Annotated in this window: 53 protein-coding genes and 1 pseudogene (1 of these 54 running past the window's edge); 25 read left to right on the top strand and 29 right to left on the bottom strand. The window is 37.9% G+C overall.

Annotation, left to right across the window (positions count from 1 at the left end; all coding sequences use genetic code 11):
* Together mrdA and rsmD are read left to right on the top strand one after the other, a co-directional pair.
* Nucleotides 1-76, top strand: the final stretch of a protein-coding gene (gene mrdA / locus MKL62_RS10875; RefSeq protein WP_000809155.1) for a penicillin-binding protein 2. The gene continues 1943 nt to the left of window position 1, outside the view; the window shows 76 of its 2019 coding nt (coding positions 1944-2019); its start codon lies beyond the left edge, outside the window; the stop codon is at nucleotides 74-76.
* Nucleotides 76-627 (top strand): 16S rRNA (guanine(966)-N(2))-methyltransferase RsmD, encoded by a 552-nt coding sequence (gene rsmD / locus MKL62_RS10870; RefSeq protein ID WP_004842015.1) that lies wholly within the window; start codon nucleotides 76-78, stop codon nucleotides 625-627. Before mrdA ends, rsmD begins: the two co-directional genes overlap by 1 nt.
* 41 nt (nucleotides 628-668) lie before the next feature.
* Here the strand turns inward: rsmD and MKL62_RS10865 are convergent, their stop codons facing one another.
* The 8 genes from MKL62_RS10865 to MKL62_RS10830 all read right to left on the bottom strand — a co-directional run bounded on the left by MKL62_RS10865 (nucleotide 669) and on the right by MKL62_RS10830 (nucleotide 6427).
* Nucleotides 669-1238, bottom strand: coding sequence for a HupE/UreJ family protein (locus tag MKL62_RS10865; protein ID WP_005129318.1), 570 nt, complete (start codon nucleotides 1236-1238; stop codon nucleotides 669-671).
* A 9-nt stretch (nucleotides 1239-1247) separates the two neighbouring features.
* The gene (gene ureG, locus MKL62_RS10860; protein WP_000140200.1) at nucleotides 1248-1862 is read right to left on the bottom strand and encodes an urease accessory protein UreG; all 615 of its coding nucleotides are present in this window, start codon (nucleotides 1860-1862) and stop codon (nucleotides 1248-1250) included.
* A gap of 24 nt (nucleotides 1863-1886) precedes the next feature.
* Entirely contained in the window at nucleotides 1887-2552 is a 666-nt protein-coding gene (locus tag MKL62_RS10855; protein ID WP_000103642.1) for an urease accessory protein UreF, read from the bottom strand.
* Nucleotides 2539-3021, bottom strand: coding sequence for an urease accessory protein UreE (ureE, locus tag MKL62_RS10850; RefSeq protein ID WP_000708730.1), 483 nt, complete (start codon nucleotides 3019-3021; stop codon nucleotides 2539-2541). Before ureE ends, MKL62_RS10855 begins: the two co-directional genes overlap by 14 nt.
* A 69-nt stretch (nucleotides 3022-3090) precedes the next feature.
* The gene (ureC, locus tag MKL62_RS10845; RefSeq protein ID WP_000784160.1) at nucleotides 3091-4791 is read right to left on the bottom strand and encodes an urease subunit alpha; all 1701 of its coding nucleotides are present in this window, start codon (nucleotides 4789-4791) and stop codon (nucleotides 3091-3093) included.
* Between the two features lie 36 nt (nucleotides 4792-4827).
* Nucleotides 4828-5136 (bottom strand): urease subunit beta, encoded by a 309-nt coding sequence (locus MKL62_RS10840; protein WP_005129321.1) that lies wholly within the window; start codon nucleotides 5134-5136, stop codon nucleotides 4828-4830.
* Between the two features lie 11 nt (nucleotides 5137-5147).
* The gene (ureA, locus tag MKL62_RS10835; RefSeq protein WP_000422460.1) at nucleotides 5148-5450 is read right to left on the bottom strand and encodes an urease subunit gamma; all 303 of its coding nucleotides are present in this window, start codon (nucleotides 5448-5450) and stop codon (nucleotides 5148-5150) included.
* A gap of 101 nt (nucleotides 5451-5551) precedes the next feature.
* Entirely contained in the window at nucleotides 5552-6427 is an 876-nt protein-coding gene (locus MKL62_RS10830; protein WP_001079965.1) for an urease accessory protein UreD, read from the bottom strand.
* 193 nt (nucleotides 6428-6620) lie between these two features.
* Between MKL62_RS10830 and MKL62_RS10825 the strand changes: the two genes are divergently transcribed.
* On the top strand, nucleotides 6621-6944 hold the full coding sequence (locus MKL62_RS10825; RefSeq protein WP_000688341.1) for a hypothetical protein: 324 nt from the start codon (nucleotides 6621-6623) through the stop codon (nucleotides 6942-6944).
* A 202-nt stretch (nucleotides 6945-7146) separates the two neighbouring features.
* Entirely contained in the window at nucleotides 7147-7626 is a 480-nt protein-coding gene (locus MKL62_RS10820) for a copper resistance protein NlpE (protein WP_005129324.1), read from the top strand.
* 62 nt (nucleotides 7627-7688) lie between these two features.
* Here MKL62_RS10820 and MKL62_RS10815 read toward each other — a convergent pair whose 3' ends face one another.
* A complete protein-coding gene (locus MKL62_RS10815) occupies nucleotides 7689-9293 on the bottom strand; it encodes an isocitrate lyase (protein WP_000214787.1) in 1605 nt (534 codons plus the stop codon).
* Between the two features lie 588 nt (nucleotides 9294-9881).
* Between MKL62_RS10815 and MKL62_RS10810 the strand changes: the two genes are divergently transcribed.
* The 3 genes from MKL62_RS10810 to MKL62_RS10800 all read left to right on the top strand — a co-directional run bounded on the left by MKL62_RS10810 (nucleotide 9882) and on the right by MKL62_RS10800 (nucleotide 14211).
* Nucleotides 9882-10871 (top strand): LysR family transcriptional regulator, encoded by a 990-nt coding sequence (locus MKL62_RS10810; RefSeq protein ID WP_001047619.1) that lies wholly within the window; start codon nucleotides 9882-9884, stop codon nucleotides 10869-10871.
* A gap of 123 nt (nucleotides 10872-10994) precedes the next feature.
* A complete protein-coding gene (locus tag MKL62_RS10805) occupies nucleotides 10995-12320 on the top strand; it encodes a polyamine export protein PaeA (RefSeq protein ID WP_000051871.1) in 1326 nt (441 codons plus the stop codon).
* A gap of 553 nt (nucleotides 12321-12873) precedes the next feature.
* Nucleotides 12874-14211, top strand: a complete 1338-nt coding sequence (locus tag MKL62_RS10800; RefSeq protein ID WP_005129325.1) for a CitMHS family transporter — start codon at nucleotides 12874-12876, stop codon at nucleotides 14209-14211.
* A 45-nt stretch (nucleotides 14212-14256) separates the two neighbouring features.
* Here the strand turns inward: MKL62_RS10800 and MKL62_RS10795 are convergent, their stop codons facing one another.
* Entirely contained in the window at nucleotides 14257-14769 is a 513-nt protein-coding gene (locus tag MKL62_RS10795) for a hypothetical protein (RefSeq protein ID WP_002054476.1), read from the bottom strand.
* 222 nt (nucleotides 14770-14991) lie between these two features.
* Between MKL62_RS10795 and MKL62_RS10790 the strand changes: the two genes are divergently transcribed.
* Complete coding sequence (locus MKL62_RS10790; RefSeq protein ID WP_005129326.1) at nucleotides 14992-15540, top strand: DUF2239 family protein; 549 nt, start codon at nucleotides 14992-14994, stop codon at nucleotides 15538-15540.
* Nucleotides 15541-15593: 53 nt separating this feature from the next.
* On the opposite strand, the gene cysN is transcribed toward MKL62_RS10790, so the two are convergent.
* The 5 genes from cysN to lysS form a co-directional block, all read right to left on the bottom strand.
* Nucleotides 15594-17207, bottom strand: a complete 1614-nt coding sequence (gene cysN, locus MKL62_RS10785; protein ID WP_005129327.1) for a sulfate adenylyltransferase subunit CysN — start codon at nucleotides 17205-17207, stop codon at nucleotides 15594-15596.
* Between the two features lie 30 nt (nucleotides 17208-17237).
* Nucleotides 17238-18146: a sulfate adenylyltransferase subunit CysD gene (gene cysD, locus MKL62_RS10780; RefSeq protein WP_000140408.1), complete on the bottom strand. Its 909-nt coding sequence runs from the start codon at nucleotides 18144-18146 to the stop codon at nucleotides 17238-17240.
* Entirely contained in the window at nucleotides 18139-18270 is a 132-nt protein-coding gene (locus MKL62_RS10775; protein ID WP_002011285.1) for a hypothetical protein, read from the bottom strand. The genes cysD and MKL62_RS10775 overlap by 8 nt, the downstream gene beginning before the upstream one ends.
* A 256-nt stretch (nucleotides 18271-18526) precedes the next feature.
* Nucleotides 18527-19984, bottom strand: a complete 1458-nt coding sequence (locus tag MKL62_RS10770; RefSeq protein ID WP_270899762.1) for a capsule assembly Wzi family protein — start codon at nucleotides 19982-19984, stop codon at nucleotides 18527-18529.
* A 189-nt stretch (nucleotides 19985-20173) separates the two neighbouring features.
* A complete protein-coding gene (lysS, locus tag MKL62_RS10765; RefSeq protein ID WP_000193744.1) occupies nucleotides 20174-21703 on the bottom strand; it encodes a lysine--tRNA ligase in 1530 nt (509 codons plus the stop codon).
* Between the two features lie 256 nt (nucleotides 21704-21959).
* Between lysS and MKL62_RS10760 the strand changes: the two genes are divergently transcribed.
* Nucleotides 21960-22448 carry a YqiA/YcfP family alpha/beta fold hydrolase gene (locus MKL62_RS10760; protein WP_000697203.1) on the top strand — a complete coding sequence of 163 codons (489 nt, stop codon included), beginning with the start codon at nucleotides 21960-21962 and terminating at the stop codon, nucleotides 22446-22448.
* A 69-nt stretch (nucleotides 22449-22517) separates the two neighbouring features.
* Here the strand turns inward: MKL62_RS10760 and MKL62_RS10755 are convergent, their stop codons facing one another.
* Entirely contained in the window at nucleotides 22518-22955 is a 438-nt protein-coding gene (locus MKL62_RS10755) for an SRPBCC family protein (RefSeq protein WP_005129331.1), read from the bottom strand.
* 443 nt (nucleotides 22956-23398) lie between these two features.
* Between MKL62_RS10755 and rubA the strand changes: the two genes are divergently transcribed.
* From rubA to oxyR, 4 genes are all read left to right on the top strand, one after another.
* Nucleotides 23399-23563, top strand: a complete 165-nt coding sequence (gene rubA / locus MKL62_RS10750; RefSeq protein ID WP_000760495.1) for a rubredoxin RubA — start codon at nucleotides 23399-23401, stop codon at nucleotides 23561-23563.
* Between the two features lie 92 nt (nucleotides 23564-23655).
* Complete coding sequence (rubB, locus tag MKL62_RS10745) at nucleotides 23656-24837, top strand: rubredoxin reductase RubB (protein ID WP_000553407.1); 1182 nt, start codon at nucleotides 23656-23658, stop codon at nucleotides 24835-24837.
* Nucleotides 24838-24891: 54 nt separating this feature from the next.
* Complete coding sequence (gene estB, locus MKL62_RS10740; protein ID WP_001083350.1) at nucleotides 24892-25836, top strand: esterase EstB; 945 nt, start codon at nucleotides 24892-24894, stop codon at nucleotides 25834-25836.
* A gap of 6 nt (nucleotides 25837-25842) precedes the next feature.
* Nucleotides 25843-26751, top strand: coding sequence for a LysR family transcriptional regulator OxyR (gene oxyR / locus MKL62_RS10735; protein ID WP_000729507.1), 909 nt, complete (start codon nucleotides 25843-25845; stop codon nucleotides 26749-26751).
* 29 nt (nucleotides 26752-26780) lie between these two features.
* On the opposite strand, the gene MKL62_RS10730 is transcribed toward oxyR, so the two are convergent.
* Nucleotides 26781-27371, bottom strand: a complete 591-nt coding sequence (locus MKL62_RS10730) for an SPOR domain-containing protein (protein ID WP_005129338.1) — start codon at nucleotides 27369-27371, stop codon at nucleotides 26781-26783.
* A 57-nt stretch (nucleotides 27372-27428) separates the two neighbouring features.
* Between MKL62_RS10730 and MKL62_RS10725 the strand changes: the two genes are divergently transcribed.
* Entirely contained in the window at nucleotides 27429-27557 is a 129-nt protein-coding gene (locus MKL62_RS10725; protein ID WP_085940550.1) for a hypothetical protein, read from the top strand.
* Between the two features lie 53 nt (nucleotides 27558-27610).
* Here the strand turns inward: MKL62_RS10725 and ppk1 are convergent, their stop codons facing one another.
* Nucleotides 27611-29689, bottom strand: coding sequence for a polyphosphate kinase 1 (ppk1, locus tag MKL62_RS10720; RefSeq protein ID WP_001090300.1), 2079 nt, complete (start codon nucleotides 29687-29689; stop codon nucleotides 27611-27613).
* Nucleotides 29690-29793: 104 nt separating this feature from the next.
* A complete protein-coding gene (mtgA, locus tag MKL62_RS10715) occupies nucleotides 29794-30471 on the bottom strand; it encodes a monofunctional biosynthetic peptidoglycan transglycosylase (protein ID WP_000642933.1) in 678 nt (225 codons plus the stop codon).
* Between the two features lie 76 nt (nucleotides 30472-30547).
* On the opposite strand from mtgA, the gene MKL62_RS10710 reads away from it, so the two are divergent.
* Nucleotides 30548-31357 (top strand): rhomboid family intramembrane serine protease, encoded by an 810-nt coding sequence (locus MKL62_RS10710; RefSeq protein ID WP_000195948.1) that lies wholly within the window; start codon nucleotides 30548-30550, stop codon nucleotides 31355-31357.
* A gap of 1 nt (nucleotide 31358) precedes the next feature.
* On the opposite strand, the gene MKL62_RS10705 is transcribed toward MKL62_RS10710, so the two are convergent.
* Both MKL62_RS10705 and MKL62_RS10700 read right to left on the bottom strand, forming a co-directional pair.
* Nucleotides 31359-33818 carry an ABC transporter permease gene (locus tag MKL62_RS10705; protein WP_005129341.1) on the bottom strand — a complete coding sequence of 820 codons (2460 nt, stop codon included), beginning with the start codon at nucleotides 33816-33818 and terminating at the stop codon, nucleotides 31359-31361.
* A gap of 3 nt (nucleotides 33819-33821) precedes the next feature.
* The gene (locus MKL62_RS10700; protein WP_005129343.1) at nucleotides 33822-34514 is read right to left on the bottom strand and encodes an ABC transporter ATP-binding protein; all 693 of its coding nucleotides are present in this window, start codon (nucleotides 34512-34514) and stop codon (nucleotides 33822-33824) included.
* Nucleotides 34515-34558: 44 nt separating this feature from the next.
* Here MKL62_RS10700 and MKL62_RS10695 point away from each other — a divergent pair, with 44 nt between their 5' ends.
* Nucleotides 34559-35182, top strand: a complete 624-nt coding sequence (locus tag MKL62_RS10695; RefSeq protein ID WP_005129345.1) for an arylesterase — start codon at nucleotides 34559-34561, stop codon at nucleotides 35180-35182.
* A 35-nt stretch (nucleotides 35183-35217) separates the two neighbouring features.
* Here the strand turns inward: MKL62_RS10695 and MKL62_RS10690 are convergent, their stop codons facing one another.
* Complete coding sequence (locus MKL62_RS10690) at nucleotides 35218-35832, bottom strand: carbonic anhydrase (RefSeq protein WP_002117769.1); 615 nt, start codon at nucleotides 35830-35832, stop codon at nucleotides 35218-35220.
* 284 nt (nucleotides 35833-36116) lie between these two features.
* Here MKL62_RS10690 and MKL62_RS10685 point away from each other — a divergent pair, with 284 nt between their 5' ends.
* Both MKL62_RS10685 and MKL62_RS10680 read left to right on the top strand, forming a co-directional pair.
* Nucleotides 36117-37142, top strand: coding sequence for an alpha/beta fold hydrolase (locus MKL62_RS10685; RefSeq protein WP_005129348.1), 1026 nt, complete (start codon nucleotides 36117-36119; stop codon nucleotides 37140-37142).
* 26 nt (nucleotides 37143-37168) lie between these two features.
* Nucleotides 37169-38176, top strand: a complete 1008-nt coding sequence (locus MKL62_RS10680; protein ID WP_005129350.1) for a hypothetical protein — start codon at nucleotides 37169-37171, stop codon at nucleotides 38174-38176.
* A gap of 22 nt (nucleotides 38177-38198) precedes the next feature.
* Here MKL62_RS10680 and MKL62_RS10675 read toward each other — a convergent pair whose 3' ends face one another.
* Both MKL62_RS10675 and nfuA read right to left on the bottom strand, forming a co-directional pair.
* On the bottom strand, nucleotides 38199-40238 hold the full coding sequence (locus MKL62_RS10675; protein ID WP_005129352.1) for a ligand-gated channel protein: 2040 nt from the start codon (nucleotides 40236-40238) through the stop codon (nucleotides 38199-38201).
* 164 nt (nucleotides 40239-40402) lie between these two features.
* Nucleotides 40403-41041, bottom strand: a complete 639-nt coding sequence (gene nfuA, locus MKL62_RS10670) for a Fe-S biogenesis protein NfuA (RefSeq protein ID WP_188200011.1) — start codon at nucleotides 41039-41041, stop codon at nucleotides 40403-40405.
* Nucleotides 41042-41198: 157 nt separating this feature from the next.
* On the opposite strand from nfuA, the gene MKL62_RS10665 reads away from it, so the two are divergent.
* The 5 genes from MKL62_RS10665 to MKL62_RS10645 all read left to right on the top strand — a co-directional run bounded on the left by MKL62_RS10665 (nucleotide 41199) and on the right by MKL62_RS10645 (nucleotide 47027).
* Entirely contained in the window at nucleotides 41199-41816 is a 618-nt protein-coding gene (locus tag MKL62_RS10665; RefSeq protein ID WP_000902937.1) for a rhomboid family intramembrane serine protease, read from the top strand.
* 170 nt (nucleotides 41817-41986) lie between these two features.
* Nucleotides 41987-43663 carry an arylsulfatase gene (locus tag MKL62_RS10660; protein WP_000875360.1) on the top strand — a complete coding sequence of 559 codons (1677 nt, stop codon included), beginning with the start codon at nucleotides 41987-41989 and terminating at the stop codon, nucleotides 43661-43663.
* Complete coding sequence (locus MKL62_RS10655) at nucleotides 43660-44667, top strand: formylglycine-generating enzyme family protein (protein WP_005129353.1); 1008 nt, start codon at nucleotides 43660-43662, stop codon at nucleotides 44665-44667. The genes MKL62_RS10660 and MKL62_RS10655 overlap by 4 nt, the downstream gene beginning before the upstream one ends.
* 109 nt (nucleotides 44668-44776) lie before the next feature.
* Nucleotides 44777-44941 carry a hypothetical protein gene (locus tag MKL62_RS10650; protein ID WP_000854552.1) on the top strand — a complete coding sequence of 55 codons (165 nt, stop codon included), beginning with the start codon at nucleotides 44777-44779 and terminating at the stop codon, nucleotides 44939-44941.
* 538 nt (nucleotides 44942-45479) lie between these two features.
* Nucleotides 45480-47027: a hypothetical protein gene (locus MKL62_RS10645; RefSeq protein ID WP_005129354.1), complete on the top strand. Its 1548-nt coding sequence runs from the start codon at nucleotides 45480-45482 to the stop codon at nucleotides 47025-47027.
* A 43-nt stretch (nucleotides 47028-47070) separates the two neighbouring features.
* On the opposite strand, the gene MKL62_RS10640 is transcribed toward MKL62_RS10645, so the two are convergent.
* On the bottom strand, nucleotides 47071-48405 hold the full coding sequence (locus MKL62_RS10640; RefSeq protein WP_005129355.1) for a D-serine ammonia-lyase: 1335 nt from the start codon (nucleotides 48403-48405) through the stop codon (nucleotides 47071-47073).
* Nucleotides 48406-48568: 163 nt separating this feature from the next.
* The gene (locus MKL62_RS10635) at nucleotides 48569-50200 is read right to left on the bottom strand and encodes an inorganic phosphate transporter (protein ID WP_001087641.1); all 1632 of its coding nucleotides are present in this window, start codon (nucleotides 50198-50200) and stop codon (nucleotides 48569-48571) included.
* Nucleotides 50201-50662: 462 nt separating this feature from the next.
* Here MKL62_RS10635 and metH point away from each other — a divergent pair, with 462 nt between their 5' ends.
* Nucleotides 50663-54349 (top strand): methionine synthase, encoded by a 3687-nt coding sequence (gene metH, locus MKL62_RS10630; RefSeq protein ID WP_005129356.1) that lies wholly within the window; start codon nucleotides 50663-50665, stop codon nucleotides 54347-54349.
* Nucleotides 54350-54387: 38 nt separating this feature from the next.
* On the opposite strand, the gene MKL62_RS10625 is transcribed toward metH, so the two are convergent.
* The 3 genes and pseudogenes from MKL62_RS10625 to MKL62_RS10615 form a co-directional block, all read right to left on the bottom strand.
* Nucleotides 54388-55020 (bottom strand): HNH endonuclease, encoded by a 633-nt coding sequence (locus MKL62_RS10625; protein ID WP_005129357.1) that lies wholly within the window; start codon nucleotides 55018-55020, stop codon nucleotides 54388-54390.
* Entirely contained in the window at nucleotides 55010-56176 is a 1167-nt protein-coding gene (locus MKL62_RS10620) for an AAA family ATPase (protein WP_005129358.1), read from the bottom strand. Before MKL62_RS10620 ends, MKL62_RS10625 begins: the two co-directional genes overlap by 11 nt.
* Nucleotides 56177-56397: 221 nt before the next feature.
* A pseudogene (locus MKL62_RS10615) lies at nucleotides 56398-56545 on the bottom strand (transketolase family protein); the annotation flags it as partial.
* A 212-nt stretch (nucleotides 56546-56757) separates the two neighbouring features.
* On the opposite strand from MKL62_RS10615, the gene MKL62_RS10610 reads away from it, so the two are divergent.
* Complete coding sequence (locus MKL62_RS10610) at nucleotides 56758-57606, top strand: TIGR02391 family protein (RefSeq protein WP_033523765.1); 849 nt, start codon at nucleotides 56758-56760, stop codon at nucleotides 57604-57606.
* The last annotated feature ends 65 nt before the right edge of the window (nucleotides 57607-57671 follow it).

The raw sequence follows: 57671 nt of genomic DNA, 5'->3' as shown, positions 1-57671 counted from the left end.
TGCTCCGACTTCCGCAGCAGCCTCTACTCCACAGGCAACACCAACTCGTCCTGCTACAAACGAGGTCGATGAATAATGAAAAATCAATTACGCATTATTGGGGGCGAATGGAAAAGACGAGTTTTACCATTCGCCAGTATTGAAGGATTAAGACCAACTCCCGATCGTGTCCGCGAAACTTTATTTAACTGGCTCATGTGGGACATTCAAAACGCTCATGTTCTCGATATCTGTACAGGTTCTGGGGCATTAGGCTTTGAAGCATTATCGCGCGGTGCTGCATCTGTTTATATGATTGAGCCAGATAAGACTCAGGCACGATTTTTAAAAGATAATATTCAATTGCTCAAAGCGCAGAATTGCCATTTAATTAATGCAACTGCTCAACAAGCCTTACCACGCCTAAAAGAACAGTTTGATGTCGTTTTTTTAGACCCTCCTTATAGTCTTAATTTATGGCAAGAGCTTGCTCACTTGGCAGACTCACATATTAAAAATAATGGGTACATTTACGTTGAAGCTGACCGAGATTTATCTCAGCTTCACCTTCCTGCAACATGGCAGCAAGTTAAAACAACCAAAGCTGGTACAGTCCATGCAGGGCTTTACCAAAAAATAAGCGAATAAAAAGATAGCCTTAAGCTACCTTTTTCGCTACAAAGTTTTAATTAACTCAAACCAATCACTGCAACAAGTGCTGCACAGGCACCTACAATTTTTTTGCCATATGGCACATAACGTGTAAATACTGCACCGAGTGCAAGCCCACCACAATAGATAAGTGCCATACCAGTAACCATACCGGTTACTAACGCCACGATATGCCCTGCATGTGCTAACTCAACACCATGAGCTATCCCATGAAAGCTTGCGAGTAAAGCGGCAGCGATAGGTAAAATACGATTTGATTTTGTCCATAGCGCAATCGCTGTAATAATTAAAGAAGCAACAATACCGTATTCAGCAACATTGGCGGGTACCAAACCTTGAGCACCTACCAAAAAGCCAATCACTAAGGTGATACTTAAAGTGATGACGCCAGCAATTTTCCACTGTTTGGCTGCCGACCAAAGCAAGACACCAAAGCCTAAAGCCATTATTAAATGATCCAACCCCGTAAACGGATGAATAAAGCCTGCTATAAAACCTGAATGTACATGGTCATGCCCCGGATGAGCCATAGCTAACGCAGGTAACATGTTAAGGAGCCCAACGCTCCATTTTTTAATGAAGTTCATAGTTACTCCTTAAGCCTTAAACAGCCCTTGCTTCTCAATAAATTGAATAATTTCTTCAAGCCCATCTTGTGTTTTCATGTTTGAAAATAAAAATGGCTTTTCACCACGCATGCGTTTTGCATCTTGGTCCATGACATCAAGGTTTGCTCCCACCATAGGTGCGAGGTCAGTTTTATTAATAATCAGTAAATCTGACTTGGTAATACCCGGTCCTCCTTTACGAGGGATCTTTTCGCCACCTGCTACATCAATGACATATAAAGTTAAATCAGAAAGCTCTGGGCTAAATGTTGCCGCTAAATTATCACCACCGCTTTCAATAATAATGAGTTCTAAGCCATCAAATTTTTCACACAGATCATCAATCGCAGCTAAATTAATTGAAGCATCTTCACGAATTGCTGTATGCGGGCAACCACCTGTCTCGACACCTACAATACGATCTGGTGACATCGCTTCATTACGGGTTAAAAAGTTTGAGTCTTCTTTGGTATAAATATCATTTGTCACTACTGCCATATTATATTTATCACGCAAGGCACGGCATAAGTTAAGCGTAAGTGCTGTTTTACCTGAACCGACTGGTCCGCCAATTCCGACTCGTAATGGACTACGTTCTGTCATGATTTTTTATCCTTTTTCCTAAACTTAAGATCTGAATAACCGTGAATATTGAGTTTCGTGTTTCATGCTCAGCATGGCATAGCGCGGCAAAGCACTACTCAATTGCTCATCTTTAAGTTTTAAAGCCTTCTCTACAGCTTGTGGTACTCGCCCATGCAAATGCCATAAAATTCTTTGTCCTGCCATTTGGCCCAATGGGACAGTTTTTACTGCGGCTAAAACCTGATTTTCTAAAACGGTAAAGGTATACGCCGTAAGTACATCCACCTCTTTAAGTTCTAAACGACCGCAAAGCTGCGCATAGACAGGCACAAATCCAAACTGCTTTTTAACCTCAACTGTTTTCTTTAAAACATCTTTAATCCATGCATTTAAAGAAAATGCGAGTTGCTGAGATTCGGCCAAAAGCTCTTTACTTTCTCGGCTTGCCTTATACAAATGTGCCCAAATTAGAAACTGATCTGGGTCATCATAATGTTGCATAAGGCGTTTAAGTACAGGCAACTCAAAGCGTACTAGCAGCATTTCAAGCACTTCTTCAAAGTAAGCAATTGCCGAGGATTCATCGTTTATTAAGCCAATATCAATGGCGGTTTCCACACCTTGCGAATAGCAATATGCTCCAACTGGCAATGCCGTAGAAGACAATGTCAGCAGTTGCAGTAATTGCGCAGCATTATGAGTGGACATGGTGTAAGGCTTTGATTGGACTTAAACGATGGTCATGGCTATGCTGTGCATAGGCACCGCTTTCAGGTTCAAACGGATGATCGGTTTCTGTCACAGCAAGCCCCAAACCTTCCACCATTTCTGCAAGCACATGATCAGGCTCAAAATATAAAGCTGTTGGTGTCAGCATTAATGGCACATGTCGGTTACCTAAATGATAAGCCGCTTTAAGCAAATCAAATTCAGTCTGAGCAGTGACTTGCATTAACCGTTCAGGTTTGGCATCGACACGTAATACATCCCCTTCTTGCGTTGCAATATATGAACCACTACGCAAAATGCCGGTACGTGGCAAATCCGCACCAATATCTACGCCACTCGCCAAAGCCGCTCGAAAACGTGATTTTTGGCGGGTATCAAACGTTAGCTCAACCGTTTCAAATGCCTGATCAGGAGAAATATCTTCAAGACGTTGGGTGTAAATTTTCATTTAGCTTTTCTCTCCTTACTTATTTCTTTCATATATAAGGTAATGAGGCAAATCACCTCTATAAATTCATTAAAACAAGAAATAACGTTGTGCCATCGGTAATACGTCAGCAGGTTCACACGTTAGTAATTCACCATCGGCCCGCACCTCGTAAGTCTCAGGATGAACCTGCATAACAGGACAATATGTATTGTGTTTCATATCGGCTTTGGTAATTGAACGCGTGTTTTTACAGGGACTGATTAACTTTTTAAGGTTTAGCTTCTCAGCAACTTTTTCATCAATTGCGACTTGAGATAAAAAGGTAATACAGGTGTTATGTACACCACGTGGATAAGCACCAAACATTGGGCGATAATGCACTGGTTGAGGTGTAGGAATTGAAGCATTAATGTCACCCATTGGCGCTGCTGCAATCATGCCACCTTTAATGATCATGGAAGGTTTCACGCCAAAAAACGCAGGCTTCCATAACACTAAATCAGCAAGTTTTCCGACTTCAACCGAACCAATTTCATGGCTTAAACCATGGGTAATTGCCGGGTTAATTGTATATTTGGCAATGTAGCGTTTAACGCGATTGTTATCATGAAACTCATTATCACCCTCTAATGGGCCACGTTGTACTTTCATTTTGTGGGCAGTTTGCCAAGTTCGTAAAATCACTTCACCCACACGTCCCATTGCCTGAGAGTCAGATGACATCATGGCAATTGCGCCTAAGTCTTGTAAAATATCTTCAGCAGCAATGGTTTCACGACGAATACGACTTTCTGCAAAAGCAATATCTTCAGCAATTGCTGGGTCTAAATGGTGGCATACCATGAGCATATCTAAATGCTCATCAATGGTATTGATCGTATAAGGTCGTGTTGGGTTGGTCGAAGATGGCAACACATTACTTTGCCCAATTGCTTTTAAAATGTCGGGAGCATGCCCACCACCCGCTCCTTCGGTATGGTACGTATGAATCGTACGGTCTTTAAATGCCGCTAGCGTTTCTTCTAAAAAGCCACCTTCATTTAAAGTATCCGTATGAATTGCGACCTGTACATCATACTCATCTGCAACGCTCAAACAGTTATCAATAGCCGCAGGTGTTGAACCCCAATCTTCGTGTAGTTTTAACCCAATTACTCCTGCTTTAATTTGCTCGCGAATGGGGTCAGGTAAACTTAAATTCCCTTTACCTAACAAGCCAATATTCATAGGCAAATCATCAATCGCCTGCAACATGGTCGCTATATGCCAAGGCCCTGGAGTCACTGTCGTTGCCGAAGTACCTGCCGCAGGTCCTGTCCCACCACCCACCATTGTTGTTGTACCCGACATTAGTGCAGTTTCAACTTGTTGAGGACAGATCCAATGAATATGAGTATCAATACCACCAGCTGTTAAAATTTGTCCTTCACCTGCAATTACTTCTGTCGCAGCACCTAAAGGAATGGTAATGTCGGGTTGAATATCAGGGTTTCCAGCTTTCCCAATTTTCCAGATTCGTCCATTCTTTAAGCCCACATCGGCTTTAACAATTCCCCACCAATCCACAATTAAAGCATTGGTTATGACTGTATCGGCAACTTCATCAGCTAGAAGCTGAGATTGTCCCATCCCGTCACGAATAACTTTTCCGCCACCAAATTTAACTTCTTCACCATATGTCGTTAAGTCTTGCTCAACTTCAATAAAAAGCGCTGTATCAGCCAAACGAATACGATCACCAACCGTTGGACCAAACATTTCTGCGTATGCACGACGTGACATTTTCATAACTTATTACTCATCTTTTCATTATTGTTGTTATCTTTAATCCAGCTTGCCCATTACCCGACCAGCAAAACCATATACTTCTCGCTTACCAGCTAAAGCAACAAGCTCTACTTCTCGACTTTGTCCCGGTTCAAAACGTATTGCTGTGCCTGCTGCAATATTTAACCGAAAACCTTTGACTACCTCGCGATCAAACTGTAAGGCATCGTTTGCTTCATAGAAATGAAAATGCGAACCGACTTGAATAGGCCTGTCGCCAAGATTAGCCACCACAACCTTTAAAGTTTCTCGTCCAATATTTAGTTCAATATCAGTTTCTGGAGTAATAACTTCACCGGGAATCATAAGTATTCCTTTTATACAATGGGCTGATGAACAGTGACTAATTTCGAACCATCAGGAAAAGTTGCTTCAACCTGCACCTCAGCAATCATTTCCGGTACGCCATCCATGACATCTTCACGCTTTAATAAAGTCGTTCCAAAGTGCATAAGTTCACTCACCGTCATACCATCTCGTGCACCTTCAAGTAAGGCTGCAGAAATAAATGCAACAGCTTCCGGATAGTTCAACTTTAAGCCGCGTGCTTTACGACGCTCAGCCACTAAGCCTGCAGTAAAAATGAGTAACTTATCTTTTTCTGTTGGATTGAGTTCCATATCTCTTTCCTAAATAGCATCTAATTTTCTTTAAGCAAAATGCGTGCTCAAAAGCAGCATACCGGTTTTAATCGTTTTTAAAATACGCAATTTAACGTAACTTAAGTTTTCCAAATTCTTGGAAATTCTTCATCTAAATCAAACCAATAACGTCTTAATTTAGCCCGTATAGCTGCGAAAGCGTCATGACATCGTCGTACATCATTTCCTAAAAAACGCGCACATAGTACATCTTCTAATAAGGTCAACGTCACGGGAACATCCATACGCATAATGAGTTCACGGATGAGTTCAATATGTTGCTCTAAATAAAATGAAGAACGGAATTTTTCAGGGGGCACAGCCCAAAAACTGGCCATCACCGCCTGATTATTCATTCCTAAACACGAGCTTAACCAGCGATCTCCCCCTTCAAAATATAAAGTATCAGCAACTAATAACTTGTTTTTACGCCATAATTTAAACTGGTTGTGATAGCTTCCCTGAACAAAATTCTCAGCCCGAGCCTGCCGCCCCAAGACCAACATATCCCATCCAATAAAACTTGCAGTTTGTTCAAGGTGGATATCTGTTTCAGAGTGGGCTAAAGCACCGTCAAAAAGCATTGTTTCTTGCGGCATCCACTCTAAAATAGAATCATCTTTTACATTCAAATAAATATGCTGGAAAGCCTGTTTTCCATTTGTTCTATACCACTTACCCGCTCCCGGTGTGGTAATTACAGCATGCGCCTGCCCTTCTGTTTCAATTTGAAAAGTAAGATGATCACCGCCTGCAATTCCAGCCGGTGGATGAACAATAATGGCATGACAAACCCCAGTTTTTTCGGGCCAGAGCATTTTTTGCACCCGAACGGGGCCATAATGCTTTCTGTGACTCATTATGGTGCGCGAGTTTTCATAACAAAACCCCAGTTCTAACTGGGCATACCAAAATGGTGCTGAAGAAGTCTGAAAAGTTTGTTGAATTCGATTCATTTTGGCTCATTTTTGATAATGGCTTTTTTAATAAGCAAAATATGCACCAAAAGCAAAAGTGGCTATTACAAACTTAGAAACAATTTTTTTATTTTAATGAGTCAAAAAATCATCAATGTCTAACATAAAACCACAGTAAAGCATGGAATTATTTATACAATAGCGCCCATCCTCGCTCTTATAAATTTTTCCCATGAAAATCTTTTTCGTGTTAGTACCGTTTGTATTTTTAACTGGGTGTATTTTTGGCCAATCAAGTGAGGTCAAACGTGCAGAAAAACTTTTAAATAACTTTCAATGTAAAAATATTGAAACAAGTGAAATTTCTACAAGTTCAATCAACTCTTATTACCAGCAATCTTTAGCGGTGAGTAAGGAAAAAGCGACCTCTTATGTAGAAAGCTATAAAAATGGTGAAGAATTATTTGCAATGCCCTTAGATGAAGTCGTAGAACAGCAATATCAACTTTATAAAGCAGCGTGCGATTCTTTAGGTGGGGTTTCTGCCCAACCATAAATTTTTAAAAGTATCCATTAAATCACTTTAGTGGATACTTTTAATTCTCAACTAAAATATAAAAAAATATAGCCCCAATCTGTGCAATTTTTACTCACTTTACCTTTTGTTAAAATTAAGCTACATACTAGAGCTTTTATTTTCGATTCTTTTTTCCTAGCCTATCAGTACTTTATATTTATTTTTTGAGGTTTTATTCATTATGAAAAAATCATTATTAGCAATTGCACTTATGAGTACTCTTCTTGTCGCATGTAATAAACATGAAAATAAAACAGAAACAACCTCTGATGCATCTACTCCTGTACAAACTGCTCAAACAAATAATAATGAAGCGGTAGATACAGCACATACAGCCGAGAATTCTTTAGACTGGGATGGTAAATATAAAGGTACGCTTCCTTGTGCAGACTGTGAAGGCATCAAAACTGAATTAGAGTTAAAAGATGATAAAACTTATGAGCTAACAGAAACCTATCTTGGTAAAGGTGATGCAAACCCATTTGAAACCCATGGTAAGTTTACTTTCGATAAAGACAATACTTCTGTTATTACCTTAGATGATAAAGCTCAAAACCGTAAATTCTTTATTGGTGAAAATACCGCGACCGCTCTAGATATGGAAGGTAAAAAAGTTGAAGGTTCTTTAGCTGAACATTATGTTTTGAAAAAAGAAAATTAATCTATTTTTCAATTTAAATAAAAAACCCGCTCAAATGAGCGGGTTTTTTATGAAGTCAATTCTTAGTGAGCTGAGAATTGGTTCATTGTGTTTTTAGCATCGTCACCAGCTTTAAGTGCATTTTCACCAGCGAAGATTTCTTTGTGGTCATCACCGATGTCAGAACCAGCCATTGCTTGGTGTTTCACACATGCGATACCGCCACGGATTTCTTTACGTTGTACGCCAGCAACATAAGCTAACATACCTTGGTCACCGAAGTAACCTTGTGCTAATTCATGAGTAGAAAGAGCAGCAGTGTGGTATGTAGGAAGTGTGATCAAGTGATGGAACACACCAGCTTCACGCGCAGCATCAGCTTGGAAAGTACGGATTTTTTCATCAGCTTCAGCAGCTAATTCAGTATTGTCGTACTCAGCGCTCATTAATTTAGCACGGTCGTAAGCAGATACATCTTTACCTTCTGCAACCCAACGATCGTACGCTTGTTGACGGAAGTTTAAAGTCCAGTTGAATGAAGGGCTGTTGTTATAAACAAGCTTCGCATTCGGAACTACTTCTTTTACACGGTTAACCATGTGTGCAATTTCTTGTACGTTTGGAGTCGGAGTTTCGATCCAAAGTAAGTCAGCACCGTTTTGAAGGCTAGTGATACAGTCAAGTACAACACGGTCAATCTGAGTGCCTTCACGGAATTGGTATAGACCAGAAGCTAAACGAGTTGGACGATGTAATTTACCATCACGTTTAATTAAGATCTCATCTTCTTGAGCTTCTGAGATATCAATTTCTTGAGTATCTAAGTAGCTAATATATTTAGATGCGATATCACCTGGCTCTTTAACTACAGGGATCTTCTGAGTTAAGTCAGCGCCTTCAGAGTCAGTACGAGCAACGATAACACCGTCTTCAACACCCATTTCTAAGAATGCATAACGAAGTGCATGGATCTTAGCGATGAAGTCTTCGTGTGGAACAGTTACTTTACCAGCTTGGTGACCACATTGTTTTGCATCAGATACTTGGTTTTCAATTTGAAGCGCACAAGCACCAGCTTCGATCATTTTCTTAGCAAGTAAGTAAGTTGCTTCTTCGTTACCGAAACCAGCATCGATGTCTGCAATAATTGGCACAACATGAGTTTCGAAGTTGTCGATTTGAGCTGTGATTTCAGCTACTTTCGCAGAGTCACCAGCTTCTTTTGCTTTATTTAAAGCACGGAACAAGTCATTTAATTCTTTTGCATCAGCTTGACGTAAGAAAGTGTAGATTTCTTCGATCAAAGCAGGCACTGAAGTTTTCTCGTGCATAGATTGGTCAGGAAGCGGACCAAATTCTGAACGAAGAGCAGCAACCATCCAACCAGAAAGGTAGATATAACGTTTGCTTGTCGTACCGAAATACTTTTTGTTAGCAATCATTTTTTGTTGAGCGATGAAACCATGCCAGCAACCTAATGATTGAGTATATTTGCTTGAATCAGCATCGTATTCAGCCATATCACGACGCATAATCGCAGCTGTATACTTAGCAATATCTAAACCTGTTTTGAAACGGTTTTGAAGTTGCATACGAGCAGCATCTTCTGGGCTAATGTCTGCCCAAGTGTTGCCGAATTTTGCTTTTAATTCACGTACTGCATCAATCGCTGTTTGATATGTAGTCATGATATTGTCCTGTATTCATTTTAGGATTTCATCGATCGAAGCCTAGAGTCATGTTATGAAAATTCCCTATGACACCAGCTGCTTCTTCATGTACACAGCTTAGACTTAGCCAATCAATTAATCCAATATCCTTCGTTAATCTTCAGTATTTATTTAAAAAATATACCAATAAATCGATATTATAAGTAAAACTAAAAAACATAACACTTTGTTTATAAAAACAAAATAATCCTAAAGGAGTATAGAATTTTGATTAAAAAACACTCCAAGCTTTATTTTTATACAGTTTTTGAAAATTTTCCATTCATTTTTAATATAAAAAGTCAATTGTAAATTAGGCGAATTTTGCCAATGCAAAATGTCAATCAATATGCTAGAACAGTACTAAATATTAAGAAAATATTTTTGTTCAATAATTATAAAAATAAAAATAGATCAACGATAATAGAATCCAGCATTTGAGATACTTTTTGCCCATACTTAATTTCAACAAAAAATGTCGTTTTTCTCATCATTTTTTCACACAATGTTCTTTAAATATGGCATAATTTGAAACAATTTTAGGGTTTTATTTTCGGTATTTTTTTTATGAATCTGGAGCGGGTAGATCTTAATCTATTAATATATCTTGATGTTCTTCTTCGTGAAAAAAACGTTACTCGCGCAGCCGAACAGCTTGGTGTTACTCAGCCTGCCATGAGTAATATTTTACGCCGCTTGCGTAATTTATTTAATGACCCTCTCCTGATCCGCTCATCTGAAGGGATGACACCGACAGAACGTGCACTTGAATTACAACCGCGTATTCGTGATGCTCTTTCTGACCTTTCAATGATTTTGGAACCGCGTACCGAATTCCGCCCTTATACCAGTAATCGCGTTTTCCGTATTATGACTTCTGACTATGCAGAAGCCACCCTAGTCCCTCGTCTTGTTAAAGCCCTCCGCTCAGAAGCACCAAACGTTGTACTCGATTTTCTTACTCCAAGTGATGTGTCATATAGAGACATGGAACAGGGTAAAGTTGATCTAGCCATTAACCGCTTCAATGAAATCCCGCAAAGCTTCCACCAAGTTTTGGTTTGGCGTGATAGCTTTAGCTGTATTTTAAATGACAAACACCCTGCTGTGACTCATTTAAATCTAAAAAGCTATTTAGATGCTCAACATATTTGGGTATCTAAAACGGGTATGGGTGTTGGCTTTGGGGTAAACCCAGATAAACAAGGTGGCTTGGGCTGGATTGATCAAGCATTAGAACGTATTGGTCAACGCCGCAAAATTTCTGTATTTACGCGTCACTATCAGATGCCGGCATTACTTGCTCAAAATGTTGACTTGATCGCTACTCTTCCAACTCGAATGGCGCGTTTACAAGCACAAAATCCAAAATTAGTTATTAAAGATCCACCGTTTTACATTCCTGAGTTTGAACTTAAAATGGCTTGGTGTCCATTATTGCACCATCACCCAGCTCATCGCTGGTTACGCCAACTCATTCTATTTGTTGCTCGCCAAATGATCGAAGAGGAAAATCGTGAATTCCTAACCAATAATTCACAATTTTCCCACTATTAAATAAGTTTTAATTTAATTGTCTCTTTCAAACATTATCTTTAAGCGCTGAGCAATCAATCTGATTACCTCAGCGCTTTTTTGTGTTAAAACATAGTCATAATAATGATGATCCTCGGGTGATTTGTGAGTCTCTTTCAAAATATCATTATCATCGTACTGCTCATCATCGCAGCAGGCTTTTTATCTTTAACTGAAATTGCTCTAGCTGGTGCCAGAAAAGTAAAGTTAAAGATTTTAGCCGAAGCTGGCGAAGAACGTGCTCAAAAAGTACTTGATTTACAAGAACAATCTGCAGACTTTTTTGCAGCGTCCCAAATCGGCTTAAATGCTGTTGCAATCTTAGGCGGTATATTGGGTGAAGCTGCGTTTCGTCCTTTTTTTGTGAACTTAGTTGACCGTTTCTATGAAGGACCGTGGACGCAAACCATTGGATTTGCCCTATCTTTCACATTGGTAACTTCTTTGTTTATTTTATTTGCCGATTTAATGCCAAAACGCTTGGCAATGATCGCACCTGAAAAAATTGCAATTAGTGTAATTAACCCTATTCAGATTTTTATCAAAATCTGTAAACCTCTAGCATGGGGAATTAATGCAATTGCCAATTTGCTATTCCGCTTGTTTAAAGTAAATACCACACGCGAAGACAATATTACTTTTGATGATATTTCAGCAGTGATGGATGCAGGTGCTCAAGCAGGTGTACTACAAAAACAAGAACATCATTTTATTGAAAACGTATTTGAGCTTGAAGAGCGTACCGTTCCATCAAGTATGACAACGCGTGAAAATGTTGTTTATTTTACGCTTAACGAACATGAAGATAGCATTCGCCAAAAACTGGCAGAATATCCTTATTCCAAATTTCTGGTTTGTAACGAAAATATTGATCAAGTGATTGGCTATGTAGATGCTAAGGATATTCTTGTACGTATTTTAAATAACCAATCTTTAACCCAGCTCAATGAATCGACTATTCGTACGGTTCTAATGATACCTGATACTTTAACACTATCAGAATTACTCGATCGTTTCCGCTCAACAAAAGAAAAGTTTGCTGTTGTAATTAATGAGTATGCGCTTGTCGTTGGGGTAATTACGCTAAGTGATATCATGATTACTGTTATGGGGGATTGGGTTACCCCTATGGAAGAAGAACAGCAAATTATTAAACGTGATAATAATTCTTGGCTGATTGATGGTAGTACACCTATTGAAGATCTTAAGCACGCGCTTGAAATGGATGAACTACCTGATGAAGAGAATTATGAAACATTAGCTGGTTTCATGATGTACCGTTTACGCAAAATCCCACGTCCAGCCGACTTTGTTGAATTTGGTGGCTATAAATTTGAAGTTGTTGATGTAGACCATTTTAAAATTGATCAGCTATTAGTAACACGTGTATTAGAAAAAAATGATTTACCTTCTCCGCCTGATGAAAATTGATTTATTTTGGTGCAAAATATCCTGCAAATGCAGGATATTTTTTTGATAAATAATTTATTCCTTTTAAGATAATTATTATTTTTAAATAATTTTATATTAAAAGTTAAATTAATTATCCTAATCAAAATTTCAAATATATAAATTAACTCATTCATTAAAATAAAAAAATTAAATTGAATTAAAATAAAATTTTGCACATAAAAGATTTACAGATTCACTTTCGTTATGTAACGTAGGGAGTAGAAGCATTGTAAATGGGTATACTTCTCATTTCAGCATTCAAACAGAATATAATTTTTAAAAATACATGATAATTTCAAACATGATAAAGGTTTTATAAGTATATATAATAAGCACTATACATTATAAATAGACTATACCATTATTATATATGTTCAGTATTTCTTCAAAATATACCTTTCCAAGTGAATATATATTAACCAAATAAACTAAATATATTATTTGTCTTTTTAATAAAAATTCATAAGAATAATCGAGGTCAGAGTTTTTGAATAAACTTGTTCAGTAAAACTAAAGGCAAAGGATTGATTGTATGCTGACATTACTTGGTGTTGGTATGATTTTATGCTTCATGTATTTAATCATGTCCAAACGTTTAAGCCCTATTATTGCTTTAATTCTCATCCCATTTATTTTTTCTCTTATTGCCTGGGGCCTTGGTCACTACTTTGAAAGCTTGAGCCATATCGAGCTTAAAGGTCTCAGTGAAATGATGCTAGATGGCATCAAAAAACTTGCGCCTACTGGCGTAATGCTATTATTTGCAATTTTATATTTTGCCTTAATGATCGATGCAGGTCTTTTCGATCCTCCGGTTAAATGGATTTTGAAAAAAGTTAAAGGTGATCCCCTAAAAATTACATTAGGGACTGTTTTTTTAACTACATTAGTCTCTCTTGATGGCGATGGCTCAACCACTTACATGATTTGCGTGGCAGCCATGCTCCCTCTTTATCAACGCCTCGGTATGAATACACTGATCATGACAGCACTTATGTTGTTATGTAGTGGTGTAATGAACCTGACCCCATGGGGTGGCCCTACTGCCCGTGCAGCAAGTGCACTCCAAGTTGACCCAAGCCATATCTTTGTACCAATGATTCTTCCAATGGTGATTAGTATTGGCTGGTTATTCTTCTTGGCATATTTATATGGTCGCTATGAGCAAAAACGTTTAGGCGTGATTGAGCTTGAAAGTCACCATGGTGATAACATTACAGTTTCAAAAGACCCAGAAGCAACTCGTCCACATTTACGTAAAGTAAATATGGTACTCACCATTCTTCTTATGATTGCATTGATCAAAGGTATTTTACCGATGTCAGTGTTATTCATGCTGGCGTTCTGTATTGCAATGCTCATCAACTACCCTGATGTTGATATGCAGAAGAAACGTATCGCTATGCATGCAGATAGTATCTTGGCTGTTGTCGGTTTAATTTTTGCGGCAGGTATTTTTACAGGTATTTTATCTGGCACAGGCATGGTTGAAGCGATGTCTAAAGAATTTGTCGCAATGATTCCTGCAAGCATGGGACCATATCTTGCACCAATTACAGCGTTGGTAAGCATGCCTTTAACGTTCTTTATGTCAAACGATGCATTCTTCTATGGTGTATTGCCTATTCTTGCCGAAGCTGCTTCACATTATGGTATTAGCCCAGAAGCGATTGCTCGTGCTTCAATTGTAGGTCAACCTGTACACTTATTATCACCTCTTGTTCCATCAACTTACTTGTTATGTGGTCTTGCTAAAGTCGATTTTGCAGATCATCAAAAATTTACTTTTAAATGGGCATTTATTACTTGTATGGTGTTAATGGGTACAGCTTTAGTGATTGGTGTTTTCCCACTTTTTAGTGCAATCTAAGCATATTCTGCTATAAAAAAATAAAAGCCCCAATTGGGGCTTTTTTTATTTATTCACATACTCAATCATGGCATCTAAGAACGCATGAAAGTGCAAGGTAATATCTTCTTCTAAAATTTTATAGGCATTATCAAATTGCACCATTGGCCAACCTTCTTTCCAAAATGGAAAGATATCATGTAAGTCATGGGTAACTATCCCATCTTCACGAACAATTGCTTGTGAAATTTGTGCCAAAACTTGCGCTGTTTCTGCCCCATCAATAGCTAAATAATCAATACCACGCGCTTTTAAAATACGAATTCGATCTTTTTTATAGCGAATTTTTTTAGCTTGAGCTGCATTTAAACCTAGTGCAAGAGTAACTGCCTCTACAAATTTCTCTTCAAAATTTGTATTTAGTGCTACCAAAGCCTGTTTATGCGCTTCCTGACGTCCTGCTTTCCCCCCGCTACGGATGATCTCATGTGCTTCCGTATCTAGCTTATCTTTTTTCATCGACTGTAAAATGTCTAAAATTTCGATATCGCTTAAAGATTCAGGAGATTGCTCAAACATAGGAGTCCTTATACATACAACTAAAGACACATTCTCTCATAAAAGCAATATTAAAGCAGAACAAAATTTTAAATGGTCGATTATCTTGATTATTTTTATAGTCCTAATCTCAGAGACTACATTCACAAAACCTGATAATTCTTTGGTTATGAATTTTACTATTTGCCAAATTAGTTTTACCCTGATAATATTATTTTACCCTGATAAAAATATGCAGCTAAAATGAATATTAAAATCACCTATACTGCTTTCATTGGAAGCACGTTTATTGCAAGTGACTCCCTTGTTGAACTTGCAAAAAAACTCAAAGAACTTCCGAAAACAACGGAAAATATTCTGATTTTTAATGATCAAACAGGTCAACAAATTGATCTTGACCTTTCTGGTTCGGAACAAGAATTTCAACAACGTTATGCTGAGCCGGAAGAAATTAAAAAAGTTGGACGACCTAAACTTGGCGTAATTTCGCGTGAAATCACTTTACAGAAAAAACATTGGGATTGGTTAGACCAACAAAGTGCGAGTGCATCAGCAGTGATTCGCAAGTTAATTGATAAAGAGTTAAATAACCCAAATTCTGAAGGCAATATTATGCTCGCCAAACAAGCCATCGATCGTTTTATGTCTGCCATGTTAGGTAATATGCCAAATTATGAAGAAGCAACACGTGCCTTATATCAAGGTGATCGAGATACATTTTTAAAGATGATTCAGAACTATCCTAAAGATTTAAGAGAATATTTAACTTTAAAAGCTCAAAATATTTTCTAAACTCAATAAAAAAACCCGCTTACGCGGGTTTTTTAGAACTCATTTTCAATCTATTAAAGACGAACCAATCCCACGATTTTTTCTACTGCTTCTTCCACAGTTTCAGCAGTTATCTCTGTATCTGTACCTTCCACAGAAGTTGTGATAATTACTACGCCCGTCTCACGTAATAGAACCAATTGCTCAGCTGTTAAGCTTGCTTTTGCAATTGCAACTACACCTTGCTGAATCAGCAAACTTTCTAAAGCTTGAGCTTTTTCAATTAATTGTGCAGAAACACCAATAGCGGCAGGTTTTTGACCTAAACGAGCAGCACGGTCTTCGGCAGTAACAGCATTGCTATGAGCAGTCCATTCTACAGCCGCCTCTACCATGCCCGCACCAACAGTCACGTTACTTAAACGGTCAATAAATATAAATGAACCTGTGTAACGCGAATCTTGATAACGGTCAAACACGACTGGAGCATCGAACTCAACCACAACATCCGCAATTGCATTTAACTCAAGCTCTTCGACCTGAGTATGCTCAAGTGTATTCACATTTACACGGTAGTGTATGTTCGTCACTTTTGCTGGAACGGTTTGTGTACCAATCTTAATATTGTACAACTTACCTTTTACAAGTGGATGCTCATTCATCCATACCACAGAAGCACGAACGCTACGTGAAATTAATGGTTGCTCACCTACACGTACCAACACGTTTCCGCGGCTAATATCAATTTCATCGTTCAACGTTAATGTAACTGCTTGGCCTGCAACTGCTTGCTCAAGGTTACCATCAAAAGTAACAATTTCTTTAACTGTAGAACGCTTACCAGAAGGTAACGCTACAATTTCATCACCAACTTTAATTTCACCTAAAGCAACAGTACCAGCAAAACCACGGAAGTCGAGGTTAGGACGGTTCACATATTGAACAGGGAAACGGAATTCATGTTTATTTGACTCACGGCTAATTTCCACAGACTCAAGAATACTCATCAAAGTCTGGCCCTTATACCAAGGAGTATGAGCCGATGGATTTACAACGTTATCACCATTTAAAGCAGAAATTGGAACAAATAAGATATTGGCTGGGCGACGGTCACCTAACTGGCTCACGAATGCATCATATTCAATCTGAATTTCAGTAAAGCGCTCAGGTGAATATTCAACCAAGTCCATTTTATTAATGGCAACAACAATATTCTTAATACCAAGCAAACTTGCAATAAACGTATGACGACGAGTTTGTGTTTGTACACCATAACGTGCATCAATCAAAATGATTGCAAGATCAGCAGTCGATGCACCAGTTGCCATGTTACGGGTATATTGTTCATGTCCCGGTGTATCAGCAATAATAAATTTACGCTTTTCAGTCGAGAAATAGCGATAAGCTACATCAATGGTAATACCCTGCTCACGCTCGGCCTGCAAACCATCTACAAGTAATGCCAAGTCCGGTGCATCACCTGTTGTACCCACTTTCTTACTGTCACGTGTTACAGCTTGCAATTGATCTTCATAAATCAATTTTGAATCGTAAAGTAAACGGCCAATTAAAGTACTTTTACCATCATCTACGTTACCGCAAGTCAAAAAGCGTAACAGGTCTTTTTGTTCATGCTGTTTTAAATAAGCCAGAATGTCTTGGCTGATTAAGTCTGATTGATGAGACATTGCTCAAACTCCACAAATTTAGAAACTGTCTTAGAAATAGCCTTCTTGCTTTTTCTTTTCCATTGAGCCTGCTTCATCATGGTCAATCATACGACCTTGACGCTCAGAACTTGTTGCCAATAACATTTCCTGAATAATTTCTGGCAATGTATCAGCTTCAGACTCAACTGCACCTGTTAATGGATAACAGCCAAGCGTACGGAAACGTACAGACTTCATTTGCGGAACTTCCCCCTCTTTTAAACGCATGCGTTCATCATCCACCATAATAAGCGTACCACTACGCTCAACAACAGGACGAACAGCAGAGAAATAAAGAGGAACAATTTGAATATTTTCTAAATAGATATATTGCCAAATATCTAACTCTGTCCAGTTTGATAATGGGAATACACGAATACTTTCGCCTTTGTTTACTTTACCATTGTAAAGATTCCAAAGTTCAGGGCGTTGGTTTTTAGGATCCCAACGATGCTTACTATCACGGAATGAATACACACGCTCTTTCGCACGTGATTTTTCTTCGTCACGGCGTGCACCACCAAAAGCAGCATCAAATTGATATTTATCCAAAGCCTGTTTTAAAGCTTGGGTTTTCATAATATCTGTATATTTTGAGCTACCATGATCAAATGGGTTGATTCCTGCTTCACGGCCTTCTTTATTCTGATGAACAATTAAATCAAAACCATGTGTTTTTGCCATGTTATCGCGAAACGCGATCATGTCTTTAAACTTCCAGCCCGTATCTACATGTAATAAAGGGAAAGGAAGTTTTGCAGGATAAAATGCCTTCAATGCAAGATGAAGCATCACAGCCGAGTCTTTACCAATTGAGTAAAGCATGACTGGATTTTCAAATTCTGCGGCTACTTCACGGATAATATGAATACTCTCAGCTTCAAGTTGCTTGAGATGTGTAAGTCTTGATTCAGTCATGAACACGCCCTTCTCTATCCATTTTGCCCATAAAATCTAGAAGCGGTATTACACCACCACTTAGAAGACCATGTGGAGGAACGAGTGCCATAACAACTCCAATTTTTCGTGATAAATAGTCCAACCACAAGCCCTTTATGAGGCTTATAGCATTAGTTATGCATTATAGTGATTTAAAACTGTTTTCTTTTGCTTGTTTTTTCATATTGATATTCAAATTCATCATATACATGTAATATGCTGATTCACTTATAACTTTAAAATCGTAACTGGTGTAGTCAACTTAAGCAAATCATGATCTGTGCTTTGGATTTCTCTAAAAACAATAAAAAAGAGAAGCCTTTGTAGCCTCTCTTTCTTATTATAAGGTTAACTAAAAATTAGAAATCAAACATTTTACGCTCTAGAGGAATTTCCACTCCAATTGATGCACCCGCATCATTACCTTCTAAGTCAGAATCACTTACCCAACCATTAATTTTTAATGGAAGATCAGGTTTGATGTAATGTGCCCAAGTTAAATCAAGCGCTTTAATTTCATCATCTTTAGGGAATGCTTTATTAATTGCCAAGTTAGATTGATTAACTTTAACTACCATAGCACGACCACTTAAACGGTTCATGACATCAAAGCGGATATCACCACCCACTGAATACATTTGTCCATCGCCACCCATCGCATGTCCTAATGGGAAGCCATGTTGGTAATAACCATCTGTATATTGATGATGGTTATATGAAATACCTCTTACATCGCCATTAGTACGCGTATCGGCCCATTCCGCATAAATTTGGTAAGGCATGTTATTAATCATAGAAGAGTAATCGGCACCCGCTAAATACATCTTCTTCGATGGCAAACCACCTGCTTCATCTTCACCTATATATTGCCCATAAACACTAACTGGAATATTAAACAAAGGTTGCAATTGTAATCGAGCATCAAAACCTGCTAACTGATTAGATGCGTTGTCTTCACCTACACAACTATTTTCAGTACAACCATTGTCTTTACCAATAACCGCATTCCAGTACGCTTTAAAACTATCTGGTTGCCCATCACCACCAATCTGAATTGCTCTTGAGGCGCCAATTTCTAAAGCAGGAACTGGGCGCGCAGTTACACGCATACCTAATAATTTAGCATGAGGAACAGCTTTATAATCATCTAACTGGCCAGCAAATAATTGGTATTGCCACGGCCCAATCCAAGACAACCATTTATTTTCAAAAGCGTCTTGTACAGCACGCTGCATAGTTACCCCATACACAGGACGACTCGCATCGCCTCGGATTAAGCTACCATCATGTCCAGGGCCCCACCATGTTGGAATTTGACCTGCAACAAGCCACTGGTTCCAGAGTTTACCAGCGACATATGAACCTTCGACATTAACGTCATGTCCACTATCAATTTGAGGGTCTTTTTCTGCGTTTACACGGATTTTTGCATCCCAATTTTCACCACCAGCATTAAACTCTAATGAACCTTGGTACTGCGATTTTTGGTTATCACCAAATGCTTGAGGAATATTTTTGATATCAGTTTCAGCAAAAGCACCCACTTTAACTGTATCATTATCTGCCTTTAATGCATTGAGAACTGAATTAATAACTTTTTGCTGTGCTGGATGAGTCACTTTAGCTTGAGAGAGAGCTCTTTGAATTTCATCACCACTTAATGGCCAAGTAGAAGTGCTGATGTTAATAACACCTTGTTGATTCAACCAGTTTAAGTCGGTACGTAAATCATCATTATTAAGCACTAAACCTTGTGCAAAAACAGCCGATGAAGCAGTTGCTAATAATGCAATCGAAAGTGTTTTTCTTAAAAACATGTCAGCACAATTCTCAAAGTTATTTATGAGCAACACATTAATTTTTTTATCGCAAATTTGCAATTGTTAAACTGTGCAATTACATTTTTTAACGGTGTTTTAAGTTTTCTATAACTTAAGTATTTTTTATATATAAATAGTTAATAAAAAAGGCAGTATAAACTGCCTTTTTCTGCATTGAAGATTAAATTAACCTTCTTTACGACGCATATGCGGGAACAAAATCACATCACGAATACTTGGTGCATCTGCAAAAAGCATAACCAAACGGTCAATACCAATACCTTCACCCGCTGTTGGAGGTAAACCATATTCAAGTGCTTCAACAAACTCTGCATCGTAATGCATTGCTTCATCATCACCAGCATCTTTTTCAGCAACTTGCGCTTGGAAACGTTCAGCCTGATCAATCGGGTCATTTAACTCGCTAAAGCCGTTTGCCAATTCACGGCCACCAATAAAGAACTCAAAACGATCAGTAATGTGCGGATTATCATCATTACGGCGAGCAAGTGGAGAAGTCTCTGCTGGGTACTCAGTAATAAAAGTAGGCTGACGAAGTTTAGTCTCAACCGTTTCTTCAAATACGATTGTTTGAAGCTTACCTAAACCAAAACCAGGTTTAACTTCTTCTTTTAATTCCTCACGAACAAATTTTGCAAGGAATTCACGATCGCCTACATTTTCAGGCGTGAACTGCGGATTATTCTCCAAGATCGCATCAAACATAGAGATTTTCTTGAATGGCCCTTTAAAGCTAAACACTTCGCCTTGGTAAGGCACATCAGTCGTACCTAAAATATCAAGTGCTAGCTTTTCAAGCATGTTTTCAGTCAAAGCCATCAAGTCTTTATAATCAGCATATGCCTGATAAAACTCGATCATGGTAAATTCAGGGTTATGACGTGTTGATACCCCTTCATTACGGAAGTTACGGTTAATTTCAAACACACGCTCAAAGCCACCCACTACTAAACGCTTTAAATAAAGCTCAGGTGCGATACGCAAGAATAATGGCATATCTAAAGCATTATGATGCGTTTCAAACGGACGTGCAGACGCGCCACCCGGAATCACATGCATCATTGGCGTTTCAACTTCCATGAAACGTTCATTAGTTAAAAATGCGCGAATACCAGCAACGACTTTGGCACGAATTTCAAAAGTCTTTCGCGTTTCTTCATTCACAATTAAGTCAAGATAACGCTTACGATATTTAACTTCTGTGTCGTTCAAACCATGAAATTTATCCGGCAATGGACGAAGCGATTTTGTAAGAAGTTCAAAACCTTCAAGGTGTACATATAAGTCACCTTTGCCCGAACGGCCGATATAACCTTCAGCAGCAATAATATCGCCAAGGTCTAAACCTTTAATAGTTTCGAGCGTATCTTTTGGTAAACCCTTACGGTCAACATATAATTGGATACGACCAGTCATGTCTTGAATCACCATGAAAGAACCACGGTTTAACATGACACGGCCAGCAACTTTTACATAAACATGTTCAGCGCTTTCGATTTGTTCTTTAGACTGATCTTTAAATTGTTCTTGTAAATCAGCAGCGTAATGTTCACGTTTGAATGTATTTGGCCAAGGACTCTTTCCAGTTTCCTTTGCAACATCTTGGATTTGCTTTAATTTGGCATGACGCTGTGCAATTAAATCGTTTTCGGAAATAGTTGGTTCAGAAGTCGATTGAGCGTTTTGTTGCGTCATCTCTGCCTCGGTTAAGTAAAAATGAAGTGGCATAGCTTAACAGATTGCTGAGGTTTTTCGAATGATTTCAATCAAACAAAAACGAAAAAAGTCCAAGCCGTCAATCTGAGTGGACATTGAATGATAAAAATTACTTAGACCAATCGCTAAGTTCATTTTTTTTAGGTTTCAGTAAAATATAAAAAAATCCAAATAACCTCGATTTGAAAAGGCCTATTTTGCCTTTTACTTTATCTATGAGATTGTGTAGTAAATAATGAAAATTCTATTTTTACATGGCTTGGATTCTTCTCGTGAATCAACAAAATTTCATGCCATTTTACATCCTGAAAAATTTTGTATTGATGTTGATTATCGCAACCTGAGTTATGCTTCAGTTAAAGACTTTTATCATCAAGCGATTGAAACAATTAAACCTGATTTATTAGTCGGTCATAGCCTCGGCGGTTATTGGGCTTTGAAAACTGCTGCTCAACATAAATTAGCTGTTATTGTTGCCAACCCAAGCCTTACGCCTAATTTTCGTAATGATTACCCTCACCTTTGTGACGAAGATCTTGACCACTCTAACCCTAAAATGGCCTATTTAGAGTTAGGAGACGAGCAACTTGATATGTATCAAGTACAGGAAAAACTGTCACCATATATGACAATAGAAACTTATGACGGAGGCCATCATCGTCTTGCTTATCCTTCTCGTCTTAATGATCTCATTACTAAAATTCATAAAAAATATTTTGCTTGAATTTACGTATGACACATAATTTTCAAAAAACTTATTATGTAAAAAGATAACAAGTTAAATTACAGAAACTTATTTTTCAGCTATTTGTTTTACAGCTTCAAAGCCTTGAACGAAGCCACTTTTTAACATACCGATGTACTCAGGTAAGGTGGCTAATTCTACTTTTACCGTTGTAGTATCCCCATTTTGACTTAAAAAATATTTTTCTAGCGAACCACTCCAGCCTTTCACCTCTTCACTTTCCAAGTCTTCTTTCCCGTCTTTAATCATTCCTAAATGTTTAAAAATTAGTACTTCAGGCTTTTTCATTTCTTCAATGGTCGAAACCATTCCATTTCCTTCTCCGTCTAGAAAATATGTTTTACCACCGACTTTCCAATCTGTGCGCATTGAAGAATCTGGAGCAAAGAATTTCGTCCATGCATTATAGGTCTCACTATTCCAGAGTACGTCCCATACTTTTTCTATAGGGGCATTAATTTCTACTTCATATATTAGAGTTTCCATATTCGACTTCCTTATTCTCCGTTAATTAAGTGTTCCATAAACTTTTCTGTTTTATATAAACATTAATTTATTTGTACATTTATTAACCAGATTACTTTTTTAAGAACTTTATTTATATAAATGCTTTGCTCTTTTTGTAACCCTTCATATCACTCATCGCCTCCTTGCATGAATAAACTTATAAAAACATATGATTTATTATGTGTTTATGTTGAAGTTTTGCCTAAATAACCATTTATTTGTCTCGATATGCCATTCATCTTTGCTTATGAATGATTAAACTCCCTTATATGCTTTACTTTAAATGTAGAACTGCGTAAAAATTTGATATCCGATCAAAGCGACATTAGTTATTATTGAGCGGATCGTAGTTAAATTATTAATAGATGGAATAGTTTTACTGAAAGGCAGCTTTGAGCAAACTTATCAGTGCGGAGAGTCTCATGAAAAAATATCAATGTATCGTTTGTGGATGGATTTACGATGAAGCAGAAGGTTGGCCACAAGACGGCATTGCAGCTGGAACAAAATGGGAAGATATTCCTGATGACTGGACTTGCCCTGATTGCGGCGTTTCAAAAGCTGACTTCGAAATGATCGAAATCTAATGTCTTAAATTAAAAGGCCATGATTTACATGGTCTTTTTTATATATCACCAATCACCGTTTTAAATTAACAATTCTAATTCTGGAGAAAAAAATGCATCCAATCGTCATTATCGGATCAGGCATGGCGGGTTATACCTTAGCACGTGAATTCCGTAAGCTTAACCCAGAGCAAGAACTTGTGATGATTTGTGCGGATGATGCGGTGAACTATGCAAAACCAACCTTATCCAACGCTTTTGCAGGAAAAAAAGCCCCAGAACAGATTCCATTAGGTGATGCTGCAAAAATGAGTGCCCAACTCAATATGCGTATTGAACCTTTTACTTGGGTGAAAGAAATTTTAGCTGAGCGTCATGAACTTGTTCTAGAAAAAGACGGCGTTATTTCTCAGCAACCCTATTCAAAATTAATTTTAGCTGTCGGTGCTAACCCGATTCGCCTTGCTATTGCTGGTGATGGTAGTGATGACATCCATGTGGTGAACTCACTCATTGACTATCGTTCTTTCCGAGAAAATCTAGCTCAGCGCAAAGATAAACGTGTTGTGATTTTGGGTGCAGGTTTAATTGGTTGTGAATTTGCCAATGACTTACTTCATAGCGAATATGATGTAACAGTAATTGATTTAGCGCCTCAACCATTAGGCCGTTTATTACCTTCACACATTGCTTCAGCATTCCAGCAGAATCTTGAAGAAGCGGGTGTTAAATTTGCCTTAGGCACAACCGTTGAAAAAGTCAGTAAAATCAATAACGGTGAAGATTACGCGGTTACATTGGCAAATGGTCAGACTTTGGTTGCTGATATTGTGCTTTCAGCGATTGGCTTACAACCGAATATTTCTCTTGCTCAAAGTGCAAATATTCAAACCAGCCGTGGTGTGATTACCAATAGTTTACTTGAAACCAATCAAGCAGATATTTATGCGATTGGTGACTGTGCGGAAGTTAACGGTACCCTGCTTCCATATGTAATGCCAATTATGCAACAAGCCCGCGCTCTAGCAAAAACATTAAGTGGTCAACAAACAAATGTACATTACCCTGCTATGCCGGTTGCGGTAAAAACTCCGGCTGCACCGCTTACAGTTTTACCGGCACCGGTTGATGTGGATGTAAATTGGGAAACTGAAGAATTCGACGATGGTATGCTTGCCAAAGCAATTGACAATGAAGGAACATTGCGTGGTTTCGTATTGTTAGGTGCAACAGCAGGCAAGCAACGTTTAACTTTAACTAAGCTTGTTCCAGATCTTATTCCTGCCCAAGCATAAGGTTTAAATTGGGAATACTCATGATCTTGAGTATTCCCTCAAGGAATGAATAACATGAATAGCGCCTTACAATTTAGTATTTCACCGTACACTCCATTTATGCAGGAAACCAAAGTCAATTTAGGCAATGGTATCGAGCTACATGTAGAAGTAGGTGGAAAACCAGAACATCCGACTATTTTGCTGATTATGGGTTTAGGTGCCCAAATGCTATTTTGGCCGGACTTTTTCTGCAAATCACTCATTGATCAAGGTTTTCGTGTTATTCGTTTTGATAACCGTGATATTGGCCTTTCTTCAAAAGTCCGCCATCAAGGTAAACGTTTAAATACCATGAAATTGATGGGACGTTTTGCTTTAGGGCTAAGAAATCAGGGTGCACCTTATACGCTCTATGATATGGCAGATGACGTTTCTATGCTTCTCGACCGTTTAGGAGTAAGCAAAGCACATGTGATTGGTGCCTCAATGGGTGGCATGATTGCCCAGATTCTCGCTGCAAAATATCCGGAAAAAGTAGAAAAATTAGGTTTGATGTTTACCAGTAATAATCAACCGTTTCTACCACCACCATTCCCTAAGCAACTTTTAAGCTTGATTGGCAAGCCAGAATCACGTGATGAAGAAGGAATTGTGAATCACAGTTTAAAATTATTCCAATTGATTGGTTCTCCTGGTTATATTAACCATATTGAAGCCGTTCAAACTGCAAGAAAACTTTATCAACGTAGCTACTATCCTGCTGGTGTACTTCAACAGTTTTTAGCAATATTATGTACAGGTTCCTTACTGCAACTGGACCGTGAAATTAAGCAACCCACTTTAGTCTTGCATGGCTCTCGTGACCGCTTACTTCCACCGAGTCACGGTAAGGCCGTAGCAAAAGCAATTTCCGGTGCTAAGTTTGAATTAATTGATGGAATGGGGCATGATATCCCTGCCCATTTTATTCCACAGCTTAGCGGTTTATTTGCGCATCATTTTAAATCATCATACTAGGACACTATGGCTGCATTACCCTCACTAAGACAGCTATCATATTTAGTTACGTTGTCGGAAACTTTGCATTTTACTGAAGCAGCACGTCGCTCTTTTGTTACCCAATCGACTTTATCGGGCGGCATTATGGAGCTGGAAAGGCTACTAGGTGGCGTTCTGGTTGAGCGTGACCGTCAGAATGTGCGTTTAACGCCATTAGGTGAGCAAGTTGTTGCTCGAGCCCGTGTATTGCTAGCAGATGCTCAGGATTTAATGCGTTTAAGCCGTGAAATGAGTGAACCATTAACAGGTGATCTTCATTTGGGTGTTATTCCAACAATTGCACCTTTTATCCTGACACGGTTACTTGATGAAGTGCATCAACAATTACCGAAGATTCAATTGCATTTACATGAAGCTCAAAGTGAGAAGATTGTAGAGCGCCTAGAACATGGTAATTTGGACATGATTGTCCTTGCCCTACCTTTTGACACAAGAAGTTTAAAAGTAGCTGAAATTTCAAAAGAAAATTTATATCTTGTTTGTAGTAAACAAGATACAAATGCACTTCAAGCAAATTCTCTTGATGATCTCGATTTATCACGTCTTATTTTGCTTGAAGAAGGCCACTGTTTACGTGACCACGTATTAAGTGCCTGTCCAATTGGTGAACGTAAAAACGATAACCGCTTAAAAGCAAGTTCTCTACCAACATTGGTTGAGATGGTTTCTTCCGATTTAGGCTTTACTCTTTTGCCAGAAATCGCAATTGAAAATAGTATGATCAAATATAATGATCAGATTACTGCAAAACCAATTGAAGACGCACCTAGCCGTACTTTAGCACTTGTTACCCGTAAAAGTACGCCGTTGCAAAGTGAGTTTGATGTTCTTCTACAAATCATGCAGAAAATTACCACAAACTTACATGAATAAAAAAAGGAGTCTTCGGACTCCTTTTTATTTTACTGTGCTGTTAGAGAAGCCCATTTAAATACCCAAGCCGATCTCAAATCCAAGCTATCATCTGCAATTATTTTTTCTCGAATAATTTGTGCAATTGCGTAGTCATTGGCAGGGTCGACCATGACTCGTATTCCTTTTGTGGTTGGGCTGGTAACAACTTTATATCCTTTAGCCTGTAATTGGGACTGAATCATATTCGCTTTATTTTGATTAGGTGCCAAAGCAACTTGCACCATCCATTTTTTTTCACCGTTTTCTAAAATTTCTTTCGCGACCGCTGCATCAAGTTGCTTTTTCTTCTCAATATTTTTCTTTTCTTCAATTTTTTTTAACTGATTATCGTCAATTTTCTTTTGTGCTAACAATTCCTCTTGAGTAAGTTTTCTTTTCTGAATCACGATTGTCTTATTTTGTGTGTCATTCTTCTTATTTTTCTCTCTAGAAGGATGTATAAAATAAGGATATATCATTTGATCATCAAATTTCTGAAATACAATAATATCTCCATAGCACTTCTGATCCGCGTAAGCAGTCACTGGCATTAACCCCAAAAATATTCTAATAAATAAACTTTTAATAAAGTCTTGCATATTATTCACTTACCAAAGTTAAGTATATTTAATGCGGCGTATTAAAGTAGATTTCTTGTGATTTGTATATTTTTAAAATTCAATGTTTTATGTAAAGAATCACATATTTTTCAAACATATTGCCTTAATTCAAATTATTGCCGTTTATCCTACAACCATTTAGAAAAATTAATTAAATTATTATGAAATTCAGTTAATTAAAAAGCCGACATGATGTCGGCTTTTTTAAAAATAATTTTTTATTTAAAAGTTTCTAATAATTCTCTTTGAGCATTATGCAATTTTTCGCCTGCGGCAGGCTGGGCACGTACCCATGTACCATCGCCCTGTAATAACCAAGCTTGCTGATTATCTTGTAAATAATTAAGGAGTCCTTGCTGATAAATACGTTTTTTCAAAGCAGGATCTTCAATTGGAAAGCATGCTTCAACACGATTAAATAAGTTACGATCCATCCAGTCCGCACTTGAACAGTAAATACGAGCATCGCCATTATTACTAAAGTAATAAACTCGAGTATGTTCAAGGAAACGACCTACAATTGAACGTACCCGAATATTTTCCGATAAATTTGGTAATCCCGGACGTAAACAGCAAATCGAACGAATAATGAGATCTACTTGCACCCCTGCTTGAGAAGCTTCATACAATTTATTAATAAGCTGAACTTCAGTTAAAGCATTCACTTTGACAATAATTTGGGCTTTACGACCAGCCTTTGCATTGGCAATTTCTTCATCAATAAAGTTAATGAGCTGAGCATGCAGAGTAAAAGGTGCATGGAGTAACTTTTTCAGTTTTGCCATTTTACCCATACCCGTGAGCTCTTGGAAAATACGGTGTACGTCTTCACACAAGTCTTTATCGGTGGTCATTAGGCCGTAATCGGTATAAATGCGAGCATTCATAGCATGGTAGTTACCCGTTCCTAAATGAACATAACGCACCAGTTTGTTGTTTTCACGGCGTACTACCATAATCATTTTGGCATGGGTTTTATAACCCACAATACCGTAAACAACGACTGCCCCTGCTTCTTGTAAAACGTTAGCCACTTCGATATTCGACTCTTCATCGAAACGGGCACGTAATTCAATTACCGCCGTCACTTCTTTACCATTACGCGCGGCTTCTGCTAAAACTTGAACAATTTCCGAGTCTGCGCCACTACGATAAAGTGTCTGTTTAATTGCGAGTACTTGTGGATCACGTGCTGCTTCACGGAGTAACTGAATAACAGGTGCAAAAGACTCAAATGGGTGATGAAGTAAAATATCCTGCTTTTGCATAGCCGAGAAAATACTCTCGGTCTTTTTAAATACTTTTGGTACGACTGGCGTGTGTGAATCGTAACGCAAATGAGGACGTTTAAAGTTCGAAACCAGACGAGCCAAGTTTACAGGGCCATCAACTTTATATAATTGTTCTTCGTTTAAGTCGAACTCTTCAAGTAGATATTCATAAATATGCTGTGGACAATTTTGGGTTACTTCTAAGCGTACTGCACGACCAAAACGGCGTGAACTTAACTCACCTTTTAACGCTTTTGCCAAATCTTCAACGTCTTCATTAAGTGCCAAATCGGCATTACGAGTTACACGGAATTGATAGCAACCAGTTGCAGTCATGCCCGGAAACAAGTCTGAAACATGTTCATGAATAATTGCAGACAACATGACATGATGTTCTTTACCACCCGTTAACTCATCTGGTAATCGTACAACACGTGGCAATGAACGTGGGGCTGGTACAACAGCCAAATCAATTTGTCGCCCGAACGCATCTTTACCTTCTAAAGTCACAATAAAGTTCAAACTTTTATTGACTAAACGCGGGAATGGATGGGCTGGATCTAAACTGATTGGAGTTAAAACAGGCGCAACCTGTTCCTGAAAATATTTTTTTACCCAAGCTGATTGAGCTGGTGTTAATTCACCACGACGTAAAAAGCAGATATCTTCTTCACGTAACTTAGGTAAAATTTCTTCGTTTAAAATACGATATTGGCGCTCAATTGCAGCATGGGCAGTTTCAGAGATTTTTTGTAAGACTTGTCTTGGCGTTAAACCGTCCGGGCTTCGACTTTCATTGCCTAGAGCGAATTGCTCCATAACACCTGCTACACGAATTTCAAAAAACTCATCTAAATTACGCGAAAAAATGAGTAAGAAATTCATTCGTTCCAGTAATGGATGTAAAGGGTCGACGGCCTGTTCCAATACGCGCAAATGAAAGTCAAGAATAGACAATTCACGATTAATATAACGGTCATTATAACTATATTCTGTTGGGGTCGTTGCTGTAATCGCTGTATTCATGTCTAACCTAATCTCTTTCCAACCAAAATCTCTGCAAAATAGTATGCTGCAAAATTATGTCAATTTGATAAAAACTAAAAAAATAACACATCTTTAAGACAGTGTTATTCAGGAATCTGGGTGCTATTCATATAACGTAAAATAACGCGTTTTCTATATTGTAGTTTACGATCGTTGCGATGATCTTGATAATATTTCGGATCAGGCAATAACGCGGCTAAAAAAGCAGCTTGTTCGCGAGTTAAGCTTTTGGCACTTTTGCCATAATAATATTGGGCTGCTGCTTCAACGCCATACAAATTTTTGCCAAATTCAACAGAGTTCATATACACCTCAAGAATTCGACGTTTCGACCACATGCGCTCCATCATCCATGTCGCTACAGTTTCTTGGCCTTTACGAATAAATGAACGTTTATTATATAAGAACAAGTTTTTTGCAAGTTGTTGAGATACGGTAGAACCACCAGCAACAACCTCTCCTTGCTCATTGTTACGCTCTAGCGCAAAACGAATACCATCCCAGTCAAAACCATGATGATGAATAAATTTTGCGTCCTCTCCTGCTAAAATTGCATGTTTGAAATTGTCACTAATGTCATCATAGTCAAGCCATTCATGAATGATCGGCTCAGATGGATCTGACCAATAATCAATTCGCATAAACATGGTGGTATCAACTTCATGTGTACGCCACCAAACCAAACTTGAGAAGATCCAAAGCTGAATAAGGAGAATTGCCCCAATAAAAATTAACAACACGCGAACAATAAAGGCTTTCATGTTCGTCCTGATCTCCTGTATTCAACTTTTTTCATGTTAAGCTGTAAAGCATGTTCATATATAACAAAAGCATAGCATGACTCAATATCAGCCTCCGCACATTAATCGTAAACTCAATGTACAAGCTTGGTGGCTGACCGCCCTACTGATCTCGATTAATGTAGGTTTGTTCATCTGGCAAATTATATCTGGAGTGGACATTAGTGACCCAGCTATAAAAGATGCACTTCACTGGGGTGCAGATTTTACACCACTTACTTTTTCCGGGCAGCCAGAACGTCTATTTACCAGCATGTTTTTTCACTTTGGTATTATTCACCTTATGCTCAACATGTGGGCTTTATATATTTTTGGTAATGTCGCTGAAGCTTTATTTGGACGTTTATACTTTATTGGTCTGTATTTACTTGCAGGCTTGTTTGGTAGCCTTTTGAGTAGTTATATCAATATTCAAAATGGGCATGAATTATTACAACATTTTGATCAGAGCTTACTTCCCCATGTCAGTGCTGGTGCTTCGGGTGCTGTGATGGGATTAGGTGCTGCGTTAACCGTTCTTTCTTTATTTCCGCCGCTGCCTCATCAAGCTTATATACTTGATAAAAAAGCATTATTAATGATTATGGCGATTAACCTTATTTTCGGTTTTGTCGCAACAGGTATTAATAATGCTGCACATGTCGGCGGTATGATTATGGGTGCCTTACTCGCACTCATTTGGTATTTAAGCTACCGCACTCAATTTAAAAGCCTCCTAAAATTCTTAGGGTTAGTGGGAGGACTTTTCATGACTGTCGGTTTCTATGTTTACTGTAATCAGCTTAACTCACCATTACTTCCACTTTGGCATGAGGTTTTAATTCAGAACCCAGAAATACTCCCCTAACTTAAATCTGGTTCAGCTCACGTAAACTTTGTAGCGGCGGTAAATTACACAGATAACCGAGTCGATATCGGCCAATCAGAGCGCAAAGCAACATCATGGCAAGTGGTAAAATCAACCATATTTCAATATGCCACTGTAAAGCCATATTCATTTTATAACTTGCAATTGCGCTAATTACCTCGGCAAAACAGCAGGCAACAATGCCTGCTAACAAACCTAAAAAACCAATTTCCAGGCTGAGCATCTGCTTCATTTTATTTTTAGAGAGACCAAATGAACGCAACAAAGCCACTTCCCGACAGCGTTCATCCATTAATAGATTTAAACAAGCAATTAAAACAAGTATTCCAGAAAAGCCAACTAAAGCTGCAAGCACAGTCACGATTTTGACTAGAACGTTCATTAAGCGTTTTACTTCGTCTAAAATTCGATCAACATCAATAAAAACCGTATTGGAGAATTGCTGAATCATATGGATCATTTTAGGTTGATCTTGCTTAGGTATATAAAAACTGCCCAAGTAGCTACCAGCATTTTCATCTAAAGTTTTAGGTGAAAAAATAAAGAAAAAATTAGGCCTAAAGCTTTCCCACTCAACGCTCCGAAAATTTATAACTTTAGCTTGCAAGCTACCTTCTGGCAGACTAAAAGTAAGCCTGTCACCAATCTGGATTCCTAGACTTTCTGCTGTTTTACTCTCAACTGAAACTTGGCCTACTGCATTAAATTCCGCTTGACCTTTTGTAATGACATTGTCATTTGGTAAAGCACTCGACTGAGTTAAATTTAATTCGCGGCGTAGAGCGTTATTTTGTTTTATAGCTTCTTCTGAAAAAGGAACATCATTTTTGGCAACTAATCGCCCACGAATGTTTGGATATAACGGTGTGCTTTGCCAACCATTTTGTTTCAACTGTTGCTCAAAAGCTTTTAAATCAAATGGTGGTAGGCCATAAACAAACTGGTTTGGTGTTCCCTCTGGTAATTGCTGTTGCCAACGCTCTAATAAATCTGTTCTTAATACACTTAACACGGTAATGAGGCTTAAACCCAAAGCCAGTGCTGTAATTTGTAAGGCACTTTGATAAGGAGAACGAATATAAAAAGACAAACGGGTTTTCATCTTTTTTAAAGCACGAAGCAATAGCCAGACAACGGTGTAAAGTAAAATGCAAAGCAGAATAATCGCTGTTAGTACCCAAATACTGAGCATTAAATTTTCACTTAAAACTAAGCTAAAAATAACAAGACTGGTAATACCCGCAAAGAACATAAAGAATAACGATTTTCGAGATTTGGCTTGCTCACGAATAACACGAATTGGAGGTGTATTTAAAAGCTCCCAAATGCTTGGCAAAATAAAACCAAGCAGCACAATCACGCTGGTAAAAATCGCAATTGGCAAAGGTCCAACTAAAAGTGGTATGACCGAAAAACTTAGCTCTAATTGAGGAATCAATTGCAGCATAAGCTGGAGCAGGCCATAACCCATAATTAAACCTAATAGACTGCCCAACACAATTGAAATCGCACTGACAACACTAAGTAATCCAATATATGCCCACAAGATTTGGAACTTACTGGCTCCTAAGCATCTAATAAGTGCAATGTGATCTTGGTTTTGTTGAACATATCTTTGACTCGTTAAAGCGATGGCAATACCACACAATAAAATCGTTAAAATATTGGCCAATTGCAAAAAGGTATCTAAATTTTCAAGCGGACGTAATAACCTACTGTTCGATTCACTTGCATCACGTAAACGCAAGCCAGCCGTTTCATCTACATCTTTAGAAGGTTGATGCTGTTGCTTAAATTGCTTTGAAAATGACTGAATCTGTTCAGGGCTACCTGCCATTAATAAACGATAGTCAATTCTGCTCCCTGTCTGAATCGCATGAGTCTTAGCAATATCGGCTTGATGAATAATAACGGTGGGTGAAAAGCCCGAAAAACCGAGCTCCTGATTTGAATCACGCACAATCACGCCACTAAAACGGAAGGTACCATCAGCAATAGAAACAGTATCTCCTAACTTTACTTTAAGTAAATCGGCTGCTCTTTGACTTAGCCAAACTTCACCAGATTGAATCGCTTTAGCACTTGGTTCAATTTCCAACTGTCCTCTGAGTGGAAATAAAGGCTCAATTGCCTTTACATTCACCATCACAAACTGATCTTGGGTATGAGCCATCGAGCTAAATAGAGTGACATTAGTTTGTTTTAAACCCAGCTGTTCTGCCCTTTTTTTCCACGACTGTTCGATAGGCTCGTTATTTGACAGAACCAAATCCGCACCCAGCATTTGTGAAGCTTGCAGACTGACTGCATTTTTAACTTGGTCGTTACTAAATTTCAGGGCAGTTGTTGCACTGATCGCAAGCGATAGAGCAATAATGAGTAGATATAATCCACCCGTACGAAAACTTTGTAGCAAAAGTGGTTTGAGAAGATTACGCATAGTTTAACCACCCTGTACTGTCTTTAGTCGGCCATCATCTAACTCAACATGACGCTGACAAAGGGATGCTAAATTACGATCATGGGTCACCAAAATCAGAGTCGTACCTAACTCTCGGTTTAAATCAAAGAGCAAGCTTTCAATTTCTTGTGCTGTCTGACCATCTAGGTTTCCGGTCGGTTCATCGGCAAAAATAATTTGTGGTTCTGCAATAAGAGCGCGTGCAATGGCTACACGCTGCTGCTCGCCACCAGATAAGACTTTAGGCGTTTGTTCAACTTGACGACTCAGCCCTACTCGATGCAACCAATCTAAAGCTTTTTTCTCCGCTGTTTTATAATCAAAGTCTTTACGTAATCGTAAAGGTAACATCACATTTTCAAGCGCACTCAACTGAGGCAGAAGTTGAAAAGACTGAAATACAAAACCAATATGCTGCATTCTGATTTGGGCACGTTGTTCCTCTGTTAACTGATGAACAGCTTGACCACACAACCAGACTTCTCCTTCAGACGGTTGATCTAAAGTCGCCAAAATTCCTAGTAAGGTTGATTTACCTGAGCCGGAACGTCCCGTAATTGCTACCTGTTCCCCTTCAAAAATCTCTAAATCAATACCTTTTAAAATCGTAAACTGATTTTGGTTAATCTGAATAGTTTGTGTAACTTGATGGGCAGCAATGATGGGTTGTGGCATGATGTGAAAAGTCCTATGTATTCAGAATCAGGGTCGAAGTACAAATGTCTAAATCTTTTTTGATTGGTTCTAAAAGCATCATGCTCATCTCATTAAGTATGCTGCCTATGCTTGTATCGGCGAAAACTATTTTAATTTTAGGAGATAGTATTAGTGCCGGTTACGGAATTGATCCCAAACAAGGTTGGGTACAATTACTGCAAAAACGCTTAGACCAACAGTATCCCAAACAACACAAAGTGGTCAATGCAAGTGTTAGTGGAGAAACAACAAGCGGCGCTTTAGCCCGATTACCTAAGTTATTGCAGACCTATAAGCCGAATGTGGTCGTGATTGAATTAGGTGGAAATGACGGCTTGCGTGGGCAACCACCTCAAATGATTCAAAAAAATCTGGATCAGCTCATTCAATTAAGCCAGAAACAAAAAGCCAAAGTTATTCTTTTTGGCATGAAGATTCCGCCAAATTATGGGGCTGCGTATAGCAAAGCTTTTGAAAATAATTATAAAGTTGTAAGTCAAAAATATCAGGTGAAACTACTACCGTTTTTTCTAGATGGTGTTGCTGGTCAAAAACAGCTTATGCAAAATGATTTAATTCATCCCAATGCTCAAGCGCAGTCAAAACTACTTAATTTAGCTTACCCATATATAAAAGGTGCCCTATAGGCACCTTTTATCTTTAAGCATTCTTTTTAATATGATCAGAAATCAAAAAAAGTAACTTCACCAGTTTCTAGTGAATATTCTGCACCAACAACAATTAATTCACCTTTTGCAATTAGGCTCTCTAACACCGCTGAACCATGGCGTAATTGATTTACCGAAGCAAAAACGTTTGAACGCACCGCATGACATGATAATTTTTTCAAATCATTTTTTAAGTCAGTCTGCATTAAAATTTCAACTGATGGACGAACGCGGTTCACAATCGACATTAGGTTAGATGATGGCGGGTGATCAGGATTCATTAACGTATCAATTGTTGCTTGAATCGCACCACAATGGCTGTGTCCTAATACGACTACAACTGGGCAGTCATAACGCTCTGCTGCGAACTCAACACTACCGACTTGTGAAGGTGCAACCACATTACCAGCTACACGGATTACGAATAAGTCACCAAGACCTTGGTCAAATACCATCTCTGCTGGAACACGAGAATCTGAGCAGCCAAGTACAATTGCAAACGGATTTTGATCCTTTGCCATTTCAGCGCGTTCTTGATGAGATAAGGTTTTTGCAAGGGAAGTATTTCCATTTACAAATCGTTGATTACCGGCTTTCAGACGATCTAAAACTTCTTGCGCAGTAGGCATTTTATATTTCCATTGTTTTTTCAAGGTTGGAAATCATTTTAATGTGTCAAAATTTGAATGTCACTGACAAAAAATAAATCCTTTTCTATGAAAAAATTTAAAAATACTTAACCTGTTTTAATGTAGAGCTCACTGCATATTCGCTACTGTTTAGTGAAAAAATAGACATACTTTAGTTTATAGATTGACTATAATTTTCTTCATTCCAAACATTTGGCAAATGACTCATTGGCAAAGTTTTTCAATAATTTTTCAAACTCGCTTAAGCTTCAAGGATGAAATCTATGACAAGGCTGTCCACATCAATTAAGGCCTCTATGAAAAAAACTGCTACCGCCCTGACTTTGGCTTGTAGCGTATTGTCAGTGTTGAGTATTTCTCAAACACAGGCAGCCGATAATATTGATGTGACATTCCAGAATGTATTACAGCAAGAACGTAGCTGGGCAGGCCTACAAAGCAAAAGCTTAAAAGTCGGTGATGTGACTTGGTCATATAGCGAAGGCGGCTCTACAACAAAACCGACTTTACTCCTTATTCATGGTTTAGCGGGTAGCCGTGATAACTGGAACCGAGTGGCTCGTTATCTCACCACAAATTATCATGTCATTATTCCTGATTTGCCGGGTAGTGGTGAAACTATCGTTTCCCAAGACTTCGATTATTCGGTACCAAATCTTGCTGAAAAATTACGTCGCTTTGTTGAGGCAGCAAATTTAAAAGGTCCAATTCATATTGCTGGGCACTCACTCGGCGGATCTATTGCCCTACTCTATGCTGGACAATATCCATTTGAAACCAAAAGTCTATTCTTAGTGGATAGCGGCGGTATTTTTCGCTCAGCCAACACAATTTATTTAAAAGATCCTGCTTACCTAAAACAGCTTTTAGTGTCTAAAAAAGGTGACTTTAATTATTTATTAAAACAAACCATGTTTAATCCTCCGTTTATTCCTAAAGAATTTCTTCAAGCTCAAGAAAAGTTGATGATTGATCAAGCACCTCAAACACAAAAACTGGTTGATCAATTGATTGCACTTAATAAAGTCTATACACCAGACTCATTTGCGGTACTTACCAAAACGATCGATGCACCGACGCTCATTCTATGGGGCAAACAAGATAAGATTATTAATGTCGAAGTAGCAAGTGAACTAAAACGACTTTTAAAGAATGCTCAGCCTCCAGTTATTTTAGAAAATGTAGGCCATATGCCGATTTTGGAAGCTGAACAGTTGGTTATGCAACAATATCTACCGTTTTTACTTAAAGTAGAAACAAATCAGTCGTCAAAAACGACCACACCTTAAATAAAACTTCGGACTTGTGAGACCTTATGTCTACCCAACCACTTATTGAAAAACTTATTGAAGCTCATCTAGATTTTTTAGATGAGCAATTTGCTCAGACTCAGGTGATCCAGCAAGAGTTTGAGCAATTTTATCATTGGTTGGGGAGTCGGCAATTACAGCATCTGTGGACTTTTGAACAAATTCAACAGCTCATTCAAAAGCAGATTTTAGATACGCCTGCTTCTGATTTTCTAATTGAACAAATTGCTGAGCATATTCGCTTTGCATTGATTCATCCTGCAAATGAAACCGCAACTGTTGAAGACGTTATTCCTGTTTTAACGATTGACCGAATTGCACAATACGTTGCAAGTAAAGAAGAGCACCGTAAAAAACTGATTAAAACGATTGTGAATAACCCTGCCTTTTCGGCCCTACTCACGCAACTGATTCAGCAAACAATGCATGATTATTTAGATGAATCTATGTCAAAACGCGTGCCCGGTGTAGGTCGTTTTATGAAAATGGGGAAATCTGTTTTAGAAACAGTAACCGATTCAAATCTGGACGATACGATTAATCATTATTTGCAAAAGAATATTTTAAAACTCAGCCAAATGAGTGAGCGTGTTTTAAACCAACATTTTGACAATGATAAGCTCTACCATTTTCAGGCAAATGTTTGGCATAAAGTTAAAACTATGCCACTTTCTGTTTTAAAAAATTATGTAGAAACTCAAGACTTATCAAAAACGGTTGGTTTAGGGCATGAAATCTGGGACCACATTCGTCAAACTGATTATCTAAAACAGCAAGTACATGATGGTATCTATACTTGGTATGTACGTAATCAGGAGCGTAGTTTTGATTTATTGCTCCGTGATCTTAATATTGACGAAAATTTAGTGAAGCATGAACTCACCGAATTGCTTGTACCCGTACTACAACAATTAGTCACAACAGGACATTTAAGACGTCGTGCCCGTGTATACTTAGAGAAGTTTTATTATTCTGAAAAAGCATTAGAGATTTTAAATAATAAAGGCGCTTAAAGCGCCTTTATTATTCAAATATTTAGAATTTATAAATGATTCCTAAATTATAACGGCGTCCGTCTAAAACATAATTGTAGGTTGCTACATCAACATCTTTATCAAATAAGTTATAGATACCTGCTGCAACTTGGATTTTATCCATCGGTTTATAGTTCATACCAACATCAACCAGTCCATAAGCAGGCTTTCCTTCAGCCATTGAGGTTCGGCTTAAATATTCAGAAGTTTTGCTACGGAAATTCAAACGGCTCCACATACCCACCAAATCATTCACTTGCCAATCTAAAGTAGTATTAAACATGTGTTCCGGCATTTCATTTAAAGGCTGGCCTTTAAACTCCCCACTCTTTTGCTCTGTATCGGTATAGGTATAATTGGCATTCAATTTTAAGTCAGGTGAAATGAGCCAACCAAACGTCGCTTCAATCCCTCTCATATTGGCTTTATCTACATTTGTTCGTTGACTGACAAAATCAAATTTAGTACCCAACCAATCACAATTATAAGTACCCGCATCTCCCGAGCATGTTCTAACTTCTGTAATTTTATCTTTAAATTCGCTATTAAAAATCGTTAGACCAGCATTGAGGTTATCAAGATTATCCCAAGAAAATGACAGCTCATAGTTCGTACTTTTTTCTGGTTTTAAATTTGGATTACCAACAATAACCCCTGCCGAACGTCCTCCGCCCGTAGCTTGCCCCCATTCTGCTACTGTCGCTCGTAGTGCAGGTGTCTTATAGCCTGTTGATACGCCGCCTTTAATAATCCAGTTATCATTTAAAGTCCATACACCATATACTTTAGGACTGAAATGATCTCCAAATTTTTCGTCCTGATCCATACGCAGTGACATTGTTAATGTAAAAGGATCTGTAATATTCCATGCATCTTCTGCAAATAATGCCCAGCTATAACGATCTAAATTAGAAACAGGTTGTGACCCGCCTACTTTTAACTGGTTACCTAAATCATCCAATTCTTCTTTTAAATAGCTGCCCCCGACACTAAGCGCATGATTTGCTAATGTGATTTGGTTAAGCGTATTAAATGTAGTATTTACAGCTTCCATATTTCTAGACGGGTTCTTATTTTCTTCGCGTTGAATATAAGAATGAGTCTTCACAGGACCAATGTCACCACGGTGCGTTAAACTATATTCTGTACGGTAATAGTCTGTTAATGAATCTGCTGGTGGATTACGACCAGTTTGAATAGGTGAAACTGTTTTCCCAACTGTAGCATTACGATTTTGAATAGAACGCTGGTATTCAAGCTCAATAGTATGCTGATCATTAGGAGTTAAGCTTAAAGTAGCCCCTCCTGCTCGAATTTTTTGTTTGTTATACCCTCCAATAATTTCATCTTCATCTCTTTGTGAAAATGTACCATTGGCTTTTAAACCAAGTAAATTCTTAATTAATGGTCCCGATACATAAGTATTAGCTTGGTAAAGGTTTCCAGATTTATTATTTTCCTGAATTGTTGTATCTAACTTAACAGAACTGTTCCAAACATCTGCGACTTTTTTAGTAATGATATTAATCACACCACCCATGGCATCTGAACCATATAAGCCAGACATTGGACCACGAATAACTTCAATACGTTCGATACTTTCGATTCCTGGTAACCAACCTTGTTCAATACCTGAATTATCACTATTTGGCCGCACAGAACGTGTATTTACTTTCTTACCATCTACCATAATCACGGTATAGGCGCTCCCCATTCCACGAATACTAATATCTGATGAGCTCCCTCCACCTGTAACGACCACCCCCGGTACATCTTTAAGTGCATCCGTTACATCTCGATATGCTTTTTTATTAATTTCCTCTTGTGTCAGAACAGAAATCGAAGCTGCTGCTTTTTTTATATTTTGTTCAAAGCCACTTGCTGTAACGACTATTTTTTCTAATTGTGTAACTTCACTATCTTTTTTATTTTTTATGGAAGAATCAACTAAAATATTTTCACTTTCAGCGGCATAAGCCGCAGGAAACATTCCTGTAAGTACCGAAATTGATAGTACAGATTGGAAAATACGCTTAGTCATATCCTGCTCCAACAGATTAAATTATGAATAAATATTAAGTTTTACTTAAACAAATGTAACAAATTTAAATAAAAAAATAAATAATATTGATAATTATTTTCAATTATAGAAAATAAAAAAACCTCATTCCGAGGCTTTTTTATTTCACTTTTCAAATAATTTAATTATTTGAAATAAGCACCTTCTGCTTGTGTATGGTCTGTTTGGTCAACCACACGTTGTAGTTCAGGAATGTGTTCTTTCAAGGTTGTTTCAACACCTTGTTTTAAAGTCACATCAATTGCTGAGCAACCTTGGCAACCGCCACCAAATTTCAATACAGCAGTAAGACCATGTTCAGGGTCATCTTGCACTTCAACTAAGCTACAGTTACCGCCGTGTCCTGCAAGACCCGGGTTAATTTCTGCTTGAAGTACATAGGTAATACGCTCTTCAATTGATGCATCTGGCCCTACGCGCGGCACTTTAGAGTTTGGTGCACGGAAAGTTAACTGACCACCAAAACGATCTTTGTTGTAGTCAATAACAGCGTCTAAAAGATAAGGGATAGACGGCGCATCAATATATGCAGGGAAATCAGGATAGTCCTGTTTATAATCCGTCGGCACCACTTCTTCTGGTGCACTATATGCCATACAGCACTCTGCACGTGGTGTACCCGGATGTTCAACAAAAATTCGAACGCCAATTCTCGGAGTATTTTGCTTCGCCAATAATTCGTGCAAATACTCTTGTGCAGATGGTGTAATCAAAAGGTTCGGAATTTCTTCTGCAACAGCAGTGTTGGTGTTCTCAGTCGACATAACAATATTCCTCAAGCTGATGCCTTTATATTAACCGAAGATGAGGTAGATTTAAAAAAAATCAACTAAATTTGTCGGATTTATACACAACAGGGTTTCAAGTTGTGTTTTTAATGGCATTATTGCCATTAGTATTGATCATTTTTAAATATTTCTTATGTTGCATTTGCCGTTTAATCACACCATTACTCTTATTATTATTACGGTCATTGTGTCTTTACTTGCTTTTAGCAATCAAAATGTCATGAACCGTCTGATCTTCTGGCCGCCTGCAATGCAACGTGGACAATTTGATCGATTCATTACTCATGGTTTTATCCATGCAGATGGTACACATTTGCTCTTTAATATGATTACCCTGTTTTTCTTTGGCAGCATCATCGAAAGTTTTTATCGCCAATATTTTTATGACATGGGTTTTGTGCTGTTCTATTTAGGCGGATTAATTTTTGCGATCTTGCCAAGCTACCTACAACATAAAAATGATGCAAACTGGGCAAGTCTAGGTGCTTCAGGAGCCGTATCTGCTGTTCTGTTTGCCTATATTCTATTTCAGCCGTGGAAGCTGATTTTTGTATTTTTCATCCCTGTGCCAGCTATTATTTTTGCAATTCTCTATGTTGCTTATAGCATTTGGGCAGGTAAACGTGGCAATACGCATATTAATCATAGTGCCCATTTATGGGGTGCGGCTTACGGCGTAATTGTAACGATTTTGATTGAGCCAAGAGTGATTCCTCATTTCTTAGATCAACTTACTCGCCTACCTTTTTAAATCCATATTTTTGAGAAAAGCCCAATATGGGCTTTTCTTTTTTTCTCATTTATTTATCAAGATAAATTCTCAGATATTTTTCTGATTTTCTTTGATCAATTCCTTGTTTTGATTGCAAAAACCATCTGATTAAACTCAAGCACAATTCTTTTAATAATTCAGATGATACAATGAAGTACAAAGCTCTTTTATCTAGTCTTTCCATTGCTTTATTTAGCTTATCTTTAGCTGGATGTAACGATAATGATTCACAAGAAACTGCGGTAAGTACACCAAAGCAGCCGAATATTTTATTCATTATGGCCGATGACTTAGGCTATTCAGATTTAGGAGCTTTTGGTGGTGAAATTCATACCCCGAACATTGATAGTTTAGCGCAAGAAGGTCGAATTTTAACTGACTATCACACTGCACCTACATGCTCGCCTACTCGTTCACAACTCATTTCTGGTACTGATCACCACTTGGCAGGCATAGGTGCTATGGCAGAGCTTACCCCTGATCATTTAAAAGGACAGCCTGGCTACGAAGGCTATTTAAATGAACGCTCACTATCGATTGCTCAGGTGCTCAAAGATAATGGTTATCGAACTTATATTAGCGGTAAATGGCATTTGGGATTAACACCTGAAACCAATGCACATGCTAAAGGTTTTGATCATTCATTTACCTTATTACAAGGTTTAGACCACCACTTTAAACAAGCTCCAAGTGCGTTTAAGCGAAATTCAACCTATACCGAAGATGGGCAAATTATTCCTGTTTCAGCATTGCCTGATGACTTTTTCTCGACCAATTATTTTACCGACAAATTACTTAGCTATTTAGAGTCAGGTAAAAATAGTGGCAAACCATTTTTTGCCTATGCAGCCTATACAGCACCCCACTGGCCAATACAGGCACCAGCAGAATACCGTGAAAAATATCGTGGCGTTTATGACGTTGGTTACGATGCTATCCGTAATGCCCGTATTGCACGCCAAAAGCAACTTGGAATTATTCCAGTAAATTTTGAGGCTGCTGAACCAATTGCAACTCAAAATGCACCACAAAAATATGGCAAGTGGAATGAGTTAACAGCTGAACAAAAAGCGCTTGAAGCACGCAAAATGGAAATCTACGCAGGCATGGTAGAAAATCTTGATGCCAATGTAGGCAGAATTATTCAATATCTCAAACAAAATAATCTTTATGACAACACTTTAATTTTCTTTGTTTCTGACAATGGCGCAGAAGGTTTTGTTCGCGGAAGCTATGGCAGTGAATCAGGCTTTGATAATTCTGTAGCAAATGTAGGTACCCCTACTTCTTACCATTATATTGGACCACGTTGGGCCGAGGTCAGTGCAGCACCTTTCCACTTATGGAAAGACACAGCTGGTGAAGGTGCAACTACCGCTCCTGCTATTGTGAAATTACCAAATCAAAAGAAAGCTGAAGAAACCAATCATAGCTTTGCATCGGTACTCGACGTTTTCCCAACGTTATTAGATTATGCTCATATTCCAGTACCTCAAGGGCAATATAAAGGCCGAACCATTAATACGCCAAGCGGTTATTCTTGGAAGTCTGTACTTGAAAATAAATCACAAACGATACGCCCTGCCAATTTCAGTTTTGCCGATGAATTGCATGGTAGTAAATATGCAAAACAGGGTGAATGGAAAATCGCACTTCAAGGTCGCCCTGAATTAGGAACAGGTTCTTGGGAGCTCTATAACATTGCCACTGATCGTGGAGAAAATCACAATGTCGCGCAGCTTTACCCTGCAAAAGTTCAAGAGCTATTAGCAGTTTATCAAAAATACACTGAACAAAATGGCGTACAGGAATATAACGCCAAATGAAATTGAAACTGGTTTTAAGTACTACAATCGGCCTGTTGTTCATCACAGGTTGTAGCAAGTCTGAACATAACGCTGACACTAAAACGGTTTTACCAAAGCATGCCATTCAATCGGCTGCTTTGGGTTCCATCGAACAGTGTAAGAGCTATACAGGACTTCCTACAGACTGGCTTAAAAATACAACCGCAGGCATGGTATTCATTCCAGATGGCCATTTTAATTTTGGTTCTGAAAAAGCTTATCCAGATGAACTTAACTTTGGAAAAAAACAACGGGAAGTTAAAGGTTTCTGGATTGATCAAACTGAAGTCACTGTTGCTCAGTTCGCGAGTTTTGTGAAGGCAACTGGTTATATCACCGATGCTGAAAAACAAAAACAAGCTGCTGTTTTTTCTCCAGACCCACATCATCCTCAGCAATGGTGGCAACTTAAGACAGGATATACATGGAGAACACCAAACGGCAAAAATGGTGCTCTTCCTAATCCTCATGAACCTGTACGCTACGTGACTAAAAATGATGCTGAACACTATGCAGTTTGGCTAGGACGGGACTTACCCACAGAACTTGAATGGGAATATGCCGCTAAAGCAAACTCACCAACTGATACTCCTTTACATCAAGCACCTACCGATGAGCACCAGCATCCACAAGCGAATTACTGGCAAGGTGCATTTCCCTTTGAAAATCTGAACCAAGATCATTTTACTGGTATTGCGCCTGTCGGATGTTTTAAACCTAACGGTTTTAAACTATTCGATATGATTGGAAATGTTTGGGAATGGACATCTTCTCCTTATCAAGGTGCGCACGACCAGCACATGGGTAATTATTCTGCTTTAAGACAACAAAAAATGAGCAGTACTCAATATGTGATTAAAGGTGGATCGTTTTTATGTGCTGAAAATTACTGTTCACGTTATCGTAATAGTAGCCGCTATCCCCAAGATTTTGATTTAGCCGCTACCCATGTGGGTTTTAGAACGATTTTACGCTCTCCTTAATTTCTTCTTAATTTAGCTGCTAAAAGATATTTTTTAACCAAAAATAGATCGAAATATAATCAAAATATTTCTATAGTAAAAGGGAGAATGATAAAAAAGCGAGAACAACATGAAAACATTACTTCTTTGTGCCGCAGCAATTTTCACAATGTCATTATCAGCCTGTGCAGTACATACACCTGAGGGTAGTATTGTGATTGATCCTGACTCTCCGTATTACGGACACCCAGGAGGTTTTTGCCCACCTGGACAGGCGAAAAAAGGACGTTGTTAGAAGTACTCTTTTAAAGTCATTAGATAGAGACTTCTATTAAATGATGAACTGAATACCGAAATGGAGGGTTCCAGCCCAAAATTAGATGGGATGAAACTAGAAAATTATGGTGTAAAAAATCACCATATCCCCAAGATTTTTAAAAGACAATCTTACGTTGTCTTCTATCTAGTTTCACCCCAATTCTTTCTTATTTCGTTTGACTTTTCTGATCATTTAATAAAAAAAGTCTAGTTTTTTACTCATCGTTGTATCTTTTTATTGATACATTTTGATCATTTTACCTTCAGGTCAAACCTGATGAATTCGCTCTATACAAAATAACTATTTATGTAACGTAAGTCTATAAAAATGTTCTAAAAATGTGAAAAAAAATGAAGGTAAAATGCGATGTAATTATCATAAAAAATGACTCATCTTATATTCATCACAAAAATATTGAATTTTATTTTGGCAGTTATTGCCACACGTTTCTTTTCATTGGCATAGATAATGTATACACCTGTATATTAACCTTATCGTACAAGCGAGATATTTTATGTCCAGCCAGAGTCCAGCCGAAGGTCTACAATTTCCAATTCACGCCTCGATCAAAAAGCAAAGCACGTCTCTTACAGGCCAAGAGATTTTGTCAGAAGCTTTATCTATTGTAGATAATAAAACTGCTCAACAGATTTTGGCTGAAAAAAATTGGCGAAAAAATTATCCTATTTACTTTAAGGCACTCGTTAAGCACGGAATTACCAACAGCAATAATCCAATTACCATTGCAAAACAGGGATTGCATAAGGCTCATCATCTTTTTGATTATTACCGCGATGGTAAACACTATCTTTTAAAAGATGCTCTACACATCCCCACTTCTACACCTTTAAATACAGTAAGATTTAAAGGCGAAAGTGAAGCTGCACCAGAATGGTATGTTCCATATAAAGGTCAAAAACTGAGCGGGCAAAGCTTACTTGACCAAATTCAAAAATGGGAAAATGCAGGTATTATTGAACCAAGCCATGCTAAGGCTTTACGCGAAGCTGCTGCTCATCCTGAATGGTTTGATTTATCTGACCGTACGATGGTGTTATTTGGTGCAGCCTCAGAAGCAGGACCATTACCTTGGCTAGCAAAATGGAAAGCGAATATTGTTGCAATAGATTTACCAAACCCACGAGTTTGGGGGAAAATTCTAAATACAATCCAGCAAGGAAACGCAACGCTTATTGCACCAAGTATTGAAAAAATTGACTCTTCGGCAAAAGCTTCAGCATTGAGAGATAAATTGGGTGCCAATTTATTAACGCAAATACCAGAAATTGCCCAGTGGTTAGTTCAATTTCCTCAAAAATTAGACTTGGCTGCTATTGCTTATTTAGACGGCGAAAAACATGTCCGTGTTTCTATGGCAATGGACAGTATTATGCAATATGTGAGTGAACATAAACCTGATACAAGCTTAATGTTTATGTGTACGCCAACCGATGTTTATGCAGTACCTAAAGAAGTTGCAGAAGCTGCTCAAGAGAAATTTAAATCTCGTTCACAACTACAAAAAATGGCTGTGAAAGGTGTTTCTACACTCTCACTCAAACGTTTTTTTCAAGCACCTTATCAAGATTTGATTACTAACGAAAATGGCAAAACTTATGGTATTGCAGACTGTTTGGTAGTTGAACAAGGGCCAAACTACGCTTTGGCAAAACGTATTCAACAATGGCGTGCGACACTTGCCCGTCATCAAGGTCAACGTGTAAGTATTAATATTGCACCATCTACCACAACTCATTCGGTCACAAAGAATCCACTCCTTAAAGCTGCTTTTAATGGCGCAGAACTTTTTGATGTAGAAGCATTTAGTCCAGAAACCACGAATGCCATTATGGCGGCGTTATGGATTCATGACTTAAGAAATGATTCTTCTGTTGCAAACCCTGAAACCGTACTCGACCACCCTCTAGAGTTAATGATGGAGGGTGCTAACCATGGCGGTTTATGGCGTGTGGCTTATTTGGCCCGTACAGCTCTTCCTTTTGCTGCCATCTATGGCTTTGCAGCCGAGAAACTTCCATTTAGGAAATTTTCTAAAAAATAATAACGTTGAAAGCCCAATTTTAGAATTGGGCTTTTTTGTGCAATTAATTGTTTTGGCTATGCGTTAAATACTTCTGCATTTCATCAGGTGGAACCATTCCTCCTCCTGTCGCCCATACCACATGTGTCGCATGTTGTAACTTTTCAGCTGACAATTGATGCAAAGCCAAATAATCAGGAGTAGTTTGCACATAATATGGTCCCATCATGCCTGCCGCTGCCGAGGGCTCAACTTGAATATTTTCAGTTTGATTTAAAAGCGAAATGAGTTCATATAAACATTCATCATGAATGGTGTAGTAACCGTCAATTAACTGCTGCATAGCACGTCCGACAAAACCAGAAGCACGGCCAACAGCTAATCCATCTGCCGCAGTGATGTTATCTAAACCAATGTCATTTACTGAAATCTGATCATGCAGGCCTGTATAAACGCCAAGTAACATACACGGAGAATGGGTAGGTTCTGCAAATATACAATGTACATGCTCACCAAAAGCAAGTTTTAACCCAAAGCTCACCCCACCAGGACCGCCCCCTACTCCGCACGGTAAATATACAAATAAGGGATGATCTGCATCGACTTTAATTTGCTTTTGTTCAAACTGTTGTTTTAAACGCAAACCTGCAACTGCATAACCTAAAAATAAAGTGGTCGAATTCTCATCATCAATAAAAAAACAAAATGGGTCCTGTTCGGCTGCCTTACGCCCTTCTTCTACAGCAACTCCGTAATCACTGGCATATTCCACCACATTTACACCAAGTGAACGTAGCTTATCTTTCTTCCATTGCCTTGCATCGGCAGACATGTGTACCGACACTCTAAACCCAAGCTTCGCGCTCATAATACCGATTGATAAACCAAGGTTACCGGTAGAACCTACTGCAATTTGATATTTGGAAAAAAATGTTCGAAATGAGTCTTGGTCTAATTTACTGTAATCATCTTCTAGCTTGAGAAGCCCTGCCTCAATGGCTAATTTTTCAGCATGAGCCAATACTTCATAAATACCGCCACGTGCCTTGATTGAACCCGAAATAGGTAAATGGCTATCTTTTTTCAGCCAAAGTTTCCCTGTAAGTGTCTTATGTTTTTGTAGCGATAGAGCTTGTTGCATGTCCGCAATTTCTACTAGTGCTGATTCAATTTTTCCATGCTGGGCTTGAGTTTCAGGAAAGACTTTTGCCAAATAAGGTGCGAAACGCGCTAGCCTTGCTTCTGCTTCTTTTACATCCTGTTCTGTAAGACCCACTTTCGTTAGTGCTTCATTTAAAGGATAACGGTGAGGATTAAACCAAAATGTTTCTTGATAGTCTTGTAATGTTTGAATGAGTGGAAATTGTTGTTTTAATTGGTCGAGTTGAACCGTTTTCATCTTATATCCTTTCATAAAAATTTTAAGCTAAACCGTTTACTACAGGTGTTCTAGATAGCCATTAACTTATTAGTGAATTTACCCTAAAAAAATGTTTTTTTTGAAATATAGAAATAAAAAAAGCCACTCATGCTAGTGGCTTTTTTTTATTCAAACAGACAGCTTATACAAACTGTAAGAACAACCAGTATAGACCACCAGACAAACAGATGGTTGCAGGAAGGGTAAATACCCATGCAGAGAGAATTGTTTTTACAGTATTGAAATTCAGGCCTGATTTATTGGCAACCATAGTACCTGCAACAGCACTGTTTAAAACGTGTGTTGTTGAAACCGGCATACCTAAACCATCTGCTGCAGCAATTGTACTCATTGCAACAAGTTCAGCAGACATCCCTTGACCATAAGTCATGTGATGCTTACCAATACGCTCACCGACAGTTACCACAATACGTTTCCAGCCAACCATAGTACCAAGTCCAAGCGCTAATGCGACTGCCACTTTCACCCAGTTTGGAATGTATTGTAAGAATGAATCCAAGCTACTACGATAATCTTTCACAAGCTTTTTCTGTGAGTCATCCATTTTTGGTAAAGCATCTGCCTTATCCAAACGCTTAAACGTCGTTGTGCTCAAATACATGTCATTACGGATTTCGCTAATTGCAGCTTCTGGAATATCTTTTAAGTTGCTATAGCTAGAAACACGCTCACCCAAATGGTCAGTCATGCTTGCCAATGCAGGCACAACTTCAGGCGTTTGTTGCTTGGTTTGAATGTATTTAGTTAATACCGCACGCGCTTTTTCGTCAGTCAATTCTGGTTGATTTTGGTTTAACAAAACCGCAGTTTGAGAAGAAAGCTGATGGAATGATTGAACCTGCTGTGTATCGAGGTTTTTATTTAATGAATAAGCTAATGGCACTAAACCAACCAAAATAAGCATGATAAGACCCATACCTTTTTGGCCATCATTAGAACCATGTGCAAAACTCACACCTGTACAGGTAAAGATAAGAATTGCACGAATGATTGCTGGTGGTGGCTTATTCCCTTCAGGTGGCTGGAATAATTCTAATTGGCGTTTGAAAATAGTTTTAACCAACAAGAATACAATTGCCGCAAAAGCAAAACCAATTAAAGGAGAAAATAATAATGCCTTACCTACTTTAATCACCTGATCCATATCAACACCACTGGTCGTTACGCCAGTCGATGCACTCAACAGATGATTCATAATACCCACACCTAAGATTGAACCAATCAAGGTATGAGAGCTAGAAGCAGGAATTCCCAAGAACCAAGTACCAAGATTCCAAAGAATTGCAGCGATCAACAATGCAAAAACCATTGCAAAGCCAGCACCACTGCCCATGTTCATAATAAGTTCAACTGGAAGCAATGCAATAATGCCATACGCAACAGCACCACTTGCGACCATTACCCCAAGGAAATTACAAAAACCTGCCCACATGACTGCAACCGGTGCAGGCAAAGCATTTGTATAAATAACCGTTGCAACTGCATTAGCAGTGTCATGGAAACCGTTTACAAATTCAAAGCCTAGTGCAATCAAGAGTGCAGTAGATAAAAGAATAACTGAATAAAGGCTTAAAGGTGGAACATGCGCTAAATCAGCACTGACCTGAAACCCAATATAAATAAGTGTTGCAATAATAATCGTCAGAAACACCGGCATAAAAAACTTAGGTGTCGGGACATGGACATTCGTCGATTTTGCTTGCAGGTTTGCCGCAAGTTTTGAATCCGAAACAGGGGGTAGATTAGAATTCATGCAGACGGTAAGAGGATAATAAAATCCTCTGTATTCTTAAATTAAATTATGACAATTATATGACAAAGAGGCGCCTGATGAAGTCAATTTTTTATATTTTGACCTCATTTGATGCACCTTTCCCCGACTGTTTTTATTTTTTTCTTAAAATACAATAATTTAAACCATTAATTATGAGCTCCTTTTGTGCTTATTTTTACAGCAAAAAAATAAATAAAATTACCGATATGTCTATTTTTCATACAAAGCAACTGTAATATTTCGGCATATTGAGCATGAAATATTTCAATATCATGATCATTTGATGAATATTTCATGAAAATTCTTTTGTTTTTGACATAAGGCGATCTCTTTTTTAACTTTTTAGTCAGCTACACCTGACCTTCGTAGATCATCATTTGTGCTGCTATTCTGTTACAATAGCGCCGCATTTTTAAATTCATATAAAGATCGGGGTTTTCTATGTCTACGCTTGCCACCCTAAAAGCGCTTCTTGCTAAACGCATTCTGATTATTGATGGTGCAATGGGAACCATGATCCAGCGCCATAAATTGGAAGAAGCTGACTATCGTGGTGAGCGTTTTGCTGATTGGGCACATGACTTAAAAGGTAACAATGACCTTTTGGTTCTAACACAGCCTCAAATCATTCAAGGTATTCATGAAGCCTACCTCGATGCTGGTGCAGACATTATTGAAACCAACAGCTTTAACGGCACACGTGTTTCAATGTCTGACTATCACATGGAAGATCTTGTTCCAGAGATTAACCGAGAAGCAGCACGTTTAGCCAAAGCAGCTTGTGAAAAGTACTCAACTCCAGATAAACCGCGTTTTGTCGCAGGTGTCCTTGGGCCAACATCACGTACTTGTTCAATTTCACCGAATGTAAATGACCCTGCCTTTCGTAACATTACTTTTGATGAGTTAAAAGAAAATTATATTGAAGCGACTCATGCACTAATTGAAGGTGGTGCAGACATTATCCTGATTGAAACTGTATTTGATACTTTAAACTGTAAAGCAGCGATTTTTGCAGTCAAAGAAGTATTCAAACAAATTGGTCGCGAATTACCAATTATGATTTCAGGGACCATTACCGATGCATCAGGCCGTACTTTAACAGGTCAGACAGCGGAAGCTTTCTGGAATTCGGTTCGTCATGGCGATTTGCTTTCAATCGGTTTTAACTGTGCCCTTGGTGCAGATGCCATGCGCCCTCACGTAAAAACTATTTCCGATGTCGCAGATACCTTTGTTTCAGCGCACCCAAATGCAGGCTTACCAAACGCATTTGGTGAATATGATGAAACTCCAGAGCAAACTGCAGCTTTCTTAAAAGAGTTTGCTGAAAGCGGTTTGATTAACATTACTGGTGGTTGCTGTGGTACGACACCAGACCATATTCGAGCTATTGCCAATGCGGTAAAAGACATTGCGCCTCGCCAAGTGCCTGAAACGGTACCTGCTTGCCGCTTAAGTGGTTTAGAACCATTTAATATTTATGATGATTCATTGTTTGTAAACGTTGGTGAACGTACTAACGTTACCGGTTCTAAAAAATTCTTACGTCTCATTCGTGAAGAGAACTTTGCCGAAGCTTTAGAAGTTGCACAGCAACAGGTTGAAGCTGGCGCACAGATTATTGACATTAACATGGATGAAGGGATGCTCGATTCGCAAAATGCGATGGTGCATTTCTTAAACCTTGTAGCATCCGAACCTGACATTTCACGTGTACCGATCATGATTGACTCATCGAAATGGGAAATCATTGAAGCTGGCTTAAAATGCGTACAAGGTAAACCGGTTGTTAACTCAATTTCCTTAAAAGAAGGTTATGACGAGTTCGTCGAAAAAGCCCGCCTCTGCCGTCAATATGGTGCTGCAATTATTGTGATGGCCTTTGACGAAGTAGGTCAGGCCGACACTGCTGAACGTAAACGTGAAATCTGTAAGCGCTCTTACGACATTTTAGTAAACGAAGTAGGCTTCCCTGCTGAAGATATTATTTTTGACCCGAACGTGTTTGCAGTTGCGACTGGTATTGAAGAACACAACAACTACGCAGTCGATTTTATTGAAGCAACGGGCTGGATTAAACAGAACTTACCGCATGCCATGATTTCTGGCGGTGTGTCTAACGTTTCGTTCTCATTCCGTGGTAATGAGCCAGTTCGTGAAGCCATTCACTCTGTATTCTTGTACCATGCCATCAAGCAAGGCATGACCATGGGTATTGTGAACGCAGGTCAAATGGCTATTTATGATGATATTCCTACCGAGCTAAAAGAAGCGGTTGAAGATGTCATTTTAAATCAGAATCAAGGTGAGTCTGGTCAGGCTGCGACTGAAAAATTACTTGAAGTTGCAGAAAAATACCGTGGACAAGGTGGTGCAACAAAAGAAGCCGAAAACCTTGAATGGCGTAATGAGTCAGTTGAAAAACGTCTTGAATATGCCTTGGTTAAAGGTATTACGACTTATATTGACCAAGACACCGAAGAAGCCCGCTTAAAATCAAAACGTCCTTTAGATGTAATTGAAGGGCCACTGATGGACGGCATGAATGTGGTCGGTGACTTGTTCGGTTCAGGCAAAATGTTCTTGCCACAAGTTGTAAAATCTGCCCGAGTCATGAAACAAGCAGTGGCATGGCTCAACCCATACATCGAAGCTGAAAAGACCGAAGGACAGTCTAAAGGTAAAGTCCTAATGGCAACGGTTAAAGGTGACGTACACGATATTGGTAAAAATATTGTAGGCGTAGTACTTGGCTGTAATGGCTATGACATTGTTGACCTTGGCGTAATGGTACCTTGCGAGAAGATCTTACAAACTGCAATTGATGAAAAATGTGACATCATTGGGTTATCTGGTCTGATCACTCCATCTTTAGATGAGATGGTATTTGTTGCTAAAGAAATGCAGCGTAAAGGTTTTAACATTCCTTTATTAATTGGTGGCGCGACTACTTCTAAAGCACATACAGCAGTAAAAATTGACCCTCAGTATCAAAACGATGCGGTAATTTATGTTGCCGATGCTTCACGTGCTGTTGGTGTAGCGACAACCTTGCTTTCGAAAGAAATGCGTGGCGCATTTATTGAAGAGCATCGTGCTGAATATGCCAAAATTCGTGAGCGTTTAGCCAACAAACAACCAAAAGCGGCCAAACTGACTTATAAAGAGTCGGTTGAAAATGGTTTTAAAATTGATGAAAGCTACGTGCCACCAAAACCAAATCTTTTGGGAACACAAGTTTTAAAGAATTATCCGCTTGCTACACTCGTGGATTATTTTGACTGGACGCCATTCTTTATTTCTTGGAGTTTAACTGGCAAATTCCCGAAAATTTTAGAAGATGAAGTGGTCGGCGAAGCAGCAACTGACCTTTACAACCAGGCACAAGCGATGTTGAAAGATATTATCGACAACAATCGTTTTGATGCTCGTGCCGTATTTGGTATGTTCCCTGCTCAGCGTACAGATGCAGATACCATCAGCGTATTTGATGAAGCTGGTCAAAATGTTACGCATACTTTTGAGCACTTACGCCAGCAATCTGACAAAGTGACAGGCAAACCAAACTTGTCTTTGGCAGATTACATTCGTGCTGACCGCGAGCAGCAAGACTACTTGGGCGGATTTACTGTATCGATTTTTGGTGCAGAAGAACTGGCAAATGAATACAAAGCCAAAGGTGATGACTACTCTGCAATCTTAGTGCAATCATTGGCTGACCGTTTTGCTGAAGCCTTTGCCGAACACTTACATGAACGTATTCGTAAAGAGTTCTGGGGCTATAAAGCTGATGAGCAGCTCAGCAATGAAGAACTGATTAAAGAGAAATATGTGGGTATTCGCCCTGCACCAGGTTACCCAGCTTGCCCAGAGCACTCTGAAAAAGCAGTGTTGTTCGACTGGTTAGGTTCTACAGATAAAATCGGCACCAAACTCACTGAACACTTTGCAATGATGCCACCATCTTCAGTCAGTGGTTTCTATTATTCTCATCCACAAAGTGAATACTTTAACGTGGGTAAAATCTCTCAAGACCAACTTGAAGATTATGCGAAACGTAAAGGTTGGACACTGGATGAAGCGAAGCGTTGGTTAGCACCAAATTTAGATGATTCGATTGCTTAAAATTAAGCTATAAAAAATCCCCTCAAGTGAGGGGATTTTTATATTTTCTCAGGTAAATATTTTAAAAATTTACTATTTAATCTTTTCATTATCCTTGCGCAATCTTCTAAAGAACCACGCTCTAACTTTTTTAGATTAAAAAAATCAAATGTATATTCAAGTTTAGGATGTTCTTTATTTATTGTATAACGCATAAATACTGCACGCCCTGCTTGTAAACATTCCAATTCATAAAAATCTCTAGTATTTTCATACTTTGGATGTATGAATTTATAGTTATCTAAAGAAAAATCTATTGAAGCGTTATATTGATCATTCTGAATTAGATAATTGATAAAATCTGTTCGTGTACCTTTTTGTGCTCCTGTATTACATCTCCGACAAGAAATAACTAAATTTCTTATATCAAAACTGTAATTTACATATTTATGTTTGGGCAATACATGTTCAATATCAATAATAATATCTTCATCTTCGGCGAGAGCCCTTTGGCAAAATGCACATGTGTTATCAAATTCTTTTTTTAACTTAACCTTAATTTGCTTCTTTACATAAAAGAATTCTTTACACGACCAAGGCTCATTTCCACATTTACAATTAATATTTCTACCTTTCCCCCTACTTGACTTCTTAGGATAGGGACAAGTGTAATTTAATAAATTAATGTTCATTGTTGTTTATAAACCTATTTTCTATATCCATTAAAACTTGTTTTTGTAAATCTAAGTCACATGCTTCTTTTAACTTTTTAAACTCTTCTTTTATCTCATAAAAAGAAATTTTCTTTAAGTCATAATTATCTAACAAAGCAACACAATACCTCGACAAAAATGAATTATCTGGTGTTAATAAACCAAAAATTTCCCAATATAAAGATTCAATACTATAATCATCATCCTCTTGAATTCTTTCAAAATCCCCATCAATTACTTTAAATATTTTATAGTTTATATTCCCTATATAATCACTGTAAAAATCCTTTCGATTTACCTGAAGTTTTGAAATCATTAATGGAGAGTGAGTTGCTATAAAAAAATTTAAATCATACATATAAAAGTAATCGTACAGTTTTAACACATACTCTCTCTGCCATTTTGGATGTAAACTTATTTCAGGCTCATCTATTAAAATTATATTTTTTTTATTTTTTAAAATTTTCTCACTCAAGAATAACATTTGTGCTAAAAAATGGGATTCTCCAGAACTTGCTCCATCCAACTTAAATCTCTTTCCATCTTTAGATAAAAGAAAGTCTATTTTAAAAATTCTTTTATTACTAAATAGCTCATAGAATTTTTTGAAGATTGATAAATTTACAGTGTTTTCTTTCCCCATCCAATATCCAAAGTCAAAAATATATTCATAATTACTATAAGGACGTAATAATTTTTCTAATTGATTACAAAACTTCTTAAGCTCAATTAACTCATAATCAATAAAATCCTTATCAATTGGAATATCAAATTTATTATATTTATCTATTTTTCTTATGAAATAGCTAAGAAAATCACCATCAAAATCAGCGTAAAATGATATTAATACAGCAACAAATCTCTCATATTTTAAGTATTCCAGAATATTATAAATACTATCATTTTCATTCAAAAATGAATCAATAATTATATTTTTTAAAAAAACCTTCCCATCTCTTGCACTTAATTTTTCATATCCTCTAGTACTAAACTTATCAAAAACAGTATTTGAAATCGCTATAACATGATCATTTCGCTTTAAGTGATTTTGACCTATAGTATTTAATAAGCGACTTTTCCCACTTCCATTAACTCCGACTAAGAAGTTAACATCACTATAATTATCCCAATACATTTTTCACAAAAAATTTTAAATTTATAAAATTGTAAATCTTTTATATGACTATTTAAAGCCCATATTATTCAAAAAAGTAACTTCCTGTTGAACAATATATTTAGAAAAATCCATATAGACAGCCTAGATTACTGCATTAATTAATAAAATTCCCCACCTTTAACATTCAGGGATTTCAAAGAGTTTTTTTCGATACTATTTATATCAAGTACATATTACTTTTATTTCAAATGTGACTTAATCTTCTCTATAACTGCTTCAGTTGAAATACCATAGCGATCATGTAGAGTAGATAAGGCCCTGCATCTAAAATGCATCTGGCAAATCTATCATGTCAAAACGAGGATGTTTACAATTTCTTAGAAATAGGACATACATCACTTAAACTTAATTTCCTCCCTTTCTAACACATCAGTCCCCTTAAGCCCCTCCATAGTCAATAAACCAGCCCAAATGAGATTCTTTTGCTTAAATGCGCTTTATTCTCCTTATCAAAAGGAGAAAAATTAGCAGAAGGATTAAATTGATCTTCAAATGAAAAATATGTAATTTATCAATTATATATTTTCGAAAATTATTAAATGGCTATTCTCAAAAAAATTGATCCTGCCTCTTTGGAATCTATTTGCAAAATATTAGGCGATACAATGAATGGCCTAACAGGTACGGAAATCTCTAAATACCTAAGTGAGTGTAATATTTCTGATCCAAAAATAAATTCAACAAAATGGAAGAAGTTATATGATGCTTTGAATCTCAAACAGAATGAAGATAAGTGCGCCAATAATTTAATCTTTTTTATTCAACATGTCATGAGACCATCAAGGCACTTTGATAATGTAACATGGTTTAATGAAATACGAAACAAATTAAATATTGTGCTTTCATTTGAAGGATTGGAATTAGAAGAAACTGGAATTATAAAACGCATCACAGCCATCAAAACACTTACTGAAGCAGAAGAACGCGCTATAAATTTAAGAAAAGTACTAATTGATAGGAAGATTCATAATGACGTTCTACTTTTCTGCAAAGCAGAGCTGTTAGTTGATAATTATTTTCATGCTGTATTTGAAGCAACTAAAAGTATCGCTGAAAAAATTCGTAATAAAACGTCTCTCACTACAGATGGATCTGAGTTAATAGATCAAGCTTTCTCATTCAAAGGAAAAATTCCTCATCTGGCATTAAGCAATTTAATGACAGAAAGCGAAGAAAGTGAACAAAAAGGTTTTATGAACTTATTAAAAGGAATTTTTGGTACATTTAGAAACACAACAGCCCATGCTCCTAAAATTACTTGGACTATTGATGAACAGGATGCTCTAGATATTTTATCTACTATTTCCTTAATACATAGAAAATTGGATAAAGCTATTGAGGCAAAAAAAATGTATGAGAGAGGTGGTCCCACATGTTTGAACAACTAAAAGCTTATTTATAAGTGATACTCTGCTCTAGTTAAGCTACCTTATTTTGTTGTGGTAGCTGGTCA

The organism is Acinetobacter sp. AOR01_HL, assembly GCF_027855455.1.
GTDB lineage: Bacteria > Pseudomonadota > Gammaproteobacteria > Pseudomonadales > Moraxellaceae > Acinetobacter > Acinetobacter baumannii.
Note: the sequence above shows the minus strand (reverse complement) of the source record. Positions and strands in the feature narration are given on the sequence as shown.

Bases quoted from the DNA above. Each gene is read 5' to 3' on its own strand.
- rsmD (WP_004842015.1), top strand. From the start codon at position 76: ATGAAAAATCAATTACGCATTATTGGGGGCGAATGGAAAAGACGAGTT.
- MKL62_RS10865 (WP_005129318.1), bottom strand. From the start codon at position 1,238: ATGAACTTCATTAAAAAATGGAGCGTTGGGCTCCTTAACATGTTACCT.
- ureG (WP_000140200.1), bottom strand. From the start codon at position 1,862: ATGACAGAACGTAGTCCATTACGAGTCGGAATTGGCGGACCAGTCGGT.
- MKL62_RS10855 (WP_000103642.1), bottom strand. From the start codon at position 2,552: ATGTCCACTCATAATGCTGCGCAATTACTGCAACTGCTGACATTGTCT.
- ureE (WP_000708730.1), bottom strand. From the start codon at position 3,021: ATGAAAATTTACACCCAACGTCTTGAAGATATTTCTCCTGATCAGGCA.
- ureC (WP_000784160.1), bottom strand. From the start codon at position 4,791: ATGAAAATGTCACGTCGTGCATACGCAGAAATGTTTGGTCCAACGGTT.
- MKL62_RS10840 (WP_005129321.1), bottom strand. From the start codon at position 5,136: ATGATTCCCGGTGAAGTTATTACTCCAGAAACTGATATTGAACTAAAT.
- ureA (WP_000422460.1), bottom strand. From the start codon at position 5,450: ATGGAACTCAATCCAACAGAAAAAGATAAGTTACTCATTTTTACTGCA.
- MKL62_RS10830 (WP_001079965.1), bottom strand. From the start codon at position 6,427: ATGAATCGAATTCAACAAACTTTTCAGACTTCTTCAGCACCATTTTGG.
- MKL62_RS10825 (WP_000688341.1), top strand. From the start codon at position 6,621: ATGAAAATCTTTTTCGTGTTAGTACCGTTTGTATTTTTAACTGGGTGT.
- MKL62_RS10820 (WP_005129324.1), top strand. From the start codon at position 7,147: ATGAAAAAATCATTATTAGCAATTGCACTTATGAGTACTCTTCTTGTC.
- MKL62_RS10815 (WP_000214787.1), bottom strand. From the start codon at position 9,293: ATGACTACATATCAAACAGCGATTGATGCAGTACGTGAATTAAAAGCA.
- MKL62_RS10810 (WP_001047619.1), top strand. From the start codon at position 9,882: ATGAATCTGGAGCGGGTAGATCTTAATCTATTAATATATCTTGATGTT.
- MKL62_RS10800 (WP_005129325.1), top strand. From the start codon at position 12,874: ATGCTGACATTACTTGGTGTTGGTATGATTTTATGCTTCATGTATTTA.
- MKL62_RS10795 (WP_002054476.1), bottom strand. From the start codon at position 14,769: ATGTTTGAGCAATCTCCTGAATCTTTAAGCGATATCGAAATTTTAGAC.
- MKL62_RS10790 (WP_005129326.1), top strand. From the start codon at position 14,992: ATGAATATTAAAATCACCTATACTGCTTTCATTGGAAGCACGTTTATT.
- cysN (WP_005129327.1), bottom strand. From the start codon at position 17,207: ATGTCTCATCAATCAGACTTAATCAGCCAAGACATTCTGGCTTATTTA.
- cysD (WP_000140408.1), bottom strand. From the start codon at position 18,146: ATGACTGAATCAAGACTTACACATCTCAAGCAACTTGAAGCTGAGAGT.
- MKL62_RS10770 (WP_270899762.1), bottom strand. From the start codon at position 19,984: ATGTTTTTAAGAAAAACACTTTCGATTGCATTATTAGCAACTGCTTCA.
- lysS (WP_000193744.1), bottom strand. From the start codon at position 21,703: ATGACGCAACAAAACGCTCAATCGACTTCTGAACCAACTATTTCCGAA.
- MKL62_RS10760 (WP_000697203.1), top strand. From the start codon at position 21,960: ATGAAAATTCTATTTTTACATGGCTTGGATTCTTCTCGTGAATCAACA.
- MKL62_RS10755 (WP_005129331.1), bottom strand. From the start codon at position 22,955: ATGGAAACTCTAATATATGAAGTAGAAATTAATGCCCCTATAGAAAAA.
- rubA (WP_000760495.1), top strand. From the start codon at position 23,399: ATGAAAAAATATCAATGTATCGTTTGTGGATGGATTTACGATGAAGCA.
- rubB (WP_000553407.1), top strand. From the start codon at position 23,656: ATGCATCCAATCGTCATTATCGGATCAGGCATGGCGGGTTATACCTTA.
- estB (WP_001083350.1), top strand. From the start codon at position 24,892: ATGAATAGCGCCTTACAATTTAGTATTTCACCGTACACTCCATTTATG.
- oxyR (WP_000729507.1), top strand. From the start codon at position 25,843: ATGGCTGCATTACCCTCACTAAGACAGCTATCATATTTAGTTACGTTG.
- MKL62_RS10730 (WP_005129338.1), bottom strand. From the start codon at position 27,371: ATGCAAGACTTTATTAAAAGTTTATTTATTAGAATATTTTTGGGGTTA.
- ppk1 (WP_001090300.1), bottom strand. From the start codon at position 29,689: ATGAATACAGCGATTACAGCAACGACCCCAACAGAATATAGTTATAAT.
- mtgA (WP_000642933.1), bottom strand. From the start codon at position 30,471: ATGAAAGCCTTTATTGTTCGCGTGTTGTTAATTTTTATTGGGGCAATT.
- MKL62_RS10710 (WP_000195948.1), top strand. From the start codon at position 30,548: ATGACTCAATATCAGCCTCCGCACATTAATCGTAAACTCAATGTACAA.
- MKL62_RS10705 (WP_005129341.1), bottom strand. From the start codon at position 33,818: ATGCGTAATCTTCTCAAACCACTTTTGCTACAAAGTTTTCGTACGGGT.
- MKL62_RS10700 (WP_005129343.1), bottom strand. From the start codon at position 34,514: ATGCCACAACCCATCATTGCTGCCCATCAAGTTACACAAACTATTCAG.
- MKL62_RS10695 (WP_005129345.1), top strand. From the start codon at position 34,559: ATGTCTAAATCTTTTTTGATTGGTTCTAAAAGCATCATGCTCATCTCA.
- MKL62_RS10690 (WP_002117769.1), bottom strand. From the start codon at position 35,832: ATGCCTACTGCGCAAGAAGTTTTAGATCGTCTGAAAGCCGGTAATCAA.
- MKL62_RS10685 (WP_005129348.1), top strand. From the start codon at position 36,117: ATGACAAGGCTGTCCACATCAATTAAGGCCTCTATGAAAAAAACTGCT.
- MKL62_RS10680 (WP_005129350.1), top strand. From the start codon at position 37,169: ATGTCTACCCAACCACTTATTGAAAAACTTATTGAAGCTCATCTAGAT.
- MKL62_RS10675 (WP_005129352.1), bottom strand. From the start codon at position 40,238: ATGACTAAGCGTATTTTCCAATCTGTACTATCAATTTCGGTACTTACA.
- nfuA (WP_188200011.1), bottom strand. From the start codon at position 41,041: ATGTCGACTGAGAACACCAACACTGCTGTTGCAGAAGAAATTCCGAAC.
- MKL62_RS10665 (WP_000902937.1), top strand. From the start codon at position 41,199: ATGTTGCATTTGCCGTTTAATCACACCATTACTCTTATTATTATTACG.
- MKL62_RS10660 (WP_000875360.1), top strand. From the start codon at position 41,987: ATGAAGTACAAAGCTCTTTTATCTAGTCTTTCCATTGCTTTATTTAGC.
- MKL62_RS10655 (WP_005129353.1), top strand. From the start codon at position 43,660: ATGAAATTGAAACTGGTTTTAAGTACTACAATCGGCCTGTTGTTCATC.
- MKL62_RS10650 (WP_000854552.1), top strand. From the start codon at position 44,777: ATGAAAACATTACTTCTTTGTGCCGCAGCAATTTTCACAATGTCATTA.
- MKL62_RS10645 (WP_005129354.1), top strand. From the start codon at position 45,480: ATGTCCAGCCAGAGTCCAGCCGAAGGTCTACAATTTCCAATTCACGCC.
- MKL62_RS10640 (WP_005129355.1), bottom strand. From the start codon at position 48,405: ATGAAAACGGTTCAACTCGACCAATTAAAACAACAATTTCCACTCATT.
- MKL62_RS10635 (WP_001087641.1), bottom strand. From the start codon at position 50,200: ATGAATTCTAATCTACCCCCTGTTTCGGATTCAAAACTTGCGGCAAAC.
- metH (WP_005129356.1), top strand. From the start codon at position 50,663: ATGTCTACGCTTGCCACCCTAAAAGCGCTTCTTGCTAAACGCATTCTG.
- MKL62_RS10625 (WP_005129357.1), bottom strand. From the start codon at position 55,020: ATGAACATTAATTTATTAAATTACACTTGTCCCTATCCTAAGAAGTCA.
- MKL62_RS10620 (WP_005129358.1), bottom strand. From the start codon at position 56,176: ATGTATTGGGATAATTATAGTGATGTTAACTTCTTAGTCGGAGTTAAT.
- MKL62_RS10610 (WP_033523765.1), top strand. From the start codon at position 56,758: ATGGCTATTCTCAAAAAAATTGATCCTGCCTCTTTGGAATCTATTTGC.